This window comes from Mesorhizobium sp. M0761 (assembly GCF_040320205.1).
Classification (GTDB): domain Bacteria; phylum Pseudomonadota; class Alphaproteobacteria; order Rhizobiales; family Rhizobiaceae; genus Mesorhizobium.
Map to the genome: position 1 here is coordinate 115,344 of NZ_JAMYPF010000013.1, position 57,671 is coordinate 173,014.

The 57,671-nt window shown below is 60.5% G+C and carries 50 protein-coding genes, 1 tRNA gene and 1 pseudogene (1 of these 52 only partly in view); 20 read left to right on the forward strand and 32 right to left on the reverse strand.

Annotation, left to right across the window (positions count from 1 at the left end; genetic code table 11):
- Positions 1–19: 19 nt before the first annotated feature.
- The 11 genes from NKI32_RS21085 (at position 20) to NKI32_RS21135 (ending at position 7,674) form a co-directional block, all read left to right on the forward strand.
- Positions 20–214 carry a hypothetical protein gene (locus tag NKI32_RS21085; protein ID WP_023669287.1) on the forward strand — a complete coding sequence of 65 codons (195 nt, stop codon included), beginning with the start codon at positions 20–22 and terminating at the stop codon, positions 212–214.
- A gap of 142 nt (positions 215–356) precedes the next feature.
- Positions 357–1,649 carry a UDP-N-acetylglucosamine 1-carboxyvinyltransferase gene (gene murA / locus NKI32_RS21090; protein ID WP_023669286.1) on the forward strand — a complete coding sequence of 431 codons (1,293 nt, stop codon included), beginning with the start codon at positions 357–359 and terminating at the stop codon, positions 1,647–1,649.
- Between the two features lie 167 nt (positions 1,650–1,816).
- A complete protein-coding gene (locus NKI32_RS21095) occupies positions 1,817–2,251 on the forward strand; it encodes a DUF2948 family protein (RefSeq protein ID WP_023681909.1) in 435 nt (144 codons plus the stop codon).
- A 134-nt stretch (positions 2,252–2,385) separates the two neighbouring features.
- Entirely contained in the window at positions 2,386–3,678 is a 1,293-nt protein-coding gene (gene hisD / locus NKI32_RS21100) for a histidinol dehydrogenase (RefSeq protein ID WP_023704525.1), read from the forward strand.
- Positions 3,679–3,684: 6 nt separating this feature from the next.
- The gene (locus tag NKI32_RS21105) at positions 3,685–4,170 is read left to right on the forward strand and encodes a UPF0262 family protein (protein WP_023669283.1); all 486 of its coding nucleotides are present in this window, start codon (positions 3,685–3,687) and stop codon (positions 4,168–4,170) included.
- Complete coding sequence (locus NKI32_RS21110; protein WP_081725519.1) at positions 4,158–4,622, forward strand: arsenate-mycothiol transferase ArsC; 465 nt, start codon at positions 4,158–4,160, stop codon at positions 4,620–4,622. The genes NKI32_RS21105 and NKI32_RS21110 overlap by 13 nt, the downstream gene beginning before the upstream one ends.
- A 186-nt stretch (positions 4,623–4,808) precedes the next feature.
- Positions 4,809–5,027 (forward strand): translation initiation factor IF-1, encoded by a 219-nt coding sequence (infA, locus tag NKI32_RS21115; protein WP_006200926.1) that lies wholly within the window; start codon positions 4,809–4,811, stop codon positions 5,025–5,027.
- Positions 5,028–5,046: 19 nt separating this feature from the next.
- Positions 5,047–5,673: a Maf-like protein gene (locus NKI32_RS21120; RefSeq protein WP_023681911.1), complete on the forward strand. Its 627-nt coding sequence runs from the start codon at positions 5,047–5,049 to the stop codon at positions 5,671–5,673.
- Entirely contained in the window at positions 5,670–5,861 is a 192-nt protein-coding gene (yacG, locus tag NKI32_RS21125) for a DNA gyrase inhibitor YacG (RefSeq protein WP_023669280.1), read from the forward strand. Before NKI32_RS21120 ends, yacG begins: the two co-directional genes overlap by 4 nt.
- Before the next feature lie 214 nt (positions 5,862–6,075).
- Positions 6,076–6,151 (forward strand) — tRNA-Phe (locus tag NKI32_RS21130).
- A 212-nt stretch (positions 6,152–6,363) separates the two neighbouring features.
- The gene (locus NKI32_RS21135; protein ID WP_353003465.1) at positions 6,364–7,674 is read left to right on the forward strand and encodes a tyrosine-type recombinase/integrase; all 1,311 of its coding nucleotides are present in this window, start codon (positions 6,364–6,366) and stop codon (positions 7,672–7,674) included.
- A gap of 264 nt (positions 7,675–7,938) precedes the next feature.
- Here the strand turns inward: NKI32_RS21135 and NKI32_RS21140 are convergent, their stop codons facing one another.
- The 21 genes from NKI32_RS21140 to NKI32_RS21240 all read right to left on the reverse strand — a co-directional run bounded on the left by NKI32_RS21140 (position 7,939) and on the right by NKI32_RS21240 (position 28,815).
- A complete protein-coding gene (locus NKI32_RS21140) occupies positions 7,939–9,261 on the reverse strand; it encodes a type II toxin-antitoxin system HipA family toxin (RefSeq protein WP_352789951.1) in 1,323 nt (440 codons plus the stop codon).
- Entirely contained in the window at positions 9,262–9,549 is a 288-nt protein-coding gene (locus NKI32_RS21145; protein WP_353003467.1) for a helix-turn-helix domain-containing protein, read from the reverse strand.
- Positions 9,550–10,228: 679 nt separating this feature from the next.
- The gene (locus tag NKI32_RS21150) at positions 10,229–10,507 is read right to left on the reverse strand and encodes a DUF2274 domain-containing protein (RefSeq protein ID WP_023689356.1); all 279 of its coding nucleotides are present in this window, start codon (positions 10,505–10,507) and stop codon (positions 10,229–10,231) included.
- A 13-nt stretch (positions 10,508–10,520) separates the two neighbouring features.
- On the reverse strand, positions 10,521–11,738 hold the full coding sequence (locus tag NKI32_RS21155; RefSeq protein WP_353003469.1) for a TraB/TrbI/VirB10 family type IV secretion system protein: 1,218 nt from the start codon (positions 11,736–11,738) through the stop codon (positions 10,521–10,523).
- Positions 11,739–11,748: 10 nt separating this feature from the next.
- The gene (gene trbG / locus NKI32_RS21160; protein ID WP_031245469.1) at positions 11,749–12,777 is read right to left on the reverse strand and encodes a P-type conjugative transfer protein TrbG; all 1,029 of its coding nucleotides are present in this window, start codon (positions 12,775–12,777) and stop codon (positions 11,749–11,751) included.
- Complete coding sequence (gene trbF, locus NKI32_RS21165) at positions 12,767–13,498, reverse strand: conjugal transfer protein TrbF (RefSeq protein ID WP_353003471.1); 732 nt, start codon at positions 13,496–13,498, stop codon at positions 12,767–12,769. The genes trbG and trbF overlap by 11 nt, the downstream gene beginning before the upstream one ends.
- A complete protein-coding gene (gene trbL / locus NKI32_RS21170) occupies positions 13,499–14,818 on the reverse strand; it encodes a P-type conjugative transfer protein TrbL (RefSeq protein ID WP_023689359.1) in 1,320 nt (439 codons plus the stop codon).
- 36 nt (positions 14,819–14,854) lie between these two features.
- The gene (gene trbJ / locus NKI32_RS21175) at positions 14,855–15,580 is read right to left on the reverse strand and encodes a P-type conjugative transfer protein TrbJ (RefSeq protein ID WP_023669263.1); all 726 of its coding nucleotides are present in this window, start codon (positions 15,578–15,580) and stop codon (positions 14,855–14,857) included.
- Complete coding sequence (gene trbE / locus NKI32_RS21180) at positions 15,577–18,027, reverse strand: conjugal transfer protein TrbE (RefSeq protein ID WP_353003473.1); 2,451 nt, start codon at positions 18,025–18,027, stop codon at positions 15,577–15,579. Before trbE ends, trbJ begins: the two co-directional genes overlap by 4 nt.
- Positions 18,021–18,293: a VirB3 family type IV secretion system protein gene (locus NKI32_RS21185; protein ID WP_023685500.1), complete on the reverse strand. Its 273-nt coding sequence runs from the start codon at positions 18,291–18,293 to the stop codon at positions 18,021–18,023. Before NKI32_RS21185 ends, trbE begins: the two co-directional genes overlap by 7 nt.
- On the reverse strand, positions 18,293–18,601 hold the full coding sequence (locus tag NKI32_RS21190; RefSeq protein ID WP_353003475.1) for a TrbC/VirB2 family type IV secretion system protein: 309 nt from the start codon (positions 18,599–18,601) through the stop codon (positions 18,293–18,295). The genes NKI32_RS21185 and NKI32_RS21190 overlap by 1 nt, the downstream gene beginning before the upstream one ends.
- A gap of 11 nt (positions 18,602–18,612) precedes the next feature.
- A complete protein-coding gene (gene trbB / locus NKI32_RS21195; protein ID WP_352695792.1) occupies positions 18,613–19,581 on the reverse strand; it encodes a P-type conjugative transfer ATPase TrbB in 969 nt (322 codons plus the stop codon).
- The gene (locus NKI32_RS21200; RefSeq protein WP_023750603.1) at positions 19,578–19,991 is read right to left on the reverse strand and encodes a hypothetical protein; all 414 of its coding nucleotides are present in this window, start codon (positions 19,989–19,991) and stop codon (positions 19,578–19,580) included. The genes trbB and NKI32_RS21200 overlap by 4 nt, the downstream gene beginning before the upstream one ends.
- A gap of 118 nt (positions 19,992–20,109) precedes the next feature.
- On the reverse strand, positions 20,110–22,140 hold the full coding sequence (locus tag NKI32_RS21205) for a conjugal transfer protein TraG (protein WP_353003477.1): 2,031 nt from the start codon (positions 22,138–22,140) through the stop codon (positions 20,110–20,112).
- Positions 22,141–22,551: 411 nt separating this feature from the next.
- Entirely contained in the window at positions 22,552–23,604 is a 1,053-nt protein-coding gene (locus NKI32_RS21210; RefSeq protein ID WP_353003479.1) for a hypothetical protein, read from the reverse strand.
- A 46-nt stretch (positions 23,605–23,650) separates the two neighbouring features.
- On the reverse strand, positions 23,651–24,172 hold the full coding sequence (locus tag NKI32_RS21215; protein WP_156936517.1) for a ubiquitination-like system serine protease family protein: 522 nt from the start codon (positions 24,170–24,172) through the stop codon (positions 23,651–23,653).
- A gap of 18 nt (positions 24,173–24,190) precedes the next feature.
- Positions 24,191–25,672: a phosphotransferase gene (locus NKI32_RS21220; protein WP_156936516.1), complete on the reverse strand. Its 1,482-nt coding sequence runs from the start codon at positions 25,670–25,672 to the stop codon at positions 24,191–24,193.
- A gap of 10 nt (positions 25,673–25,682) precedes the next feature.
- On the reverse strand, positions 25,683–27,038 hold the full coding sequence (locus NKI32_RS21225) for a ThiF family adenylyltransferase (RefSeq protein WP_353003481.1): 1,356 nt from the start codon (positions 27,036–27,038) through the stop codon (positions 25,683–25,685).
- The gene (locus NKI32_RS21230; protein WP_353003484.1) at positions 27,035–27,412 is read right to left on the reverse strand and encodes an E2/UBC family protein; all 378 of its coding nucleotides are present in this window, start codon (positions 27,410–27,412) and stop codon (positions 27,035–27,037) included. Before NKI32_RS21230 ends, NKI32_RS21225 begins: the two co-directional genes overlap by 4 nt.
- Positions 27,412–27,648, reverse strand: coding sequence for a multiubiquitin domain-containing protein (locus NKI32_RS21235; RefSeq protein WP_023750596.1), 237 nt, complete (start codon positions 27,646–27,648; stop codon positions 27,412–27,414). The genes NKI32_RS21230 and NKI32_RS21235 overlap by 1 nt, the downstream gene beginning before the upstream one ends.
- A 309-nt stretch (positions 27,649–27,957) precedes the next feature.
- Positions 27,958–28,815 (reverse strand): hypothetical protein, encoded by an 858-nt coding sequence (locus NKI32_RS21240; RefSeq protein WP_353003486.1) that lies wholly within the window; start codon positions 28,813–28,815, stop codon positions 27,958–27,960.
- 188 nt (positions 28,816–29,003) lie between these two features.
- On the opposite strand from NKI32_RS21240, the gene NKI32_RS21245 reads away from it, so the two are divergent.
- Complete coding sequence (locus NKI32_RS21245; RefSeq protein ID WP_352695798.1) at positions 29,004–29,447, forward strand: hypothetical protein; 444 nt, start codon at positions 29,004–29,006, stop codon at positions 29,445–29,447.
- A 289-nt stretch (positions 29,448–29,736) separates the two neighbouring features.
- Here NKI32_RS21245 and NKI32_RS21250 read toward each other — a convergent pair whose 3' ends face one another.
- From NKI32_RS21250 to NKI32_RS21280, 7 genes and pseudogenes are all read right to left on the reverse strand, one after another.
- Positions 29,737–29,982, reverse strand: a complete 246-nt coding sequence (locus tag NKI32_RS21250; protein WP_023750593.1) for a hypothetical protein — start codon at positions 29,980–29,982, stop codon at positions 29,737–29,739.
- A 35-nt stretch (positions 29,983–30,017) separates the two neighbouring features.
- Positions 30,018–30,587: a Crp/Fnr family transcriptional regulator gene (locus tag NKI32_RS21255; protein ID WP_353003488.1), complete on the reverse strand. Its 570-nt coding sequence runs from the start codon at positions 30,585–30,587 to the stop codon at positions 30,018–30,020.
- A 521-nt stretch (positions 30,588–31,108) separates the two neighbouring features.
- Positions 31,109–34,258: a DEAD/DEAH box helicase gene (locus NKI32_RS21260; RefSeq protein ID WP_352546081.1), complete on the reverse strand. Its 3,150-nt coding sequence runs from the start codon at positions 34,256–34,258 to the stop codon at positions 31,109–31,111.
- The gene (locus tag NKI32_RS21265; protein WP_031245459.1) at positions 34,224–35,036 is read right to left on the reverse strand and encodes a Hachiman antiphage defense system protein HamA; all 813 of its coding nucleotides are present in this window, start codon (positions 35,034–35,036) and stop codon (positions 34,224–34,226) included. Before NKI32_RS21265 ends, NKI32_RS21260 begins: the two co-directional genes overlap by 35 nt.
- A 404-nt stretch (positions 35,037–35,440) precedes the next feature.
- A pseudogene (locus NKI32_RS21270) lies at positions 35,441–35,839 on the reverse strand (IS30 family transposase); the annotation flags it as partial.
- Between the two features lie 375 nt (positions 35,840–36,214).
- Positions 36,215–37,630: a mannose-1-phosphate guanylyltransferase/mannose-6-phosphate isomerase gene (locus tag NKI32_RS21275; protein ID WP_352546091.1), complete on the reverse strand. Its 1,416-nt coding sequence runs from the start codon at positions 37,628–37,630 to the stop codon at positions 36,215–36,217.
- 232 nt (positions 37,631–37,862) lie between these two features.
- Positions 37,863–38,849, reverse strand: a complete 987-nt coding sequence (locus tag NKI32_RS21280) for a nodulation protein NodZ (RefSeq protein WP_023711832.1) — start codon at positions 38,847–38,849, stop codon at positions 37,863–37,865.
- Between the two features lie 936 nt (positions 38,850–39,785).
- On the opposite strand from NKI32_RS21280, the gene gmd reads away from it, so the two are divergent.
- The 3 genes from gmd to NKI32_RS21295 all read left to right on the forward strand — a co-directional run bounded on the left by gmd (position 39,786) and on the right by NKI32_RS21295 (position 43,572).
- Positions 39,786–40,856: a GDP-mannose 4,6-dehydratase gene (gene gmd / locus NKI32_RS21285; protein WP_023692482.1), complete on the forward strand. Its 1,071-nt coding sequence runs from the start codon at positions 39,786–39,788 to the stop codon at positions 40,854–40,856.
- The gene (gene fcl, locus NKI32_RS21290) at positions 40,856–41,800 is read left to right on the forward strand and encodes a GDP-L-fucose synthase (protein WP_023689384.1); all 945 of its coding nucleotides are present in this window, start codon (positions 40,856–40,858) and stop codon (positions 41,798–41,800) included. Before gmd ends, fcl begins: the two co-directional genes overlap by 1 nt.
- Before the next feature lie 350 nt (positions 41,801–42,150).
- A complete protein-coding gene (locus NKI32_RS21295) occupies positions 42,151–43,572 on the forward strand; it encodes a phosphomannomutase (RefSeq protein WP_353003491.1) in 1,422 nt (473 codons plus the stop codon).
- Between the two features lie 186 nt (positions 43,573–43,758).
- Here NKI32_RS21295 and NKI32_RS21300 read toward each other — a convergent pair whose 3' ends face one another.
- The 4 genes from NKI32_RS21300 to pdxR all read right to left on the reverse strand — a co-directional run bounded on the left by NKI32_RS21300 (position 43,759) and on the right by pdxR (position 49,319).
- Positions 43,759–46,155, reverse strand: coding sequence for a transketolase (locus tag NKI32_RS21300; protein ID WP_353003493.1), 2,397 nt, complete (start codon positions 46,153–46,155; stop codon positions 43,759–43,761).
- 51 nt (positions 46,156–46,206) lie between these two features.
- Complete coding sequence (locus NKI32_RS21305) at positions 46,207–47,157, reverse strand: PDR/VanB family oxidoreductase (RefSeq protein ID WP_353003495.1); 951 nt, start codon at positions 47,155–47,157, stop codon at positions 46,207–46,209.
- 6 nt (positions 47,158–47,163) lie between these two features.
- Positions 47,164–47,655 (reverse strand): MOSC domain-containing protein, encoded by a 492-nt coding sequence (locus tag NKI32_RS21310; protein WP_023704114.1) that lies wholly within the window; start codon positions 47,653–47,655, stop codon positions 47,164–47,166.
- Positions 47,656–47,813: 158 nt separating this feature from the next.
- The gene (pdxR, locus tag NKI32_RS21315) at positions 47,814–49,319 is read right to left on the reverse strand and encodes a MocR-like pyridoxine biosynthesis transcription factor PdxR (protein ID WP_353003502.1); all 1,506 of its coding nucleotides are present in this window, start codon (positions 49,317–49,319) and stop codon (positions 47,814–47,816) included.
- 74 nt (positions 49,320–49,393) lie between these two features.
- Here pdxR and NKI32_RS21320 point away from each other — a divergent pair, with 74 nt between their 5' ends.
- From NKI32_RS21320 to NKI32_RS21340, 5 genes are all read left to right on the forward strand, one after another.
- The gene (locus NKI32_RS21320) at positions 49,394–50,626 is read left to right on the forward strand and encodes a trans-sulfuration enzyme family protein (protein ID WP_353003504.1); all 1,233 of its coding nucleotides are present in this window, start codon (positions 49,394–49,396) and stop codon (positions 50,624–50,626) included.
- Between the two features lie 52 nt (positions 50,627–50,678).
- Positions 50,679–51,581, forward strand: coding sequence for a dihydrodipicolinate synthase family protein (locus tag NKI32_RS21325; protein WP_023685525.1), 903 nt, complete (start codon positions 50,679–50,681; stop codon positions 51,579–51,581).
- A 1,163-nt stretch (positions 51,582–52,744) separates the two neighbouring features.
- Entirely contained in the window at positions 52,745–53,203 is a 459-nt protein-coding gene (locus NKI32_RS21330) for a (2Fe-2S)-binding protein (protein ID WP_023689394.1), read from the forward strand.
- A 3-nt stretch (positions 53,204–53,206) separates the two neighbouring features.
- Entirely contained in the window at positions 53,207–55,417 is a 2,211-nt protein-coding gene (locus tag NKI32_RS21335) for a xanthine dehydrogenase family protein molybdopterin-binding subunit (RefSeq protein ID WP_023818730.1), read from the forward strand.
- 1,137 nt (positions 55,418–56,554) lie between these two features.
- A protein-coding gene (locus tag NKI32_RS21340; protein ID WP_353003506.1) for a carbamoyltransferase family protein crosses the window boundary here: on the forward strand, positions 56,555–57,671 show its 5' portion. 947 nt of this gene lie beyond the right edge of the window; the window shows 1,117 of its 2,064 coding nt (coding positions 1–1,117); the start codon lies at positions 56,555–56,557; the stop codon falls past the right edge of the window.

Here is a 57,671-nt window from a genome sequence, read left to right on the forward strand (position 1 = left end):
TTGCGGGCGGGACGGAACGATGGACGAGAAGACAATTCCACCGAAAAAGGCTGATCCGGAAAAAAAGGACGGGACTGACCGCAAGGACCGTCTGGCCGAGCAGCTGCGCGCCAATCTCATGAAGCGCAAGACGCAAGCGCGCTCGCGGCGCACCGGTGATCCTGACCAGCGGCCCGAAGGACTGCCGGCTGCTGAAAAAATGCACAAGGACTGACCGATATCAGCCACACTGGCCGGTCACCTTGGCCAAAGGGGCTCAGAAATCCTATTTCTTGAACCAAGCCGGCCAATGGTCTAGACGGGCCGATACTCAAACTGACGAAAACCGGCCTATCGGGCCGAGGGGACATTCTCTCATGGATCGCATCAGAATTGTCGGCGGCAACAAGCTCGCCGGAAGCATTCCGATTTCGGGCGCGAAAAACGCCGCTTTGCCGCTGATGATCGCCTCGCTGCTCACCGACGACACGCTGACGCTGGAAAACGTGCCGCATCTGGCCGATGTAGAGCAGCTGATCCGCATTCTCGGCAATCACGGCGTCGACTATTCGGTCAACGGCCGCCGCGAGAAGCAGAATGAGGGCTATTCGCGCACCATCAATTTCTCGGCCCGCAACATCGTCGACACGACCGCGCCTTACGAGCTGGTGTCGAAGATGCGGGCATCGTTCTGGGTGATCGGCCCGCTGCTGGCCCGCATGGGCGAGGCGAAAGTGTCGCTTCCCGGCGGTTGCGCCATCGGCACGCGGCCGGTCGACCTGTTCCTCGAGGGCTTGCAGGCGCTGGGCGCCGACATCGATGTCGACACCGGCTATGTGCTGGCCAAGACCAGGAACGGCCGCCTCGTCGGCAATCGCTATGTCTTCCCGAAAGTCTCCGTCGGCGCCACCCATGTGCTGATGATGGCGGCGGCGCTGGCCAAGGGCGAGACGGTGCTGGAAAACGCCGCCTGCGAGCCCGAAATCGTCAACCTCGCCGAATGCCTCAACGCCATGGGCGCCAGGATTTCCGGCGCCGGCACGCCTGTTATCACCATCGATGGCGTCGAGTCGCTGTCGGGCGCGCGCGTGCGCGTCATCCCCGACCGCATCGAGACCGGCACCTATGCCATGGCGGTGGCCATGACCGGCGGTGATGTCGTGCTCGAAGGCGCCCGCCCCGAGCTGCTGCAGACCGCGTTGGATGTGATTGCCCAGACCGGTACCGAGATCACGCCGACCAATTCCGGCATTCGCGTCCGGCGCAACGGCGCCGGCATTTCGCCGGTCGACGTCATGACGGCGCCCTTTCCGGCCTTCCCGACCGATCTGCAGGCGCAGTTCATGGGCCTGATGACCATGGCCAAGGGCAAGTCGCGCATCACCGAGACCATCTTCGAAAACCGCTTCATGCATGTGCAGGAACTGGCCCGGCTCGGCGCCCACATCACGCTGTCCGGCCAAACGGCGATCGTCGACGGCGTCGCCAAGCTGAAGGGCGCACCCGTGATGGCGACCGATCTGCGCGCCTCGGTGTCGCTGGTCATCGCCGGTCTGGCGGCCGAAGGCGAAACGACGGTCAACCGCGTCTACCACCTCGACCGCGGTTTTGAGCGGCTGGAAGAAAAGCTCTCCAATTGCGGCGCGGTGATCGAGCGGATTTCAGCTTAACCGCACGGCAGTTGCTTCAGACAGACAGGCGTCTGGTGCTGCCTTCATTCACCGCCAACACTTCAAACCCGAGGCGCTAGCCTCGGGACGAATTTGTGTCGCGGTTGCACGGACCGGAAAGACCGCCTAACAGAAGGCTGAAACCAACTTTCAGGTGTGCATTCGGCATGGCAGCCCTCAAACTCATTGCGCTCGACGATCAGGATCTGAGCATCGTCTCGGCTCACGTCCAGGACGCCGTAATGAAGGTCTCCGACCTCGAATACCTGCCTTCGGCCAAGCGTTTCATATTGACCATGAACCGCTTCGTCTGGGAGGCGAAATCCGGACTGTTCAGCAAGCACAATGAGCGGCGCCAGGCGGTGTTGCATTTCGACCGCGTGCTCGGCGCCAAGACCAGCGGCATTGCCCGCGATCGGCCGGCCGAGGTGCTGTCGCTTCTGGCAATCAGCTTTATCGAAATCAGCAAGCCGGCCGGCATCGTCGAGTTGGTCTTTTCCGGCGGCGGCGCGATCATGCTCGACGTCGAATGCATCGAGGCACGGCTTGCCGACATAGGCGGCGCCTGGGAAGCCACTTCGCGTCCGGTGCATAGGGTCTAGAGCATGATCCCAAAAAGTGGGTGCCGGTTTTTGTTGGACAAAACGGGAATCGTTTGTCCAGAGATCATGCTCCAACAAAGGGCTAGATCATGATGAGATTTCAACCAAATCTCACCATGATCTAGACGCAGCCGATGGCCATTACGCTTATCCAGTCCGATGCCGGTTTCGCGCAGCGTTTCGCCGCCTTCCTGACCACCAAGCGGGAGGTATCGGAGGACGTCGACACTGCCGTGCGCGCCATCATTGCGCGGGTTCGTGCCGAGGGCGACGCTGCCCTGGTCGACTACACGCTGAAATTCGACAAGGCCGACCTCAATAGCCTCGGCATCGCCGTGTCGAAGGACGACATCGCGCAGGCCTACAAAGACGCCGATCCGCAGACGGTCGAGGCGCTGAAATTTGCCCGTGACCGCATCCGATCCCATCACGAGCGACAAATGCCCAAGGACGATCGCTATACCGATGCCGCCGGGGTCGAGTTGGGTTCGCGCTGGACGGCGATCGAGGCGGTCGGGCTCTATGTGCCGGGCGGCACGGCAAGCTATCCAAGCTCGGTGCTGATGAACGCCGTGCCGGCCAGGGTGGCGGGCGTCGAGCGCATCGTCATCGTCGTGCCGGCGCCGGGCGGCATCATCAATCCGCTGGTGCTGGTGGCCGCCGATATATCAGGCGTTTCAGAGATTTACCGCGTCGGCGGCGCGCAGGCGATTGCCGCCCTTGCCTATGGCACCGAAACGATCCGGCCGGTCGCCAAGATCGTCGGGCCCGGCAATGCCTATGTCGCCGCCGCCAAGCGCCAGGTTTTCGGCACGGTCGGCATCGACATGATCGCCGGACCGTCTGAAGTGCTGGTGGTGGCCGACGGCAGCAACGATCCCGACTGGATCGCCGCTGATCTTCTGGCGCAGGCCGAGCATGACGTGTCGGCGCAGTCGATCCTGATCACCGACGATCCGGCCTTCGGCAAGGCCGTCGAACAGGCGGTCGAGCGGCAGCTGCAGAGCCTGTCGCGCGCCGAGACGGCGGCTGCCAGCTGGCGCGATTTCGGTGCGGTGATCCTGGTGGAGACCATCGAGGCCGCGCTGCCGCTGGTCGACCGCATCGCCGCGGAACATGTCGAGCTTGCTATCGACGATGCCGAAGGCTTCCTGGCCAGGATGCGCAATGCGGGTGCTGTGTTTCTGGGACGCCATACGCCCGAAGTCATCGGCGACTATGTCGGCGGCTCCAACCACGTGCTGCCGACGGCGCGTTCGGCGCGCTTCTCTTCGGGCCTGTCGGTGCTCGATTTCGTCAAGCGCACCTCGATCCTGAAGCTCGGGCCGGAGCAGCTGAGAGCACTTGCGCCGGCGGCGATTGCGCTGGCCAAGGCGGAAGGCCTCGACGCGCATGGCCGCTCCGTCGCCATCCGGCTGAACATGTAGGCGGCGATGGCGGACGGCGATCAAACCCGCGCAAGGCTGATCGATGTCGAGCTCGACGAGTCGATCGGCCGTTCGACGCCCGATGTCGAACATGAGCGCGCGGTGGCGATCTTCGACCTGATCGAAGAAAACAGCTTTCAGCCGGTCAATGATGACGGCGCCGGGCCTTATCGGCTGAAGCTCTCGCTGGCCGAATCCCGGCTGGTGTTTGCGGTCGCCCGCGAGGATGGTGCTGATGTCGTCACCCATATCCTGTCGCTGACGCCGCTCAGGCGCATCGTCAAGGACTACTACCTGATCTGCGAAAGCTATTACGACGCCATCCGCTCCTCGACGCCAAGCCATATCGAGGCGATCGATATGGGCCGGCGCGGCCTGCACAATGAAGGCTCGCAGACGTTGATGGACCGGCTGGCTGGCAAGATCGACATCGACTTCGACACGGCGCGGCGGCTGTTCACGCTGGTCTGCGTGCTGCACTGGCGGGGTTAGACCTGACTGGGGCGCCCCGCTCGATCCTGTTCTTGTGCGGCATGAACGCCGTGCGCTCACCGATGGCCGAGCAGCTGGCGCGGCGCATGCTGCCGCCGGCCACTTTCGTCGCCTCTGCCGGCGTGCACAGGGGCGAGCGCGATCCGTTCGTCGACGCGGTGCTGGCCGAAGAGGGCCTGACGCTGGGCGAGCGCCAGCCGCGCTCGATGGACGATCTCGAGGACGATTATTTCGACCTGATCGTCACCCTGGCGCCGGAAGCCCACCACGCCGCGCTCGAACTCACCCGCTCGCTTGCCGTCGACGTCGAATACTGGCCGATGCCGGATCCGACCGATGTCGGCGGCAGGCGCGAGCAGATCATGGCCAGCTATCGCGACGTGAGAGAACGGCTGAAAGCGCGCATCAGCCGACGTTTTCTGCTTCCGGAGGTAAAAAACGCGGCGGATTGATGCATGTCGCTCAAAAGCGGTCCCGGTTTTGAGACAACAACATTGCATAAAACGAAAGCTTGGAGCGCGTCGCATATGACGCGATCTAAGCGTGTTCACAAGCGCACGATTATCATATAGGTTCCGCCGAAATTCCGGCCTGGGCGCTCCAGGGCGCCGGAACTGCAATCCAAGCAAAGGTATCGAATGCCGAAGGAAGAAGTCCTCGAGTTTCCGGGTGTCGTGACGGAATTGTTGCCCAACGCGATGTTCCGGGTGAAGCTCGAAAACGAACACGAGATCATCGCCCATACGGCTGGCCGCATGCGCAAGAACCGCATCCGTGTGCTGACCGGCGACAAGGTCCTGGTCGAGATGACGCCCTATGACCTGACCAAGGGCCGCATCACCTACCGTTTCAAGTAACAGTCCGGCGCGAACCGCGATGAGCATCCTGCAGAAGCTCGTGCTTGCCTCTGGTTCGCCGCGCCGGATCGAACTGTTGCAACAGGCCGGCATTGAGCCGGACCGCGTGCTGCCAGCCGATGTCGACGAAACGCCGCTGCGCGCCGAACATCCGCGCTCGCTGGCCAAGCGGCTGTCGAAGGAAAAGGCCGAGAAGGCGCTGGCCTCGCTGAAAAGCGAGGAAGACTATGCGCCAAGTTTCGTGCTGGCCGCCGATACGGTGGTCGCGGTCGGACGCCGCATCCTGCCCAAGGCCGAGACGCTGGACGACGCCGCCAATTGCCTTGGACTGCTTTCGGGCCGTTCGCACCGGGTCTATTCCGGCATCTGCCTGATTACGCCGGGCGGCAAGCTGCGCCAAAGGCTGGTTGAATCCAGGGTACGCTTCAAGCGGCTTCCACGCGAGGAGATCGACGCCTATGTCGCCTCCGGCGAATGGCGCGGCAAGGCCGGCGGCTATGCCGTCCAGGGTCTCGCCGGTTCGTTCGTCGTCAAGCTGGTCGGCTCCTATACCAACATTGTCGGCCTGCCGCTCTACGAGACGGTGGCGCTGCTTTCGGGCGAAGGCTTCAAGGTCCACACCAGCTGGCATACCGCGCGGCCATGAGCCTGGACGATAAGGTCACACCACTGCGCCCGAAGCGCCCCTGCCCCGAATGCGGCAAGCCGTCGGCGCGCGAGACCTATCCGTTCTGCTCGAAGCGCTGCAAGGACATCGACCTCAACCGCTGGCTGAAGGGCGCCTATGTCATCACCGCGCGGGATGACGAGGACGAGAGCGACGAGCCGAAGTAGGGTTTGGGCGGTGCCGGCCGCGCAATTCCACTTCGCCGACCTTACGCAATTGCTGCTTTGCCGGCGTCGGTATTGTCTGCGACAATTGCCCCGGAAAATCGGCGCTTAGGCGCTGGACAGGCCGGATTCCCGTGCTATAACCCACGCGCTTTCAAGGGGTGCCCCACGGCGCTTTCCTGAAATCCGGTCAGGCGATGTCTCGTTTGCCGGCGAGGCCCAGATAGCTCAGTTGGTAGAGCAGCGGACTGAAAATCCGCGTGTCGGTGGTTCGAATCCGCCTCTGGGCACCATCCCCTCTTCTCCCGACACTCCGTTTAGCCGAACCGTCTACGCCGCAGCTTCTGCAAGCGATTGGAATTATTGATCTTTTGCTGTCGCATTGCGCAATTAGGCGTGACAGAGAGCGCTTCGGGCGCATTTGATCCAACGAGGCGGGGGGATGGTATTTCCGTTGGTATTCGACATCCTGATGGTATCGAAACAGCCAAGGGAGACCTGACGAATGGCCCTATCCGACGTGAAATGTCGAAACGCCCGCCCTGCTTCCAAACTCGCGAAATTGTCTGACGGGGGCGGGCTGCAGCTATGGGTACAGCCCACGGGCTCTCGCCTCTGGCGGCTCGCCTACCGCTTTGACGGCAAGCAGAAACTGCTCGCGCTGGGCAGCTATCCCCTTATCTCTCTCGCCGAGGCACGGGAGGCGCGCGATGATGCTAAAAGGCTCCTGCTAGCTGGCGTCGACCCTGGAAAGGAACGCAGCTTGCGGAAGGCCGATTCGGCAAAGGACTCCTTTCGCTCAATCGCGGACGAATATGTTGACAAGCTGAAGAAGGAGGGACGTGCCGACCGGACGATCAGCAAGGTCAAATGGCTGCTCGACTTTGCCTATCCGATAATCGGCGACAAGTGCATTCGGGAGATCGAGCCGGCCAGCATCCTTACCGCCCTCCGTCGCGTGGAGGTTCGCGGTCGATATGAGTCGGCCAGGCGACTGCGCTCCACCATCGGCAGCGTGTTTCGATACGCGATCGCGACCGCACGCGCCGAGACAGATCCGACCTTCGCCCTCAGAGGCGCACTCATCAGTCCGAAGGTAACGTCTCGCGCCGCGATTACCGATCCGAAGGCCTTGGGCGGTTTGCTGAGGGCGATCCATGCATTTGACGGACAGCCTACAACGCGAGCCGGTCTGAAGCTGATAGCGCTGCTGTTTCCCCGCCCAGGCGAGCTTCGCGCCGCTGAATGGGAAGAGTTCGATTTTGAAAGCTCGGTGTGGACGATCCCTGAAGCACGCATGAAAATGCGACGGCCGCACCGCATACCCCTATCAAAGCAAGCGATCAGCGTCCTGACTTCACTGAGAGAAATCTCTGGTGATGGATCGCTGCTGTTTCCTAGTGTTCGATCGGCTTCGCGTCCGATTTCCGACAATACCCTTAACGCCGCACTGCGTCGTATGGGTTACAGCAAGGAAGAAGCTACCGCGCATGGTTTTCGAGCAACGGCATCAACTCTGCTGAACGAATGCGGCAAGTGGCATCCGGACGCGATAGAGCGGCAGCTGGCCCACATTGAGAACAACGACGTTCGGCGCGCCTACGCCCGGGCAGAGCACTGGGACGAGCGCGTCGAGATGATGCAGTGGTGGGCCGATTATCTGGATGAACTCAAGAGCAAAAACCTGCGGGTGATCTCAATCGAGGGACGCCGCAAGCCTGCTGTCCACACACCAACGCGACCATCCACTTTGAAACCAACAGCGGCCGTTCATCAAACGCCGATACAAATCTCCAACCGCCGGAAATCATACTGACCGTCGAAAAACGCCACAACTCGACGCCAAATCGTAGGCCCGCATTGTCAGATTTTCCGGAGAGAAAGTTGACCGCGTTCGGCGGGAAGCTGCCGTTCTGCAGCCGACCCCATTTCCGTCATTCAAGCTGCCGATGGCCGGTTCCGAAACCGGCCATCTACCCGGCCCGGGGCCGCGCGCTATTAGAGCGAGAATCCCGTGGGCAGTGTGCGGTCCGTCCGTTTCGCCGGCATTAGTCCGTGGATCCGCTATCCCCGCCCGACTTTAACCTCCACAACCTTCCTCTCCATAGATCCGGGACAAGCCCTTGATGCGCGTCGCGATCGCGTCGACGAGGCGACCAACGATCTCATGGATGATCCCCTCCTGGCGAAGCTCTTGGGCGCACTCCGATGCCATATCGGGCATCACCGCGAGCTGATGGCGGATCGTCCGCACCGTGTACTCGCCGCCAACCTTTGCTGAGGACGCACAGCGCCCCCAGTGGCGCGGCATGATCTCCTCGATGGGATAGACTCTGTCGATCTTCATCGCCAGTTTAAGGTCGCGCATCTCAGATTGGATCTCTCCCCCGAGGTGCGGCAGAATGGAGGAGATGTCGTAGAGCGGAGCTAGGCGGGCCTCGCCCTGGGCTCCGAGCAGCATCGAGTAGTTCTTTGCATGCGCGTCCGTGCCGGCGATGATCCAGTTGAAGACGTTCGCGGCCATGAAGATCTGACGGTCTTGGACGGGGTCGAGGGAGGCCGACAGCACCTTTCTGGAGATCGTCGTGATACCTGGCCCACCCTGGTTCTCGTACTTGAGCGTCGGCATCACCGACAGGGCCTGGCACATGTCCTCCTGATGGATGCGGATGGTCTTGCCCTCGTTGTTGCGGCGGTCGTAGCGCTCGATAACGATTGCCTTTTCGCCTGCGAAGTCGAGAACCTGGCTATGTGCAGCGTCCATGCCGAGCTTGGATGCAAGCTGCAGGCAGAAATGCTCGTTCTCGGTATGCCCGTGCAAGTGCGGCAAAGGCGGCTTGAAGATGTGTGTCGTGGGCGTGTCGCCTAGAGGGATCCCCCAGCGATTGCTGCCCTTATCGAAATGGAACGCCGTCTTTGCCTGCGCACCAGCGAGACTGAACTGACCAGGATCGCCGATTCGCCGGGTCGCTGCACCATCTTTGCGCAGATCGCGCAGGCGGTCGCCGATCTGCGCCTCGGTGAGCAACTCCACGTTCTCGCCGCGGGAAATCTGGTCGCCACGCGAAAGGAACTGGACGGCGCCGGCGCAGTCGCGGCCGACATTCTTGAGCAGGGCAAACGGGTTTCGGGCGGAGACCTGGAACCTCTGCGCCCATCTGGCGAGGGTCTGCTCATTATCCGGCAGTAGGCCCCAGAGGAATGCCTCGACGACCTTGCCCTCGTAGGTCCTGGTGATCGTCGGCATGGACAGGGAGAGCGGGATCGCCACCGGGCCTTCCATCCATGCCTCGTGATAGGAGAACGAAAGCTTGCCGCCCTGCAGGTGGTGGAGCCCCCCAACCGGTCTGCCAGCGATATAGACGTCGAGGGTGTCGATCGGGTTCATCATGATCATCGTCATCTAGAGCTTGTAGGGAATCTCGTCGTCGTCGACATGCCGTTCATCGGCATTATGATGATGATCAGCCGACGTCGGCGCCGGCGGGATCTGAAAGTCCATCTCCACACCAAGCGTGGTCAGCGCCAGCAGCACGTTGCCGATCTCGGCGCTGGGCTTGCCGTTCTCGATCCACGACACCCACGTCTGCGTCGTGGTGATCATTTTGGCCAAGGCAGCCTGTGACAGGCCGCGCCGGGTGCGGGCCTCCTTGATCAGGATTCCAATGTCGCGAGTTGTTCTGATCTTCATGGCGTATACGATTTCTGTATGAGCTAGCCTGATATAGGCTCATATATGACGGGTGTCAATATACGTTACTATATCACGCTATATAGGTTCACATATGGGCAACCTTCATATACCAACCTATATAAAATCATTGCGCCACGCAACAATGTGCGATCGACCTTTCGCCACGGTACCATCGAGAATGACCGCTGGTCGAGAACTCAACAACTTGTCGGGGCCGGGAGCGGTCTGGTCCGCTATTCAATTACTGTTGGCGAGAAGCTGTCATTCAGCATCCGGTCTGGCGGCATCGTGACAAGATCGATTTTTGTCCGAAGAGAACGAGGCCGGCCGCAAGAAAAAGCCACGGCTTTTATGCACTTATTGTCTAGCAGGCTTAGTTGTTCCCCTGAAACTTGAATCTCCCTCAGACTCAGTGTCTTCTCAAGGTAGCCGCTGGGAATTAGACATGCCTTCAGGCTCGTTTCAACACCGCGTGTGGCAATGGATTGTCGCGTGCTTTCCGACGCCGGCTCACCTCGATGTACAGGAGCGCAATCATCGCTTCCTTGAAGAGGCGCTCGAACTCGCTCAGGCGAATTCCTGCACAAAGGAGGAGGCACTCGAACTGGTGGAGTACGGACCGGCGGCAACGCGGTCAGGATCAAGAACCTAGCGTGCTCCAAAACGACACCAAGCGCTAACCGTTGTCCAGTGTGGAAGATGATTGCCTTCGTGGTTTCTCCGACGCGCCGGCGCCCGGCAGACCTTCCTTTCTGGCCTTGGCAAACGCCCGGTCGCCTTCCAGGAACCCGACCAGCATAAAGGGGATCAGTTCCGCCACCGTTTCGGACTCGCCATAGGTCTCACGGTAAAGTGCGGCATAGTCGTTGAGTGCTTGGCTCAAGTCGGCGCCAACGGTGATGGTGATCTTCGAAGGTGTCCGGTCCGGAAGTTTTCCGAGTTTCAGGTTAGCCATGAAGTCCTCCTGTTCACCCCGTGTATGGCCGCAACACGAGGTCCTTGTGCACGATGACGCGCAACGGCCAACCAGGGCGCACGGTGATCGTGGGTTGGACGTTCAGGTTCTTTTCAGTGATCCGTTGGCCCGCTTGACTGACGTTCTGCTGGGTGGATTCACGAATTGCCTTGACCAAGTCGCTTTCATTTTCCCCAAAGCTCAACTCGGTACCAACCCCCAGCAATGTGGCTACCGCGACGCCCTTGATCAACTGCCAAGTATGGAAATCCACCTTGTCCTCGAGCCCGGCATAGCCGGCCGCGTCGGTCACGGGCAGATTGTCGATTTCGGTAGAGGAGCCGTCCGGCATCACGATGCGTTGCCACACCAACAGAGCGCGCCTTTGCCCAAAGGCTACAACGCTGTCGTAGGTGCCGATCAGCCGTGAGCCCTGCGGGATGAGCAGGATGCTGCCGGTGACGCTGTCGTGCACATTCTCGGTGATCTGGGCGACGACAAGGCCGGGCAGATCGGAATTGATGCCGGTGATCAGGCTTGCAGCGATCACGCTACCGGCCATGATCTGATAGGGCGAAGCCGGCGTCTGCAGTGCATGCGGGTTGTAGATCCCGCCGGTGTTCCGTTGATCGATGAAATCGAGCTTGCGCTGTTGATTGTTCTGGTTGCCCTCGGCCGGCGCGACGGAAGCTCGCTGGCCTTCGGTATCTGGCTGCGGAGACGCCGTCTCGAAAGGCGAACGTCCGCCCTGCCCATTGCCAAAAGCTTCCGTCTGCTGGGGCCGGTTTTCGATGCGGAAGAGGACTTGCGACTCGCGCGCCTCAATCGCTTGTTGTGCAAGCCGCTGCGCCTCGGCGGAAACGTCTTGCCCAGGTGCGATGCCAAGCTGGCGCTGGTGCTCGAGAATAGGACGGCCGAGATCCCCGGGCAGCGGCGGTCCAAGCACCGGAGCCTTCGGCTTGCTCCCGGAATAGTCCTTGGGCAGCGATTCAAGTCCCTCGGCGGTCGGGTTGCGGTCGGTGCTGTAAAGCTCTTCAGCCTGCTGCTTCAGGCGCAGTGCCGGCCCCTGCAGCGCCATCATCGTGACGCCAAAGATGGTGGCGGAGCCAACAGCTGCGATCGCGACGATTATGCCGCGCTTGAAGCGCACGGCCCGGCGCGGTGAGGCCCGCAGCTGCAGCTGTTCGGGATCGAGTTTGGGCGGAACATTGGGGCGGGACGTGTCGGTCATGAGCCTCCCCTCACCTGCCAAAACGCGAAAAGAGCGATATCCGCCGCGGCAGTTGCCGTCCGTCGGTCCTGGTGATGCGCACCACCTGCTGCTGCTTGGCGCCGAGACGGAGTTCAGCCGCGGCAAAGAGGCGCTCGACGATGTAGTAGTTGCCGTGCATCCGATAGTTGACGAGCTGGTTGTCCCCGTCAGCACCGACGATGAAGAGCGGTGGCGCCTCGCCCTGATCAATGCGCTTCGGGAACTCTATGTAGACCTTGCTGCCATCATCGAAGGCGCGCGTCGGTCTCCACGGCGGCGTGTCGCCGGTGATCGAATAGCGGAAGCGGATGTTTTCGAGTGCTACGTTCGAGGCCGCGGGCATTTCAGCCTCTGCCTGAGCGTTGCGCCGCCGAAGCGCCACGAGTTGGTCTTCGCTGTAAATCCAGGAGAGCGCCGCCATGGCAGTTTTCTCAGTGCTTTGAAGCTGCAGGTGATAGGATCGCCTGTCCGTCGTGATGACCAGATTGGTGGCAAGCCCCGGCGCGAATGGCTTCACCAGCACATGAGTGCGCTGGTCATCGCCTGAGCCACTAACGGTGTCACCGATCACCCAACGGACCGTATCGCCAGCTGAGACCGAGGTCAGCTTCTCGCCCCGCTGCAATGAGATATCGGTGACGCGCTCCGGCGCGGCGTAGAGCTGGTAGAGCGCGCCGTCGGCAAAGGGGTAAACCTGCACCGCATTGACATAGCCAAACTTGGTGGGTTGTTGCGTCGCCGCCTTGTTGGCATCGGCGACCTGTTCTTCCGGCGAGCGCTTATCTGGGGCGGGCTTGCCGGGTGCGGGCATCAACTGACCAGGCAACGGTAACGGTTTCGGCACTTCCACGACCTTGACCGGCTTCTCCGGCGCCTTCTCGATCGCGGCTGGTTTGAAGTCCTCGTGGTCATAGGAAATCTGAGGCGGCGGCACTGGCTTCGAGGCACAGGCCGAAAGAACCGCAACAGACGCCGACAGGATCAAGGCAGCACGAAGCAATGGGGCTCTATTTGTCATTGGCGGGCTCCTTAGGGGAAACGGGGGTTGGCGCGGCGCTGTCGAGCTCGCGCGACCAGTCGATGGCGTTGATGAAGACGCCGAGCGGGTTCTTGCGCAGCTGCTCGGTTGTCCTAGGCGGGCGGATGAGGATGGTGAGGATCCCGATCCAGCGCGTCGTGCTGGCGAGGCTGCCGCGCTCGAACACCTGCTCGGTCCATTTGACCTGGAACGAGCTGTCGGAAGCCCTGACCACGCTGGTCACCTGTACTGACACGCTGCGCGTGCCGATTTGGCCGAAAGGGTCGTTCGCCTTGGCATATTTGTTGAGGAAGAGCGCCGCTCGGTCGGTGGCAAAGTCGTAGGCCGACAGCCAATTCTGCCGCACCAGAACCGCATCGGTGGAAACCGAACGAACATTCTGGATGAAGCGGCTGAGATGCCAGGCGATCTGGGCATCGTCGGGCTGGTAGTTTTGGACTGCCGGCCCGACCGCGTGCGCCTCGCCAAAGCGGTCGACCTCGACGACATAAGGCACGACGCGGCCCTGCATCGACAGCCACAGAAGCCCACCGGAAAGCCCCGTCGTCAGAGCCAGGCAGCCAAAGGCCATGAAGCGCCAGTTCTTGGCCTGGACGCGCGCCGTGCCGATGCGCTCATCCCAGAGTTGGCTGGCCTTCTGGTAGGGTGTTACGGGTTCGGGCGTCTTTCCATAACGCTGAACGGGTCGCTTGAAGAGCATCTAGTCTTCCTTGTCATTGAGGGAGGGATTGGCGCCGCTTCCGCCCCGATCTCCATCGCGCACCGCCTGCGTGGCAGCATTGCGATGGGCGCGTGCGGTCTGTTCGGAACGCAGACGCCTTGCCCAGGCAGGCGCGGCCGCGGGAGCTACAACTGGAGAGCTTCCGCTCATCGAGCTGGTCGGCATGCCGCCGGTCATCCAGCCGGCATCGCGACCGGCGTCGGCACTACGGCGGAATGGTTCTGCTGCGGATCGCATTCCCCGCATCGCGGCGCCGCTAGCGGCACTCGCAACCCCCTGCAGCCCAGCAGCTACCCCGGACAGCCCGGACTCGGGCGATGTCGCGCGCCCCGTTTGCCAGGCGACGGTGGCAGCGGACCCCATGGCGGCGCCGGCACGGACTGCGGCGAGGCCGCCGCCTGTTGCCATGCGCGCGCCGGCAAACGCAGCGCCTCCGGCAACGAGCGTTGATCCAGCTGCGGCCGCCGTTGTTCCAAGTGCCGCGCCGGCGCCAAGCTGCGGCGCGCCGGAAACGAGACCCGAGGCAATCCCGGGGCCGAAAATGCCGAGCCCAAGCAGCGCCAGCGCACCCAGCACCTGAGACATGGCCGCCGCCAGGTCCGGCTCCTGGCCCTGCAGGGCGGAAGCGAACTCGCCAAAGAGCGTGGAGCCGATGCCGACGATGACGGCAAGCACCATCACCTTGATGCCCGACGAAATCACATTGCCGAGCACGCGCTCGGCCAGAAACGCCGAACGGTTCCAGAGCGCGAAGGGCACCAGGACGAAGCCGGCCAGCGTGGTGAGCTTGAACTCGAGGATGGTGATGAAGAGCTGGATGGAAAGAATGAAGAAGGCGATGAGGACCAGGAACCAGGCCAGAAGCAGCACGAAGATGGTGAGCGCGTTACCGAAGATCTCGGGGAAGCCTACTAGCTGGCTCGCTTGATTGAGGAGCGGCCAGGCGCCCTCGAAGCCGGCCGCGGCAATGCGGCCTGGCCGCAGGAGACTGTCGGCGGACAGGTTGCCGGCCGATGCGTTGATGCCGAGACCGGCAAAGGAGCGGTAAATTATGTCGGCGAGGTTCTTGAAATTGTTCAGGACGAAGGCGAAGGCGCCGACATAGAGCACTTTGCGAACAAGCCGGCCGAGAATGTTGGGCTCGCCGCCGAACGCCCAGACCAAGCCCGCGAGCGTGATGTCAATGCCGATCAGAATGGTGGTGAGAAAGGCGACGTCGCCCGAAAGCAGACCGAACCCACTGTCAATGTAGCGGGTAAAGGTCTCCATGAAGCGATCGATGACTCCGAGGTCGTTCATGTCGCCGCCTTCCTCGTTGTCTTGAAGAACTGCCGCTCAGTTGCCGGGATAAGCCGTGCCGGTGCCCAGGAAACGCTTCGTCGTCTCGCGAGCGGCTTCCTCAGACTGCGCTTTGCGCGCCGCATCCTCGGCTTCGGCCCGGAACTGGGTCGCAAGCAGCGTCTGGATCTGCATCTGCTGCTTGGTCGAAAGCGCGATCAGCTGATTGGTAGCCTGGCTTGCCTCGAGGGCACCTGCCGCGCCCTGACTGCGATTGACGAGATCGGTAAGCAGGTCGCCATCGGCCTGCACGTTCTCGACGATCTGCGACTGCGCGCTCATGGTCTGGCGGAACGCCTGCATGGCGCTCTGCCAGCGCTCGCGCGCGGCGCTCGCCACATCACTGACCTTGATGGTGGCGTCGTAGCTTTCCGGATATTGCTGGCGCCACTGGTCCTGCAGCTTGTCGAGATCGAAGCTCAGGCCGCTCGCCTGGGTCATCAGACCGTCAATCCGTTGGAGCGAGCCGGTAAGCTGGCCCACGGAAGAGAAATCCAGGCGCTGAAGGTTGCGCGCCATGTTCTGCAGCATGGTCGCCTGGTTCTGAAGCGACTGGATTTGGTTGTTGATCTGCTCCAATGCGCGTGCTGCCGACAGCACATTCTGCGTATAGTTGGACGGGTCAAACACGATGAGCGCATAGGCCGGCTGGACGTAGTCAGCCATCGGTTTGGCAATCAGGGAAACGGTGACCAGGCTAGTAAAAAGGCGGCGTCCGATCATGACGATTGCTCCTTGTTAGGTTGAGGAAATTGCTGGAGAAGCTCGGCAGCCCAATCCAGGCCGCGCGCACTGAAGAAACGGGCGGCAAAGCTGCCCTGCCGTTCTTCGGAAAGAATATTGTCGATCAGGGTCTGCGCGGCCGGGTCGGAGGCGCCGCAAAGCGCAAGAGCGATCGGGCCTAGCCCGAGCTCGAAGAGGCGATTGCCGCGGCGCGACTGCAGATAGTAGTGGCGCTTCGGCGTGGCGCGGGCGACCAATTCGATCTGTCGCTCATTAAGACCGAAGCGCTCATAGGCTGCCCGTGCCTGCGGCTCCACCGCACGATCATTGGGGAGAAAAATGCGCTGCGGGCAGCTCTCGATGATTGCGGGTGCGATAGAAGAGCCGGCGATGTCGGCAAGCGACTGCGTCGCGAAGATGACGGAGACGTTTTTCTTACGCAGCACCTTAAGCCATTCGCGGATGCGGGCGGCAAAGAGCGGGTTGTCGAGATAGACCCAGGCCTCGTCGAGCATGAGCAGCGTCGGCCGCCCGTCAAACCGGTCCTCAAGACGATGGAACAGATAGGTGAGCACAGGCAGCACAGCGCCTTGGCTGTGCATCAGCTCCTGGGTTTCGAAACACTGCACATCCGAGATGGCCAGCCGGTCGTCATCGGCATCGAGCAGTCGGCCGAATGGTCCGTCGAGCGTGTAGGGCATCAATGCCGATTTGAGCGCATTGGACTGAAGCAGGACCGACAGGCCAGTCAGCGTGCGTTCCTGCGCCGGCGCGGTGGCGAGGCTGGTGAGCGCCGACCAGATTGCCTCCTTCACCTCCGGGGTGACGGTGACATTCTCGTGGGCAATGAGGCCGGCGATCCATTCGGCCGCCCAGCTCTGTGTGGCCGGGTCGTCGATGTGGCGCAGCGGCTGGAAACCAAGCGCACCATTCGCACCCAACGCATGGTGGTCGCCGCCCATGGCAAGCGCGGCGGCGCGGGCCGAATTGCCTTTGTCGAAGACATAGATTTGCGCGCCAGCGTAGCGCCGGAACTGCAAAGCGATCAGGGCAAGCAGAACCGACTTGCCGGCACCGGTCGGCCCGACAATCAGCATGTGGCCGACATCGCCGATATGGGTCGAAAGCCGAAACGGCGTCGAGCCGCTGGTTTCGGCGAAAAGAAGCGGCGGAGCGTGATCGCCGGTGACCTCGGCAAGGTGCTCGTTCTCCGCTGGACCTGCCCACACGGACGACAGCGGCACGAGATGGGCAAGGTTAAGCGTGTGAACGAGCGGCTGGCGAACGTTGGCGTAGACATGACCCGGCAATGAACCAAGCCACGCTTCGACGGCATTGATGCTTTCGCGAATGGTGGTGAAGCCGAGCCCGTTGACGATCCGCTCGACGGCGCGAAGCTTTTCCGCGGCGGCTTTACGGTTCTGATCCCACACCGTCACCGTTGTGGTGAGATAGCCGAAGCCGACATGATCGCCGCCCAATGCCTGCAGTGCTGCATCGGCATCGAGCGCCTTGTTGTCGGCGTCGCTGTCGACGAGAGGCACCGGTTCGTTGGTCACCACCTCGCGCAGAATAGCCGCGATCGATTTGCGCTTGGCAAACCACTGCCGCCGGAGCCGAGTCAGCGTCTTCGTGGCTTCCGCCTTGTCGAGTGGAATGAAGCGCGTCACCCAGCGATAGGCGAAATCCTGGTTATTGAGCGCATCAAGGATTCCTGGCCGGGTGACGTTCGGAAAGCCGAGAACTGTGAGCGTGCGCAGATGCTGCTCGCCCAGCATCGGCTCTAGGCCGCCGGTCAGCGGCGCGTCAACCAGGACGCCGTCGAGATACATTGGCGTTTCCGGCACGGCGACCGGATGACGGCGTGTCGAGATCGTGCCGTGCAGGTACGTCAGGGTCTCGGCATCGTCGAGCGCGCGCACCTCGGGCACGAAGCCCGAAAGAAGATCGAGAACGCGGTCAGTCTCGTCTCGGAACCGGGCAAGCTCCTGGCGCCAGTCTCTTTCCCCTCCCAAGTCATGCGAGTCGACGAGAGCACTTTCCGCGCGCGCTTGGCCATCGGGCCCAGGCATGAAGACCAAGGTCAGATGATAGATGCTCTCGAAATGCGCGACCTTGCCCTCGAAGGCCGCGCGCCGTTCCTCATCGATCAGCCATGAGGCAGCATCGGGAAGGGCCGAGCTCGCATAGCCCAGCGCTTCGATGCGCTCGGCCTCGAAGAATAATGCCCAGCCAGAGCCGAGCCTTCTCAGCGCATTGTTTGCCCGCGCGCATATGCCGATGAGTTCGGCCTCCGTCGCGCTTTCAAGGTCGGGGCCACGAAACCGCAATGTCCGTTGGAAGCTGCCATCCTTGTTGAGCACGATGCCGGGCGCGACGAGTGCTGCCCAGGGCAGATGGTCGGCAAGCCGGTCGGCTTTGCCGCGGTATTCGGAAAGCTTCAGCATGCAAGCCAGCCCTTTTGACGAAGATGACGGACAAGCACGCTGGCAAAATCCGGATCACGCCGTGCGGCAAAGACCGCGAGCGTGTGGCCGGCGATCCAGAGGATCAGACCGGCAATCCACTGCTGCAGGCCTAGGCCGATGGCCGCGGCCACCGTGCCATTGAGGATCGCCACCGCCCGCGGCGCGCCGCCGAGCAGGATCGGCTCGGTGAGCGCCCGATGGACCAGAACCTCGAAGCCTTCGATATGCTGCTCTTCGGTGCTCATCAGACGACTGCCCCGCCGCCAAAGGAGAAGAAGGAAAGAAAGAAGCTCGAGGCCGCGAAGGCGATCGACAGGCCGAAAACGATCTGGATCAGCCGGCGGAAACCGCCCGCCGTGTCGCCGAAGGCAAGGGTCAGACCGGTGGTGATGATGATGATCACCGCGAGGATCTTGGCGACCGGCCCCTGCACCGATTCCAGAATCTGCTGCAGCGGCTGTTCCCACGGCATGCCGGAGCCGGCAGCGTGGGCCTGGGCCGTGAGAAGAAGCGCGACGGCGGCGAACGAAAGAAAGCGATGCTTCTTGCGCATGAGGTGACCTTTCAGAGCTGCTGGAGTTGCGGAAGTGTGAGCGGGGTGACGGCGTAATCGCCGCTGCCGTCGAGACCCGTGACCTCGGCGATCGCGTCAACGCGGCGCGCGGGTCCTCTTCCGGCAATAAAGATGACCAAGTCGACGGCATCGGCGATCAGCCGGCGGGGAACGGTGACAACGGCTTCCTGGGCGAGCTGCTCAATACGATAGAGTGCGGAGCGTGCCGAATTGGCGTGAACCGTGGCAATGCCGCCGGGATGTCCGGTGTTCCATGCCTTCAGCAAATCGAGCGCTTCCGCGCCTCTGACTTCGCCGACGATGATGCGGTCGGGCCTCAGCCGTAAGGTCGAGCGTACGAGATCGGCGAGTGTGATGGAGCCCCGCCTCGTCCTCATGGCAACGCAGTCCTTGGCCGCGCATTGCAGCTCGCGGGTGTCCTCAATCAGGATCACCCGCTCATCGCATTCGGCGACTTCTGCCAGTAGAGCATTGGTAAGTGTCGTTTTGCCCGACGATGTGCCGCCGGCGACCAGGATGTTGCGCCGCTCGCGCACTGCCTTCCTCAGGGCATCAGCCTGCAGCGGGAGCATGACGCGATCGGCGACGTAGTTGGCCAGCGTGTAGAGTTTTGCCGCCGGTTTGCGGATGGCGAAGCATGGCGCCAGCACGACCGGCGGTAGCAGACCCTCGAAGCGCTCGCCTGATGGCAATTCGGCACTGACAATCGGACTATCTGCATGCGCCTCGGCGCGTACATGGGAGGCGACGAGCCGGATGATGCGTTCCGCCTCGGCAGGATGCATATGCACGCCTGTATCGACCCGGCCTTCTCCCAACCGGTCGAGCCTCAGCGCGCCGTCGGGGTTGACCATCACCTCGATGACGGTCGGATCGGCAAGGGCCTCGGTGATCGCGGCGCCCATGGCTGTGCGCAGCATGGCTCGGCGGCGGTGGTCCGCTGCGGGATGAGAGTTCATCCTTCGCCTCCGTTGCCATTGCCGTAACCAAGCGAGCGCTTCCCGGAGGCTATCTGGCGACCGACCTGCTCGACGAATTTGTCAAAGCGCTCTTGGGCGATCGCCTGTGTCGCCCGATCCGGAATTGGCGTGTGCGCATGAAGCGTGATTGAAAAGCGGATTAAGAGCGCCAGGCTCTCCAGAGTTATTTCGGCGTCGCGCCTGACATGGTCGAGATCGCGGGAAAGACGGTCCAGCCGCTTGCCGTAGCGCTGGTCGAGCTCGTTTTCACCACGCCGTTCGATGAAGGCCTCGACCGCTTTCGCGACGATCGCCGATTTTGTGGTCGACGGGTTGCTACTGAGGGTTTCCAGCTTCGCGCTTAACGCGGGTTCGAGCAGAAACTGGTGGCGAATGCGATGCGGCTTCATGGGGCTCGTTCCGACTGGCCGGCCTGATGCGCCGGCGGCGGCAACGAACATCGTCGAGATCAGCAAAATCGCTTATGGGCGTTATCTACGCTGAGCTACGCCTGAGCTGCGAAAGCGCTTAGAAGCCGGGGATGATGTCCTTGTCGTCGCCCCTTCCCTCGTTGATACCGTAGGCGCTGGCTGCGGTGGAAACCCGGTCCATGACGCGCTTGTCTGCGAGTGCCTCGGCGTCATCGTCCGCCAGATTGAAGAGGTCGTCTTGATCAGGCTCCTGAGAGACGACGACGTGTTCTTCAGGCAGGCCTGGATGACGCTGCTGTTGCACGCCGCCCTCTTCTTCGATTGCCTCGCCGGCGTTTTCGTCATCGGCAGCGAGACGGCGGTCAACACTGCGGACTAGTCCGCTCCAATCGTCGGGGCGCGACGCAGGACAGTCCGCGTACAGACCGTCGCGCAACACCGGCGCCGGCAGCACCCGTTCGGTGAAATTCGGATCCTGATAATAACGCAACTTCTGGGCGCGGATCGGCGGCAACCCCGAAACAAGGATTAATTCGTCAGCTTGCGGCAACTGCAGCACCTCGCCAGGCGTCAGCAGCGGGCGAGCGGTCTCCTGGCGACTGACCATGACGTGCGAGAGCCAGGGCGCCAGCCGGTGGCCGGCGTAGTTGCGCATGGACCTGAGTTCCGTCGCCGTACCGAGCGCATCCGAGATGCGTTTGGCCGTGCGCTCGTCGTTGGAGGAAAAGGCAATGCGCACATGGCAATTGTCGAGAATGGCGTTGTTCTCGCCATAGGCTTTGGAGATCTGGTTCAAGGATTGCGCGATCAGATAGGCGCGGATGCCGTAACCCGCCATGAAGGCGAGCGCGGTCTCGAAGAAGTCGAGGCGGCCAAGAGCCGGAAATTCGTCCAGCATCATTAGCAGTTGGTACTTGCGGCTCTTCTTCGGGTCACCTTCCAGCCGCTCCGTCAGTCGCCTGCCGATCTGATTGAGCACCAGTCGCACCAGTGGCTTGGTGCGCGAGATATCCGATGGCGGCACCACTAGATAGAGCGACATCGGTCGTTCCGCATCCATGAGGTCGGCAATGCGCCAGTCGCAGGCCGATGTTGCCGCGGCCACGGTCGGATCACGATAGAGACCGAGAAACGACATGGCGGTCGAGAGAACGCCTGAGCGCTCGTTCTCTGATTTGTTAAGCACCTCGCGAGCCGCCGAGGCCACGACGGGATGGACCCGAGGTTTGTCCGCCGTGCCGAGGTGGTTGGTGGTCATCATCCGCAGCAGTGTCGTGGCAAACGAGCGTTGCGGATCCGACAGGAAAGTGGCGACGCGGGCGAGCGTCTTTTCTTCTTCGGCGTAGAGCACGTGCAAGATGGCCCCGACCAAGAGTGAATGACTAGTCTTCTCCCAATGATTCCGCCGCTCCAGCGCGCCTTCCGGATCGACGAGAATGTCGGCGATGTTCTGAACGTCGCGGACCTCATCTGAGCCCCTGCGCACTTCCAGCAGCGGGTTGTACCGCGCCGACCTTGGATCAGTCGGGTTGAACAAAAGGGAGTACGAGAACATCGACCGCCAGCCGGAGGTCAGCTGCCAGTTCTCGCCCTTGATGTCGTGAATGACGGCCGAGCCGGTCCAGGAAAGAAGAGTTGGAACGACCAATCCGACGCCCTTGCCCGAACGTGTCGGCGCAAAGGCCATGACGTGTTCCGGCCCGTCATGGCGCAGATAGTGATCCTTCAGTTTGCCAAGGAAAACGCCGGTCGGCTGAAACAGGCCTGCCTTCTCGATTTCCCGAACCGCGGCCCATCGTGAGGAACCATAGGTGGTGACCAGCCCCCTCTGCCGCGCACGCCAGAGGGAGCTAGCGATGGCGGCCGCGCAGCCCATGAAGCCTGTGGTGGCCGCGAGCATCCCGGCCGTGTCGAAGACCTCGGGCGCGTATGCGTCGAAATGGAACCACCACTCGAACAGTTGCCACGGCTTGTAGATCGGCCATCCGGCTGCGACAAACCATGGGGGTCCGAGTTGCGGCTGATAATCTAAAGTTTGGGCGCACCATTGAGTCGCTGTCCATACGCCGAGAATGACGATGGCGAACACAACGACTATCTGACCGACAAGGAGCTTCGTCGGTGTCATGGGCGCAGCCTCCGAGTTTTGTTAAACGGAAGCAGGATGGCGTGACGTTTCAGAATATTGAAGATACCCAATATACGCGCCCGTGCGATGCAGTGAACGTTGCAGGCTTAGAAGATTGAGGGCGCCAAGAAATGTCATCGCGGAGGCACGAGCGAATGACTTGTATTAGGCCGACTGCGGTCCGTCCGGTTTCGGCCGCGATTGGATAGAAAGCTGCCTATAAGGAACCGACGCCCTTTCGGCCGCTCGTAAATAGCGAAACCCCGATAACGGTCATTGCCCATAATAATATCAATTCGCTTCGCTGCGCATTCGCAGCGATTTCGGGCTCCACTCCGAGGCGCCAAATCGCGGCGGAACCGACACTGTGGAGATTATACCTCGGGCGCGGCAGCCTTCGGGACGAGCGCTTTACGCCCCTTCCTCGGCCGCGGCCGTTGTCTGCGCCCGTGCAGCGCGCTCCACCATCTCGCGCGTAACCACTTTGTTGTGATCCCGCTCACGGTAGAGACACGCATACTCGGAGTCGTCGACATCACCCGGGCCATAGTCATGGTAGTCGAGATGACGCCAACCCTGTTCCGTGAGGTCCATGCCGTACTCTACGCCGACAAATCCGCTCAAGGGCACGATATAACTCCTTACGAAGGGAACGTCCTCGTATGTCCGCTTGATGAACTGCGCGCCGGGCGTGTTTTCGATAAACCATGGTTGCCGGCCGAACCCGCCAAACTGCAGTTGGATGATGCGGCCGAGCGTTATCAATGCCGATAGAGCGTCCTCCCGCATTGTGGAGTAGGTCGCGGGATTAAAGTGGACCGAGCGGTTGCGCAGCGTCGCGAGCTCCATGAAAGCTATCCCCACATCAGGCAAGAGCACGCCCCAGTCTTCCAGCACGCGTACGGCGAACCGCCAGTCATCGAAAGACTCGCTGCGATAGACACGGCGGTAGTGCGGCGACGCTTTGTGGTAATCCCGAAGGTCCAGGATGAGGTGGTTCAGGATGCGCTCGCCGAGGGCGCACGCAGCGACCAAGGCTGGGAAGTAGAGCGCTGATACAAAGGCGCGGCGCGCCTGTTCATGCATCAGGTTATGATAACTGACGATGGAGAACGCCTTTGCGCCAAGGTCCTTAGTGTCCTGGATCACTTGCGCATGGCGGCGTTCGCCGTACTCAGCCTTGAGCCTCTTAATTGCCTTGTTGCGGTTCTCGATATGGAGCGCCTTCACTTTCTCCTCCCAGTGCTCGCTCGGATCGTCGAGACTCAACGGAGTGGAGTCGAAATCATAGGCAAACGGGTGATACCGCCGCCGCCCACGGTCTCGCAAGGATTCGTGCCCCTCATGGTCGTAGAGGCCGCGCGCCAGGTCGGCGACCGTGATGAACCCTTCTGATACAGTGCTCTCCGCGTGGCCGTTGCTCTCGGTCTCAGCGGCTTCCCGGCGCTTGGGCGCCACCTGCACAGGCTTTATCTTCGACAGCAGTCGGCTCTTGGTCGGCCATGGTCCGTCAGCCTGCCGTCGCGGGTGCCCGCCGGAAGCTTGCCTGCCTCTGCTTGGTTTCTTCGATCGCTTTGCCAGCATCCACAAGCGACCGGCACGCATCAAGAACCGACCAAGGCACTTCGTCGAGCACTGCAGCTATGTCGACGAAGCTCACCAACTCGTTGGTCAGGACAGCTTCCACGACGGCTTCAAGGGATGGATTGCGCCGAAGAGACCATTTGTCGTTGGTCCAGTGTATAGTGTCGTCCCAGACGATGAAATGGGCGCCGCAGCCGGTGTCCCTCCAGACCGAGGGGAACAAAGTCAAGCCATCTTCGCGCCGGTAGAAACGCCAAGCAGGCCCGGCACGACGATCGAGATTGACTGTTAACACGTCTCCGCAACCATCAGGGCACTTCATTACGAAGGCACGCGGGACGCCACGTTCCACCAGCACGACGTCGCCCGGCCGTTCGACCAAGTTGATGGCCTCAGACTGGCGTTCAACCGAGCCTTTGAAATGGACCGCGTACGATTTCCTGAGCAACAATGGAACTCCAGACCCTTACCAAAGCGAGGGGTTTGTTACACGTTCGAGAAGGTTGCCGGCGCACTGGTAGGCAGTGCTGGCGTCCCCGTTCTTGGCTTTCGCATAATAAAGCAGCCCTACGCAGATCGCTATTGTATATTCCCGTCGCAGGTCGACGGAGTGGACCTGCCCCTCATCGAGGATTGTCGAGCGCAAGGCCGTGATCGCATTGAGCCGATGGGATGCGGCCTTGCCCTTGAGAAGATGTTCGAGCGAGACAGCGAACAGGTTACCGCTATAGAAATCTTCGAGCACATCGGTCGGAATCCGTTGAGTTGCCTGCAGGTCGGGATCGAAGCCAAGGCCCAACTCCAAGCGCGCAACGTCGTGCGAAAGCGGGCGCTTGGCCGCTCGTGTGAAATCGATCAGAACCGCCTCGGCGTCCTGGCCGCATACGAACACGTTGCGCAGATTGAGATCGTCATGGGCCCGGCACATCAAGTGGTCCTCTACCGGCAAGTTGGCGAGGCGGTCAAACAAATCATGCGGCGAAGGGCCTCCGTAACCGGCATGGCTGAGGTCTTTGTAGGTGCGTTCGAGCCCCTTCAGGTATTGCTCCTGCCTTATCACGGGCAGGAACTCCGGAAGCAAATCGAGCTTCTTCTTTTCGGGCCGGTCTCGCCACCGGCCCAACACTGTTTGATAGATTGCCTGGACGACGGCGTTGACGTCCCTTTCCGGCACGACATAGTCTAGGCGCACAGCGTGTTCGACGAAGCGGGACACAGCCAACTGTGAACTGGCCCCCAACACGCATCGCTCCAGGCATAAAGGGGCGCATCCTCGAAAGGGAATTCGGTCGGCGACGACATCCCTGTAGGTCTTGATATGCTCCTCCATCTCCGCTGCGCCGCCCGATTTGACGATGAATGGCGTGTGCTGCTCCAGACCCTGTGTTTCGACCTTCCACACGGACGCTGAGGATTTGCCGCCATTCTCCTTAGAAATGTGTATCGCCGGGTAGTCGTGAAAAGCACGTCGGAATAGCAACTCGAGCTCGAGCGACAATGGTTCTAGTAGCGGGGCACCGTTCTTGCTGCGGATCGCAAGACTGTCATTGCTCGACGGCCCGCAACGGCAGCGAGCACAGAGTTCCGCGATCCGATCCCCATGAGAATCCGCAAGCACGACCAGTTGCTGCAACACGACTCCGGGAGGCTGGGCCCACTGCGCCAGCTGACCTGCACCTGACCTCGCGACAGCCATTGCGCTCGCCTCGTCGCCCGACTTCGCCACGACAACGATGAAAACGCCCCGCGCTGCGGCAGGAGCGGCGAGAAGACGCAAGCGCTTAACAAGATCTTGTCGATCCGTCTGCGACGATAACGCACCGGCGAGCACGATTAATGCACGGGCGCTGCCGTCGGTAAGATCCGCGGGCGATTGTAGCTTCTTGAGCGCGAGTTGTCGGCTGTCAAAGGGCCGCCTGTCGACCGTTCCGCCATCGACCAGGACCATTGTGCGCTCCTCAGCCTTCATGACGACGCCAGATCATGGGCCAATCATCTCCTTTGGCCAGCGCGTTGCCCCGGGAACAAACGATGCAGTTCGGGTCCGGTACCGAACTGACGGGCCGCACCGATCCATCGATGGGTCGTCCGACTAGGTGGCGTGCCGAGCCAGGAAAGCCGGTGACCGCCGATAGGAACATTGAGACAGCCATCGAAGACGTTGCGGCATTGAGAGAGATTACGGCCGGTTGCGGTTCAAAATGGCCGACAAAATACGGATCAGACCGAACGTCAGTCAGAAGGTCGCGGCGCACGGAAACGGGATTGAGAAGAGGATGGCAGTTGAGGCAGGCGAGCGGCTCGGCGAGCATCTGCACGCGAGTCGACATTGCCGTGACGATCTCATCGCGGGCGTCGATACGTACGCCGACATCGATCATAGGAAGGCGATACTGGTAGGCCATTTGGTTCAGGACAGCCCGGCTGCCATGGGAGTCTGTGCAGCACATCACGAAATCGCTATCGAGCAAAGCTCTTGCTACGGGTTCATCTATGACCGTATCTGCGATCGCCTCAACGGCCATCTCGCCTTGCGCACGTTGCACGGCAGCGCGCGCTATCAAGACCTTCGGCTGGCCAACATCGCCCGGCGTGGCTCCGAGCAGACGGTTGAGATTGGTCGGTTCCACCTCCTCCGGGTCTATCAGGAGGAAGCGGCCAACACCCAGCCGCGCGAGTTCTTCAACCACCACGGATCCGGTGCCGCCGACGCCGACGATGGCGACAGTAAGGCCGTTGAGTATCCGTTGACCCTCAAGGCCGAAGGCCCGAACATTGCGGTCGAACACGTCCGACAGGGGCGCCTGATTGCGAATACCGGATTCCCTTTCGTATGTGCGGACATCGCGGTCGACTTCTTGGATGCGGTCGATCGTAAATAGGGTTTCCCCCTCGGCATCAAATAATCTTCCCCGGAACCCTGTCGGCCCGGCGACGAGGAAACCATGCGGCCCGGATGGGCATCGAAAATGCTGGACGGGCGCCAAAATCTTCTGCGACGCATCGTCGACCCGCGAGAAGGCGAGTTCCTCTTGCATCGGATGCGAATGAGCCAGAATAACGCCGACACGGTCCTGGCGCCCCCGTTTGAGCACACTGGCAAGAAACGCGGGCGTCAAAGTCGCCTCGACCGAACTACGGGTCATATAGTCGTCCGGGCCGGGGAGGATGACGTCCCGGACAACCAGTCGCATGCCGCCATCGAAGCGGCCACCCGCGACGATCAGCGCAGCCGCTGTCTCAATCGGGGAATGCGCAAGAAGGTCGTCGCGAAGCGCCGACCACCCGCCTGCGGCAAAGACCAGCCGATTCATTTGGCCTCGCCGAGTCGCCGCCGGATCACGTTCAAATAGGTGTGCAGGTTATCGCTGTTGGGTTGCCACGTGGAAGGATGCCAGGAAAACCAGAGCCACTCTGACGGTATTCCTGGAGTAGCCTGCTGGCCGGTATTTTGCGGAGCTCCACCGTGAGCGAGCGCGAGAGCCGGCTCCGTCCAAAAACAGTCAGGTGCCGCCTGCGGATATCCGCCGGGAACCACGAACTTCACATCGACCGCGGCCTTGTTCCACCCCGGTGGAAGGCGCACCGCCGGCAAACTGACGACCGCCGTCCCACCCGCTTGCTCCTCAAGGGTCGCATAGGGGTATCTTTTATTGAAGTCTTCGAAATGACGGGCGAGGATGGACATCAGCCAAACGTCGCAGGCGGAACCGTATAGAAGTGCATGCCGTTCTTCAGCGCGACTCCCTCGCCGTCGCCGATCTGCCGGTCGGCGTCATGGCCGTGCCCCTCAAGGAACAACTGATATTGCTGATCTTTTCCGGCAAGCTGTTTCAGTTCAGCCCCGGTCATGCTTTCACTGGCCGCCTCAAAATGTACGCCATCGATATTGATGGAAAATTTCGGATGATCGTCTTTAGCCATCGTTTCCTCTGCAAATGTGCGTGTGATCGCGAGAACCCGCCCCCTAAGGAATTGAGGTACAAGCGTTACTTACCTTGAAACATACCGCCGCAGAAGCACGAATTGCCGCCTTCCCCTGCTCGCTGACTGCACCGCTTCGTGATCCCGATATAGGAACTACCTGAGGGTTTCTCATCCTTTGGCTTATTGCAGATACTGCGAGCCATGCGGCCCAATGTGGGACGCCGGCCCGACACCGGTCGGTGCCCAAATCGGCGGACCGGCAGCTTAGAGGGTAAATTTTGCAGTTCCTCAGCCCGAATGCCCCACCTATTGACCCAAGCTTTTCTGGAGCAGAAGCAAGTTCAGGTCGTTTAGCAGTTTCTCCTTGGCAGCAGGATCGACCGGCGGCGGAGCAGGAGGATTCTTCTCGTGCTGGCCTTCAGGCAGCTTGGTCGCGCGCGCGGGCGCCGGCGCGGCTTTAGGCTTCTCTTCGGGCTTGGGAGCGAACACGATAGAGATTTTATTGACGTCCTTCCACGTAGTTTTCCAGCCGATGCCCAAGCTGGCCTGCCCTGTGTCGAATGGTATCGTGATGATCTTCACGCTCGCCGACGCGCCTTCGTCCAGCGTAAAACCCATCACGTACGAAACTGAATCTGGCGGCGTCTTTGTATCCGCGTAAGAATCCTGGACCTGTGCAAGCCAGTTCGCGATTCCCAGGTTTCCGGTAAGCCGAGAACCGTGCGCGCGCCTTTGGTTGACGGTTGGTGTGTCGCACTTGATATCGTCCTTTTGACCCAAGCCTATGGTGAACTTGTAGCCCACCATCCTGTCTGCGGTTCCGGTGGCGTTTGTCGCCAATGCAAACGTGCCTGTCTGCGGAATGTAGGGTACCTCGTTTCCGGCACTGCCGTCTCCGCCGCCCGTCGCTACGACATTCAGCGACAGTTCAACTGCCGCATTCCACTTTCCCTTGTCGGTCAGGAAGGTAGCAGGCCCGATTGGAGGCTTTGCCTTGGGCCGCCCGTCGCGTCCGTCTTTCAGGTCGCACCGGATGTTGTCGACAATGTCTGAGATGCGAAGTAGACCGACTTCGGTTGGCAACTTCGGAACGCTGGCGCAACTCGAAACAGCAACGCAAACTCCTAGCGAGCCCCGAACGAAAACTTTCATGATTTCCCCCATCTTCCCACCTCCACAGGGATCACGCCTACTACGAAGATGAAATGGTACAACTAGACTTTCCACAGATAATATTGGTGAGACAAAATTATTCTAGCTGCTGATTGAGAACCACACCCTGCCAAGTTGAGGCCCAGGGGTCACTAGTGCCCATTCGGCGGCGACCAACACAAAGCAAAGCAAAGCAAAGAATGAGGGAACCCGCCTGCGGCGGCTTGCCGAGGAGAGACGGCCCGCGCCTCTCTTCCCAGGCCCTAATCAGCGACCTTGTCGCTCAATTCGCCGATTCTCTCGACAAGACGTTTGGTCAGCTCGACGCGCAGCAACGGAAAGCCTTTGATGATCTGCGTGTCCTAGTGAACCAGAACCAGCGATGGATTCACGGCGATGTTCAGGAAGGCCTGCAGACAGTCCAGGACCTCAACGTAGAGATCAGCAACCTAGCGATTTCCTCGTCGAAGCCGGTGGTCACAAGATTTACGCCCACTTATATCGCGCAGGCGAGTCAATCGGACGATGTGCTAATAGAGGTAGAGGGCTTTCACCTCTACGACGCGGAGAGTAGGCATAAGCCGAGTCTTCGGTTTGGCGCATTGCTGACGGGCATCATCGGACTGCAACCTGACCGTCCGTGATTGGGAGCCACATGGCTAAAGTGGCTGTTCCGCTATTGAGCCTCGACAGGCGTCCTAGGGATCCGCCGCATCGAACTCAATCGCAAATCCCGCGTCGATCGCGCTTCGCGCAATGAGATCGCCAAGTTCCCAATCCGTGAGTTCGCAAAGCGGAAATGTTCCCCTTACAGCGTGGCTAACCTCGGATATCGAAATGCACGGCCTGCCGACATTGCCGATCAAGTGCCGGACAATCGCTTGGCGAACGTCCGACAAGGTATGCCCCAGCGCGAGCGCGGGCATATGTGGCCTACGAATGGAGCCGTGGTTCTACGCCATCGGCTGTTTTTGCATCGAAAGCTACGGGCACACCGTGAATGATGGATGCCGCTGCCAGCAACTCCTCCAACTCGCGGTCGGTAGCCCTGCATGCTGGCATGAGTGTTCGGATGGCGCGGATTGCCTGTGCGATCGAGAGGAAGTTGGACCTGCCTCTGGACAGAACATAGGCTTCGGCGGCCCTTTCAACCGTAACGGTGTGGAAAGTGTTGGTCATCGAGAATTCCTCCCTGAAATCCTGACCAACACGATTTACAGCAGGAATTCGGTGGCCTTCAAGGGTTTGTCCGATCCCGGACAATCAGGCGGATGCCAGACCGAAATGACTTTGCTCCTCCTCGCCGTAAGCACCATGGTGAGTTGCTTCATTCCAACGCGGTCGACAATTGTGATCTCGCCGCGCCTGGCGTGAACCAGCCCTCGATATTCAAGCATTTGCAGGGCGGTGGTGACACCGGGGCGTCGGGCGCCAAGCATGGTGGCCGGGAATTCATGCGTCAGGTAAATCCTATTCCCTTCGACACGGTCTTGCACCATCAACAACCAGCGGGCCAACCGCTCCTCGATTTTCGAATGGCCGTTGACCAGTGCCGTCCGGGACGAGTGGATAAGGAACGCGTGGGCATAGCGAAGCAGTGACTCGCGAAGGGACTGGCTTGCCGCAATCGCCGGGCGAAGAGCTTCAACCGGGAGGATCCAGCCATTACCTGCAACCTGGATATAGGTTTCATTGGGAGACTTGTCCTGGCCGAGCAGGACGGCAACCCCTGTCATGCCGTCGCGGCCGACGATGCCGGCTTCGCTTTGCCGACCACCGGTCATCGTGGCGACCACCGATACGTACCGACATTCGACCGTCCTCTATGTCAGCGAACGACCGCATCGCGAACGAAAGGTCCGCCGGTGCGGTTTGCGGCGGCAACGTGATTTCGGCGTCTTCAGGTTTCGCGGACATGTACCGATCCTACGGGAACGCGCCGTAATGCGACACAAGCAGTGGCAAACCATCCACCGGGAAAAGACGAGGCATATTATACTGCGGCTACCACCTAGTGTCCCACTCATCGGGACACACCTCGATCGCTGGTGGCAACGGTTTGGTTTGTTCAGACGAACAGGAGCGACCGCTAGCGAAAATATCAGCTTCAACGGCGGCTTTGGGACAAACCTTAAGGCCGGCTCAACGGCCGAAGTCAGGCGCGTTCCCGCCTGGCAGCTTTGGGGCCGTGACCGGACTGTCCGGTCTTGATACGCGTCGAGCGGATAGCTGCCATTCGGCCACCGACCCCATTGCCGCTGTTCGAGGTACTTTCCTCGCAATCCCGTAGATTGGCAGGCCTGTTTCAGTCATAGCCGGACGAGAGCTCGAGCGCGACCTCCTCGAAGTATCTTGGGAACGGTTCAATAGTGGCCAGTACCAATTCTCGCTGCGTCCGACATGCTGTGACCACGTCGCGATAGCCATCGATGACCGGGAACGCGTCGCCAAGGGCCTGGGCCACCACTCTGTCGGCGAATCCAGCCTCTTGGAACGCAATAGCCGCGTCACTGGACAGACCGTACTTGATCTTTTTCTGGACGGTCACCAGCCGCGCATGCAGATCTTCGGATCGCTCCTCAACGAGATCGGCCAATGCAGCAACGACCATCGACAGGTCGTACGCGTAACCGCTTTCGCACAGGTGGACGACGTGCTCCGAAGTCGCTCTCGCGTTACCGAACTTGACATGGGCGGCTGTCAGCCGCGCTCGGATTTCGTAGTAGGTCCTGCCGGCGATCCAGTCGGCAAGGCAATCCGGCCGCATTGCCTCGGGTACCGCCGCCAAGACCGGTGCGTGGGCGTGCCGTGCCGCCTTTTCCATAATCGCGGTCAACAGCTCTTCCTCGGTTTCGATTGCCGCGAGCCGGTCCAGATGCATGTCGATCCATTGCGCCAAAGCCTTGACGTCCGCCGGCGGTAGCGGCGACTTTCGGACCAGTTTGATCAGGCTGAGGTCCGTCCCTTGTTGGACGGCTTTGGCGGCCGCCTGAAAAACGGCCAGGACCTTAACCCTCAGATCGTCGTCGGAGAGATGATATGCTAGGGTGCTCCGCGCCAGTTCCTCCACACGCTCCTCGGCAAGGTCACTCTCGAAATCAACGTAGGACAGTAGATACGATGCTATGCTTTGCACCGCGCGCGCCCGGTCGGAAAGAAACCTGCTGAAGTCCTTCCCTATTAGCCCGGGGCGCTCGCTCACCGCGGCGGCGGTATACGCCGCGATGGTCTGCTTGGTAGCGAATGTGAGATCGAGCCATTCCGTCGGCAGATCCAATGTGATGGTCGGCTTTCCTTTTACCTTCTGCTCGAAGCTGACGAAAAGCTTGAGAATGCTGCTCGCCGACGGTTCCGAATTATCCGCATCCAGCAGCCTGGTGGTCTTCGACCAACGCCATCGGCCGTCTTTCTTTTTATCGTCGTAGAGCGATGGCGCGGAAAAGATCACGTTGCCTTCGGTATACATGCCTGCCCGGCCCGCACGACCCATCAGGTTGTGGAAGTCGCGCACCGCTATCTCTTCTTTGCCCTGCTGGGTGGACGTCACCACCAAGTAGCGGATCGGGAAATTTACGCCCTGCGCTAAGGTGGAGGTGCAGACTACCATACGAGCCAGACCCGCCTTCATAGCATGTTCGATCGACAGCCGCAGGCCCGGCGGCGTGTTGGCGTGGTGCGACAGGATCCCGAGCTTCGCAGCTTTGGATACTCGACCATCTCCGAGGTGAGTTTGGCATAGATCGGCAATCTTGCGGATCTCGTTTTCGTCGGAGCAAGCCGCCGGCCAATCGAGCTCCAAGCCGCGCCCTGCAATTTCGACGGCGCGGTCGCAGACCGTGCCGACGCTCTCCTTCTTCCCGCAGAAAATGGCCACGCTGCCGTTTGCGGCGAGATGCTGACCGAGAAAGAGGCCTATGTCGGTGTTGCTTCTGGTGGTGCCGCGTTCGGGGAAACGTTTCACCTTCAGTTCGCGACCCTTTTTGGCCAGTACTTTGGACTCAACGATGCGGGGCACGAAGAATTCATCCGCGTTCGGATCGGCCGGGCTGACGTAGCGCAACCAGGCCCGCTCGAACTGCCAGCTGGCGAAGGCGATGTTCCTAGCCGTCGGCAGCAATCCCGATCCCGACACCACCGCGGTCTCGTCGCCGACGAGCCAACCGGCAATCTCGGCCGCGTTCCCGATGACGGCAGAGATCAATACGACCTGGGCGTTCGTAGGCAGCGAGATGCGCATGGACGCTAGCAGAAGTTCATATGTTGGCCCACGGGTCAGTCCGTCGAACTGATGTCCTTCATCATAAACGACCAATCCGACCTCTTCGGCGAATTCGGGCTTACGCCGAAGCATGTAAAGGAGCTTTTCGGGTGTCACCACGAACACCGAATTCTGTCTTCGCGCTCCCGCGAGATCGATGTCGAAAAGGTACGAATCCGAGATCTCGTTAATCAGGACATCTTCGCCGGCGAATGAGCGCACCAGATCCGAACGGATATCGTGGCACAGTGACCTGAATGGACCCACAATGACGACCAGGGACGATCGCTGTGCTAGGAAATGGGCGCGGATCAAGAACTCGGTGGCGCGGGTTTTGCCGGCCGACGTTGGCATCTGGATCACCGCGGAACGTCCGCTCAAAATTCCCTGTTCGCAAAGCAGTCTCTGGGCTGGCCAGAGCTCCGTTGGGAACGATCCTTTCCTCAAGGCCGGTGCCCAATCGGCCAAATCAAGGCCCGAACTCGGGGGCAGAAGCGTCCTGGCCGCTCCGTCCAGTTTGCGGGAGACAAGCGCTATCACCACGTCGGCGTAGAGCAGCTCCCGGGCCGACCCGGCCAAATAAGCATGCGCCTTGAGTTCCTCGCAGAGGAGACGAATTTCCTCGGCTCCGCCCTGCAGGGCGTAAAACGCCCGGAGAGCGGCTAACATTCTATTGGCGAACAAATGGTGCGCGAACGACTCCTCGACCGGCGCGAAAAGCCCTTTCAGAATCCGATAGGCCAGAAAGGCGAGACCATGCCCCAACTCGAGGGCTGGAGATTCTGTCCTCTTCATCACGACCGCCGCACTGCCGATACTGTCGGACAGATAGTAGGAGGTGGCGCACAGCAGGGAGAACTCGTTGGTCAGATCCTCGTCCAGCCTTGATTCCAAGAAGGCGTCGAAATACCGGGCGGAGAAGTGAACCATGTCCCGGATCGATCCATCCGGTTCATCCCAGGACCTTGGCATGGCGCTCTCTGTGTCGGAAGTGATGAACCGGTCCGCAAGCGCCGCCGCGGAATCGCCCAATATTCCGATCGCTAGCACCACCAGCGAGTCCGGCGCGCGCGTGAACTCGTTGTAGTCGGCTTCCGCTGCCCTGAACTCGTGCATCTTGGCCCGGGACCTGACGGAAGCCAGCAGTTGGATCGAGTTGTTCTTAGGCCTCATTAGCGGCTCGATCGTAAAGGGCATGTACCAGGTTCATCATCGACGTGCCCCGGATGATGAGAAGCTTCAGGTTTTTGAAGTTGGGATGATGCTTGGCGAGCGTCGTCGTGAAATCGACGCTGTCGAATACGTCTTGATCGAGCACGGCTCCGGCGGCGTTCACGCGTTTGAACGGGCGATCGTTTTGGTTCTGGAAGCGCTGCACACGTTTGGCCGCCAGCCGGTCGGTGCGCAGGAGACGTTGTTTGATGGCGTTCAGGGACATCGCCTCGCGTGTGATGTCCTTGATGGAATCCTCAACCGCGTTCTGCAACCGGTTCTGTTTCTTTGCCTTTAAGCCCGCCTTCGACTCAATGAGAAGAAGCTCGTCCTTCGGGTGAACAGGATCGTCGCCATGGAACTTAAATGCGACCACGTCGCAGCCGTTCGACGGAACGTTCCGGTTGTCGCGGTTCTCGTATCTACCCTCCCGGGGGCACCAATAACCCAAGATGTACTCCGCGAAGTCGGCAAGCAGGATTTCGCCGAAGTCACCCGAGCGTGTACCCGGTCCAGGAGGATGGACTGGGTCTGGAAACTTCACTGTCGCGAGATAGGTGGCTGGCGTGTGCCCCGTGCCCTCGATAAAGTCCGGTAACTCTTCGTCCTTGCAGTAGTGCTGCCTGAAATGCTTGGCCCACGACGATAGCACTGCGTCGTCTGGCTGGTGTTCCAGATCCCAGACCTCGACCTCGACGCCTTCGGTCGTGGCAACATTGGTCGCCGTCTTCTTTAGCCAGCCGATGTGCGCAGGTGCCGCCATGATTCCCCCAAATCATCACAGCCTCTAGCATGCACGACCGAGGTCCGAAACCGCCTAAAGATGGACATGTTGTAGTCATGACATGTGGACCAAGGCGCTCGGCAAAGACCGAGTTCAGAAGGGCAGGTAGTATTCGAACCGCGCTTGCCTCTAATCCTCTGAGATACGTTGTCGACTTCTGGCGGACACCCGCTACGTACATCGCATTCGCCATCTCCCAGAAAGCATGCGCCACCTTCGGTGCCAGGGGTCAATTTTGCTTCGCAATCAACCGAAAGTTCCGAGATGTCTCTGAGAGGAACAGTTGCGCAGATTCTGCGGGCTCCTTGCCGTTGATAGAGTCCGCTTCTGGCGCCCTGCGGCTTATGGCTGAACGACCAGAATGGGGCGGTGGGTTCAACCGGTCATCGCAACACCTTCTGTACCCTATAGGCCGGCGTTTCGAAGTCCAGGGTTTTTCGGGGGTCGCTGATTGAGCCGCAGGGCGACGGCGTTGAGTTGGGCCTGCGAGACATGGGAGAGTTGGTGTCTCTCGGGAAGTACTGCCTGAGCAGACCGTTGGTATTTTCGTTGCTGCCGCGCTGCCAGGGACTTCGCGGATCGCAGAAGTAGACCTGTAGATCGGTTGCAACGGTGAACCTCTTGTGCCGAGCCATCTCCTTACCCTGGTCCCACGTTAGCGAGCGCCGCAACTCTTCGGGCAATGTGCCGATCGTTTGGGCGAGGGCCGCCACGACGGTGGCCGAGTCCCTCCTCGCCACCTTTACAAGCATCGTGAATCGGCTGTGTCGCTCGACGAGGGTGAGCCGCTCGCCGCGTTTGTTGGCCAGCCCCTCACGCCCCCTTGGTTCTCACCTCCATGATCCGAAAGCCAAAGATTCCAGCGGCCGCTGCATCTGCAGCGATGAGGATTTCATTTCCGCCTACAGGCTGAAATACGGCTGTGCCGTTGAACAGCTGAGCAACGGGTCCGCCCAAAAAGATCTGAAGTCTTCGTTACCGCGGACGGCGCGCTGTCAAGCGCTCACCGATGTTTTCGACCACGATCGAGTGCCTGATGAGAGTGCGGGGCGGATACTATGACACGCTCGGCCCGCTGCTTGTCAATGTCAGGCCCAGAACCCACGACAGAGATCCTTGAGCGACGGCTCGCCGTTTAACGTTTTTTGTACTGTTATCTACGTTCGACCATATTCGTCGTCGAAGCGAACGATATCATCCTCGGCGAGATAATCGCCGCTCTGCACTTCAATGATAACCAGGTCAATTCTGCCTGGGTTTTCGAGCCGATGCTTATGGCCGCAGGGGATGTAAGTAGATTCGTTTGTCCCCAGGAACAACTCCTGCTCGCCATTGACGATTTTGGCGGAGCCGCTGACCACGACCCAGTGCTCCGAACGATGATAGTGCATCTGCAGGCTCAACTGGCGACCGGGCTTCACCTCGATGCGTTTGATCTTGAAGCGCTCGCCTTCCTCCAGAACCGTATAGGTACCCCAGGGCCGGTGTACCGTGCTATGGACCAGATGAGCTTCATGTCCCGAAGCCTTGAGGCCCTCGAAGAGCTTCTTAACGTCCTGAACGCGGTCGCGGGATGTGACAAGCAAAGCGTCCGGGGAATCCACGATCACCAGATCGCTTACGCCCACCGTGCCGATGACGCGCTTGTCTGAGCTCACATAGGTGCCGGTCGTGTCGACCATGTGCACATCGCCGCGTATCCTGTTCCCGCTTTCGTCGGGGGCGATCAAATCGGCCATTGCGTTCCAAGATCCGATGTCGTTCCAATCCATGTCGCAGGGAATCACGGCAAGTCTGTTAGTCTTCTCCATGACAGCGTGGTCGAGCGAGATTCGCGGCGCGGAACCGAAATGCTCAGGCGCGAGTTCGATTTTGGCAAAGCCTTGGCATTGACTGGCGCGGCCGTTCTCATAGCTGTCGGCGACGGCCTGGAGCACCTCGGGACAATGCAAAGCCATCTCGTCGAGCATGGTTTGCGCACTGAAGCAGAAGATGCCGGCGTTCCAGAAGAAGCGTTGAGACGCGACATAGGCTTTGGCTGTCTCCAGATCCGGTTTTTCAACGAAACGGACGACGTTCTCACCATCTGCTTCGATGTAGCCGAATGCGGTGTCCGGTCTGGTTGGGGTGATGCCCAATGTGGCGATCCGCCCGAGCTTCGCATGTTCCATGGCCAGGCCCATCACGTCTAAAAACGCAGGCAGGTTGCTAATCAGGTGATCGGCCGGGAAGACGCACAGGATCGCGTCAGGGCCTTGCGTTGCCCTCGCATGGATCGCGGCTGCAGCCACGGCGGCGGCCGTATCCCGAGCTTCGGGCTCGAGCAGAAAGGTGCGTGGCAGGACCACGGAATCCAGTTCGTCAAATTCGTCCTTGGCCAGGAAGAGGTGGTCCCCGGATGTAACAGCGACGAGTTCCACGACACCTTCTATCGAAGCGGCGCGCAGCACAGTCTGCTGAATGAGAGAATATCCATCCGCCACTTTGAGGAAAGGTTTGGGGTGCGATTGCCTTGAGGCGGGCCATAGCCGCGATCCGGCTCCGCCGCTGATGATCACGGGAATGACTTTCATAACCAACCTCAATTTCGTCTCTGGAGTGATCGCCCGCGTTCTTTCGAGCGTCAGCGTCACGATCGCCGTCGCTCTGGCTTGTCTGCGGCCCCCGCGTAGCAGCGAAGTTCTGGCGCGTTGCAGGCGGCGTCAGATGACGACGCTATCGGTAATGTACGACGCCTCCACTGGCGTCGGTGAGAAATGCGCATTCAACTATGCTGCGTCTGCCGAATTGCGCAGCTGGCGGGTCTTAACTGAGATCAGAGACTTGGCTGCCTTCTATCAAAGTCAAACGACTTGGCTCTTTCAGATCGAATTCAATTACCCGTGGTGCGAAAAGGCGTGCATATCGTGTAAAGGCGCTCGTCGGGGGAAACCGAATTACGGTATCGCAGCGCCCGAGAAGATACATCTCAACGAGGGCGGAAATTCCGCCGTCAATCCCGAGTGCTGCAGTGTGTAAGGGGCCACCTTGATTTGATCCGAAGTGCTTCGGGACAGTGAGCAGATCGGGAAACCTGGCCGACAGAAGATCCAGTATCCGCGCGCTGTCCGTGCATAAGAACAGCCGCACAGGCCTGGGGTGCGGTAACGCCTTAGCCTTGTCAATTGCAGCGCACACTTGCCGAACGGCGAGCTCCGGATCGGCCCAGTAGGGCGCATGCTCCATGATGTCTTCACCGTTACCGTGCCGAACATGAATCCCGATGATGCTGTGCCCCTCAAAACATTCCTGATAAATGGCATCTATGCGGGCTTGAATTTCTGGCCGAGGCTGGACACTCTGGAACACCTGCCGCTCTGCATCCTCATCGCACCGCCACATCAGACAAGCGTCACACACTACTGTGTTCGCTTCGACATCGTGTTCGGCCTGAAAGAGCTCGCCCAACTCATCGCGCTCTTGGAAAATCTGCTCATCTGGCCGGTAAAGGCACTCGATCGCCGGCCTGTTCCACCACTCCGGGAAGAATGGACCAGGGAAGGAAACGTCGTTGATCCGGTCGTCGGAAATAGCCGGCACGCCAGCGATGTCATTGATCGGCTGGAAGAATACCGGAAACGCATTTGTGAAGGGTTGGTCGAGGTAGCAGGCCCCCCGCCAGTCGATGACTAGAGTTCGTCCCGACCGCTGCGCGTAGCGCCAAGCGGCCGCCAATGACCACAGACAATCACCGAACCCCGTACGCCTCCGAGAGACGACGAACCGGCGCTTTTCCAATCCACTAACATGCATTTTCGGAAATCTCGTTCAGAGAGGAGGTTGCATCCGGTTTGGAATCCTTAGTCGACACGTAGACCCTGACGCCGGGCGCTTGGCAGAGGCCGGGCCATAGGGCAGAAGAGCTCACTCAGCACTGCCCACTAATCCCGTGACGCTCGCACAGCTTGAAGCCATGCCCTCGCTTCCGGTTGAGCTTCTCTACTGGGCCTCCGCGGCATATGTAAAATCTATTGAGTGGATGCCGGCCATCCATGTGTTGGATGCCATGATGAAGGGGCTCGGCTGACGCGGGCCCGGCCAATAGAGCCGAAACAGCCGGGGAACGCTGCGACACTGCCTGCCGGAGCAAATCGTTCCGTCGACGCCATACGCCAAGGGTGCAAGGCTGCATACAGCAACCGTCCCGGGCGAGATGAGGTCGACAGCTCGACGCGCCTGGAACCAGCTGATCGACAGAATCTGCAGTCTGCTCCCAAAGTTCTGCACGACCTGTGCCGGATGCTGTGGTGAGGGCGGCTCGCGCCTACGACTCCGGGCCGGCGATGCGCCCCCGCTGCTCGGTCAGACCATCCATTCTGTGGATGCACTTTATCCAAATAATCGATTTCACTGATTCAAACAATTCCCATTAGAAGACGCTGAAGCAAGAAAGAAAGGCGTCCTCACTCGCTGATGGATGAGCAAATCAGCTGCAAGGTGCTGGGAGTACATGTCGCTCACGGCGTGAGCTGAGCGGCACTCAGACCGCATGTACGAAGCCGACGGTTAGCGGCGCAACTCTATGTTGATGTGACTCCAAGCAAGAGGTGTGCTCGGCTGGCGGACTGTCAATGACGAGCTTCGCGCCGCATGTGTCGAAGTGCTCCATAGCGCACGGGGCTGGCCGCACATTGTGTCGGCGTGGCGAGCCGGAGCCGAAACTTTAAACTTTAATAGAGCAGGAATAGAATGGGCGATAGCAGGAAAGTTGCTCTTATTACGGGCATAACTGGACAGGATGGTGCCTATCTTGCCCGTCTTCTTCTCAAAAAAGGCTACATCGTTCATGGGATTAAGCGACGTTCCTCTTCCTTCAACACGGGTCGTATCGAAGACCTCTACCAAGACCCGCACGAATCCGATCCGCGCTTGATCTTGCATTACGGTGACCTCACTGATTCGACTAACCTCATCCGCGTGGTTCAGGAATCTCAGCCAGACGAAATTTACAACTTGGCTGCTCAGAGCCATGTGCAGGTGTCGTTCGAAACACCTGAGTACACAGCAAACGCGGACGGTATCGGTACATTGCGACTTCTTGAGGCGATTCGCCTCCTCGGTCTGACGGACAAGACCCGCTTCTATCAAGCCTCGACTTCGGAGCTATACGGCCTCGTGCAGTCCGTACCGCAGAACGAAACGACGCCCTTTTATCCGCGCAGCCCTTACGCCGCCGCCAAGCTCTACGCCTACTGGATGGTCGTCAATTATCGCGAGGGCTATGGTATGCACGCTTCCAACGGCATTCTTTTTAATCACGAAAGCCCCCTTCGTGGCGAAACTTTTGTGACGCGCAAGATCAGCCGCGCTGCCGCTGCTATCTACCTGGGCAAGCAGGACAAGCTTTATCTCGGCAATCTCGATGCTCAACGCGATTGGGGCCATGCGCGTGAGTACGTGCGAGGTATGTGGATGATGATACAGCAGGATCAACCGGATGATTACGTGCTGGCTACGGGCAAAACGACTCCTGTCCGCCAATTCGTCGAGTGGGCTTTCGAAGATATCGGCGTCGAGATCGAATGGCGTGGCAAGGGTGTCGGCGAAAAGGGCTATGATGTAGCGAGCGGCAGATGCCTAGTCCAAGTGGACCCACGCTACTTCCGCCCCACGGAAGTCGATCTTCTCCTGGGTGACGCTACCAAGGCGAAGGAGAAGCTCGGCTGGGTGCATGAGACATCCGTGCGCGAGCTTGCTGCGGAAATGGTACGCGAAGACCTGAAGGTCATGCAGACATCTGTAGTCATGAAGGAAGCGTAATGTATGATCTGAACGGAAAAACCGTGTGGGTCGCTGGCCACAAAGGTATGGTGGGCAGCGCTGTTGTACGCCGACTCGCGTCTGAAGACTGCAAAGTTGTGGCCGCCCCTCGGGGAGAGCTAGACCTCAAGCGACAGACCGAGGTTGAAAACTTCGTGGCAGTGATGAAACCGGACGCTATCATTATGGCGGCGGCAAAGGTAGGTGGTATTCTCGCGAACGCCACCTATCCGGTCGACTTTCTTTACGACAATCTGATGATCGAGGCCAATATCTTCGCGGCAGCCCACGAAAACAATGTCGACCGCGTCCTCTTCCTCGGCTCGTCTTGCATCTATCCGAAGATGGCACCACAGCCCATTCCTGAAAGCGCGCTTTTGACCGGGCCACTAGAGCGCACCAACGAATGCTACGCCGTCGCCAAGATCACCGGCATCAAAATGGCTCAAGCCTATCGCCAGCAATACGGCCGCGACTACATCTCCGCTATGCCGACGAATCTCTACGGGCCAGGCGACAATTATGACTTGCAGTCAAGCCACGTCATCCCAGCGCTGATCCGGAAAGCGCATGAAGCGAAGCTCATAAGTGATAAGCAAATCACCATCTGGGGCACGGGCACACCACGTCGGGAATTCATGCACGTCGACGACTGCGCCGACGCATTAGTCTTCCTTCTGAAGAACTACTCTGACCATGATCACGTCAATCTCGGCTGCGGACAGGACATCACGATCCTAGAGCTGACTAGAATGATCTGCCGTGTAGTCGGATTTACTGGGGAGATCGCGCATGATCACTCTAGACCTGACGGTACACCGCGAAAGCTCATGAGCGTCGACAAGCTGCGCACTTTGGGATGGGCAGCAAAGATCACTCTCATGGAAGGCATCGAGAGTGTCTATCATGCATTTCTAAACGGGAGCTACACCGAACGGCGATAGATAAGAGGATTTGCTGCGTCTCAGGCCTGTACGCGCTTTCGGGACCCAGAGCTAATGTAGACTGAGACAATCACTCGATGGCGATAGCGCTCATGTGAGCCAGCCGCGAGGAGCCCCGCCGGACCCGGATCCCATCCGCTCCAACCTCGTCCTCGAAGGTCACGGTGCGCTGCCCACGCCGACGCCGACTGCGTCAATCCTCACAAGGGTAACCGTCGATAACCGAACGCGTCTACGGTAACCGAATGTACTTCTTGTTCTCGTCCGAGGGATCTGTCGATGGGCATTCCGGACGAGCCAAAGTTTGAGCATGTTACCTTCAAAACCCGGTTAGCAACGTCGGATTTGGTATGAAATTCGGAACAAGTGGATTACGGGGCCTGGCGACAGAATTGGCAGGAGCCGCCTCTGCCCTATATGCAACGGCATTCGCGACATTCCTGCTGGAATCCGGCCTGGCCAGAATTGGCGACGAGATACTCATAGGGCGCGACTTTCGCGCCTCGAGTCCGGCCATCGCCGCCGTCTGTGCGGCGGCACTGTCCGCGCTCGGCTTCATCGTAGTCGATTGCGGCGCAGTCCCCACCCCTGCCCTGGCACTGTATGCTCAGGCGCGTAAGAGTGGTTGTTTGATGATCACAGGCTCGCACATTCCGGCCGACCGTAATGGAATAAAATTCTATCGACCCGACGGTGAGATCGACAAGGGTGATGAGCGGGAGATAACGCGCATCGCCTTGCAGTTGGAGAAGCGCGGATACGTCCTTGAAGGTGCTGTTGCACGTCGGCAGCACCGGGAGGCCGAATGCAAGGCCTTTTTCATGGCGCGCAATCGAAAGCTTATGGAGATTAATGCTCTAAAGGGCTTAACGGTGGGCGTATATCAGCACAGCACAGTCGCGCGCGATCTCTTGGTTGACATTCTCTCATATCACTGTGCGACGGTCGTAACCCTGGGACGTTCGGAAGGTTTCATTCCTGTCGACACTGAAGCGGTCTCTGACGAGACTGCTCAACAGTTCAAGCTCTGGGCCAAAGAGCATCGGCTTGATGCGGTCGTCTCGGCAGATGGCGATGGTGACCGCCCACTGGTAGCTGACGACCGCGGAGACCCCCTTCGCGGTGATTTGTTAGGCCTGATTACGGCGAACTTCCTGCAAGCGAAGGCAGTCGTCACGCCGGTCACATCAAACTCTGGTATCGAGACCGCAGGTTCTTTTAAAGTCGTGCGTACCAAGGTTGGATCGCCATTTGTTATTGCTGCCATGCTCGATTTGGTTGCGTCGGGTCACGAGCGCGTGGTTGGTTTCGAAGCAAACGGTGGTTTATTGACAGGCACGGACTTTGACCGGAACGGAACTAAACTGCCGGCGCTACCTACACGCGACAGTTTTCTCCCCATCCTCGCGGCACTTTCCCTTGTTAATACAAGTGGGCAGCCACTATCGGAGATTGGCAGTTCCTTTCAATTGCCGGCGGCGGCGGCGGATCGCTTGGAAAATTTTTCCGTCGAAAGCAGCACTCGCCTCATGACATACCTTCGTACAGCAGAAACTAACATCGCCGCCTTCGTCGGGTCGATTGGAGTGGTAAGCAAGGTTAGCGATGTTGACGGACTTCATATCACTCTCGCGGATAAGCGTGTCTTGCATTTGCGTCCATCCGGAAATGCCCCGGAAATGCGGTGCTACGTCGAAGCCGAAAATCGGGAGGACGCGGAGCTTTTGCTCCGGACTGGATTGGATCGAATTCGTAATTGGACGCAAGGCTAAATAAAAGCCGCCTCCCTGCGTATTCCAGGTGACCCTGGGGGTCGCACGAGCTACTCTCGCGCGATCAGAACGTCCACAGTGTCCCTGGCCCTGTCCGCTTTGAAGCGAACCGGAACGCCCGTGGAAATGGCGGGGCGGTGGACGTGAGCCGATCCGTACCGGCCCGAAGCGTCCGGTAGCTCATGGTCAAGGCAGCGCCTTCCGGTAGCGAACAGCCGGTCCCACACTCACCGCCTGTGCCGCATGTACGATGGCGTTGGTGTCCAGGCCGTGGTGACGGTAGAGGTCCGCAATAGTCCCCGTCTGGCCGAAATGCTCGACCCCGAGCGCCTTCACGCGATGCCCGTTAACCCCACCGAGCCACGCGAGCGTCGCCGGGTGGCCGTCGATCACGGTGACGATGCCGCAGTCACGCGATAGCGGCGCGAGCAGCCGCTCGATATGACTCAGGGCGCCAATCGCGCCACGCTGCCGGGCACGTTCCGCCGCCTGCCAGCCCGCATTAAGCCGGTCCGCGGAGGTGATCGCGAGCAGCCCGACATCGCGCCGGTCCTCCGCCAGAAGACCCGTCGCGGCAATCGCCTCCGACGCGACGACGCCTTGATAAGCAATGACGACACTCGCGTTGGGCCCAGGCGGACGCAGCCAATAGGCGCCATTGACGATGTCCCGCGCGAGCGCCGGGTTCATGTCGCGCAGCGGCTGCTCGAGCGGCCGGGTTGACAGGCGAAGATAGACCGATCCTCCGGTCTGATCACGCAGCCACGTCATCTCATCCGGATCCCCCTCGCCATTACGTTGCATGTAATCGAAGGCAAAGCGCATGATCACGGACAGTTCGTCGACGAAGGCCGGTTCGAAGGCGCAAAGCCGATCCTGCGCCATGCCGATCAATGGGGTGCCGATCGACTGGTGTGCTCCGCCCTCGGGCGCTAGCGTCACGCCCGAGGGCGTTGCGACCAGCATGAAGCGCGCATCCTGATAGCAGGCGTAGTTTAGCTGGTCGGCCGATCGGTAGATGAAGGGATCATAGACTGTCCCGATCGGCAGCAGGCGCACGCCATTGATCGAGTGCGAGAGACCGAGTGCCCCGAGCATGATCATCAGGTTCGACTCGGCGATCCCGAGCTCGAGGTGCTGCCCCTTCGGCCCAAATTCCCAGGTAAAGGTCGACGGAATGCGTTCGGCCTTGAAGGTGTCCGCCATGCTCTCCCGGGCGAAAAGGCCGCGCCGGTTGACCCAGCCACCGAGATTGGTCGAGACCGTCACATCGGGCGAGGTGGTGACAATGCGGTCGGCAAGCAGACTGCGCTCGCGTGCGATGTCGTTCAGGATCTGGCCGAACCCCATCTGGGTCGAGAGCGGCTTGCCGGGCTGCCCCGGTGACGGAAGGGTTTCAGGCACCGGCACCGACGGCGCAGACAGCCTCCTACGCCCCTCACTGAAGAACGGCGCCTTTGCGAAGAAGGCGTCAAGTTCCGCTTCCGGCAAGGTGGCGGCCGCCCATTTGTCCCACTCCTCACCCCGCTTTACGCCCATTTGCAGGCGGTAGTCTTCCATCTGCGTGGGCGTCATCTGCCCCGCGTGGTTGTCCTTGTGTCCGGCAAGCGGCAGACCGTAGCCCTTGATGGTGTAACAGATGAAGCAGACGGGACGGTCATGCCTGGACGCCGCCTCGAAGGCTTCGAGGAGGCTCGGCATGTCATGCCCGCCAAGGTTCGTCATCAACGCCTGCAACTCGTCGTCGGAGCGGCGTTCGATCAGAGTGGTGACCGGCCCTTGGTCTCCGATCTCGTCGAGCAGCCGCTTGCGCCAGGCAGCACCCCCTTGGAAGGTCAGCGCCGAATAGAGCTGGTTCGGACAGCGCTCTATCCACTCGAGCAGCTTCTCGCCCCCCGGCTCGGCAAAGGCAGCCTCTTGCAGAGCGCCGTGGCGCAGGACCATCACGTCCCAGCCGAAGTTGCGAAAAATCTGCTCGAAACGCTGCCAGAGGCCCTCCCGGATCACGGCGTCGAGCGACTGGCGATTGTAGTCGACCACCCACCAGCAGTTCCTGAGCCCGTGCTTCCAGCCTTCGATCAGGGCCTCGTAGATGTTGCCCTCATCCATCTCGGCGTCGCCGATCAGGCTGACCATTCGGCCCTCGGCACGCTCCTTCATCCAGCCGTGACCCGAGACGTAGTCCTGCACCAGCGACGAGAACAGCGTCTGAGCAACGCCGAGACCCACCGACCCGGTCGAGAAGTCGACATCGTCGACATCCTTCGTCCGCGAAGGGTAGCTCTGCGCGCCCTTGTAGCCGCGGAAGTTCATGAGCTTTTCGGGGGTCTGGTTGCCCGCCAGATACTGAAGTGCATGGAAGATCGGCGCCGCATGGGGTTTGACCGCCACCCGATCCTGCGGGCGCAGGACCGAACCGTAGAGCGCGGTCATGATGGTACTCAGCGACGCGGACGAGGCCTGATGCCCCCCGACCTTGATCTCATCGCCCTCGCGGACGTGGTTGGCGTGGTGGATCGTCCAGGCTGCGAGCCAGGAGACGCAGCGCTCGATCTCGTTCAGATATTCCAGTTTCCTCGTCATTCAGTTTCCCGCAAATCAGCTGCCGGTCTCACAGGACCCCCGCCCAAATGGTCAAAGATCGAGTTTCAACACACCTGTCGCGCGCGACACACAGGGGATGAAGCGGTGGCCGCGTGCCTCCTTGGACAGGACGGCATCCCGATGGATCGGCTGTCCCGCCAGCATTGCGCATTCGCAGGTCCCGCACACCCCGTTCTCACACGAGGCCATCAACGGCACACCGGCCGCACGCAAGGCGGCCAGTGCCGTGGTCTCAGCCGAAACCTCAACCACCCTGCCCTCAGCCAGTTCTATGACGAACGGTTCCGGTGGCGCGCCATCAAACTCGGGAGGCTGGAAAGTTTCGAAATGAACAGTACCCTCGGGCCAGTGTTGAGCCGCGCGCCCCACAACCGCCATGAAGCCAGGCGGTCCGCAGTAGTATGTCTGCGCGTCGTCCGAACGGTTCGCCAGCAGCGCGGCGATGTTCTGCCGGGTCTGAGGCTCGTCGTCGAAATGGATCCGCACATTGCCGCCAGGAAGATCGCTCCCGATCGCCGCCAAGAGTGGCGTGAGCGCCCGGCTGCGGGTGAAATAGTGCAACTCGAAGGGCTTGGCCTGCCGGGTGAGCGCGCGCGCCATGGCCAGAATCGGGGTGATCCCGATTCCCCCTGCCAGCAGCAAAATCGGCCCCTCGCCTGGCTTGAGCGCAAAATGGTTGCGTGGCGCGGAGACAGGCAGTGTGGAGCCGACGGCAATGGTTTCGTGGATCCACGCCGAGCCGCCACGGCCGTCATTCTCGCGCTTCACCGCGATGGTGTAGCGGCCAAGCTCGGTCGGGTCGCCGCAAAGTGAATACTGACGCACCTTCCCTTCAGGCAGATGGACGTCGACGTGAGAACCCGCTTCGAACGCCGGCAGCACAGGTTTGCGTGGGTGTTTCAGGTCGATGACCAGCACGTCGCCCGGCTCCTTGCGGGCGGCGGTCACGGTCAGCTTCATGATGATGCGCGGCGAGGCCATGGCGTTTCACTCGTCGATGGGCAAGATCAGATCACCGGGGCGGATCACGCCCCCGACCTCGATTGTGCAGTTCAGGCCGGAGCGGTTCAGAAGCCCCTCGTAGAGACCCGGAAGCCCGAGCAACTCCTCGATATACTTGCACGGCACATTCATCCGGGCGGCCCTGAGAATCGTTTCCCCGACCCGGAAGCGTTTGCCGACAAGATGGCTAAGCGGAACGCCTCGTGTCGTCAGATTGCGCCGGTGATCTTCGGGTGCGAGCTTGGCCTTGAAGCCCGGAATTCTGGGTTCGCCCTGGGCGATGGCGTCCAAGACTTCAGCTTCGATCAGCGTCACTTCGCGAACGTCAGGACGCGCGGAATAGGTCCCCGTCCCCAGGTAGTAGCGGTCTCCGACAACGCCTTGGCCGGCAATAAGCTGCGCCTGCGCCAGCTCCTCCATTTCATAGGAGGCGGCAGGCGCGATATGGACGTGAAGCAGCTTTCCTCGCCAGGTCATCATCGCTCTCGGAAATTCGTCCGTGGAAACCTGCTGCAAAACTGGCCTGATCAACAGCGCCAGTTGCATGGCATTTTCCCGGTCCAGTTGGCTGTTTGGAAAGAAATACGGGGGCCCCTCGGACCGTTTTCAGCGCCAGCTTTCGGCGTCGCCCCGGCTCAGTTGTTCCGCGCCGGCATCGCGTCTTGCACCTGCTTGACAACCTCTCGCAGGACCTCAACGCCCTTCCCGATCTGCCGAATGCTCAAGGCGGCATAGCCCATGACAAGTCCGACGCGATCGGTGCGGCCTTCGTCCGATGGCCGTTCGTAGAGCGGCGAGATCAGGTGTAGCCCCAGGCCAGCGTCGCGGGCGGATTCGACCAAGGCCGTTTCCCGCGATCGTGGCAGGTCATTGAACCAAACCGCGACGTGCAGTCCCGCATCTGCTCCCTGGACAGTGATGCGATCCCCGAAGCTGTGCTGCAAGGCACCCAACAACGTTTCCCGACGCTCGCCGTTCAGCCTGCGCACACGGCGCACATGGCTTTCGTAGCCGCCGCTCTCGATCAACGATGCCAGCGCTTCCTGTTCAGCGACCGGCGAATGCCGGTCTGCGAATTGTTTGGCGGTTGCGAAGACCTCCTGCAATTCGGGCGGGACGACGAGGTAGCCGATGCGCAGCATCGGCGAGAGCGTTTTGGAGATCGTGCCGAGGTAGATGACAGCCCCGTGGTCCTCGAGACTGTGCAGCGGAGGGACCGGATTGATGTCGTAGCGATATTCGCTGTCGTAGTCGTCCTCGATCACATAGGCGTTGTTGTGCCGCGCCCATTTCAGAAGCTGATGGCGGCGCGCGATCGGCATGACGCCGCCCAGCGGAAACTGATGCGATGGCGTCACATAAGCCAGTCGTGCTCCGATCCCCGCTAGCAACTCGGTCCTCATCCCGTCTTCGTCGACGATGACCGGGATGGGTGAGGCACCCGTACTGGCAAAGACCTGACGCGCCATCCTGTAGCACGGATCCTCGATGACGAAACGGTCGGCGGGATCGAGAAGCAGGCGCGCGCACAGATCAAGGCCCTGCTGCGAACCGTTCACAACTATGATCTGGTCGAGGTCGCAGCTCAGGGTCCGGGCGCGCCAGAGATAGCCCTGAAGCGCCTGGCGAAGCCGGCGCGAGCCACGAGGATCGTCATAGGCAAGACGCAGCGGGCGCTGCCCCATCTCCTCGTTCATCGCGCGTTTCCAGACCAATGAAGGGAAATCCGACGGCGCGAGGTCGCCATAGCGGAACTCGACCTTCAGCCCAGTCGGCAGATAATCTGGCCAGGGTGACGTCGCGCGCAGCCGCTCGCCATATGCGGACAGGTGGATTGGGCCGACCCGTTGCGCGTGAGTGCGCCCCGTCCCATGGCCCATCAACGAAGACGCAACGCGAGGTCGTGCGCCTTGACGGACTTCGATGAAACCCTCCGCAGCCAGTTGTTCATAGGCGACCGTCACCGTGGTTCGCGAAACGCCGAGGTCATTTGCCAGGGCCCGGGAGGATGGCAACTGACTGCCGGTTTCGTAGACGCCGCCGAGGATTTGCTCGCGAAGGGCTTCGTATATCTGGCGTGCACCCATCGCGTGCGAGCGCACTGCAGACCCGGCACTTGAAGACTGGACCATCTCTTTCATCGCCAACTGGATATTTCACATTGGCCAGGTTGCCGTCAATCTTTCGGAACCCCAAGAGAGATCGCAGAGGCCGAATGACCAGCTCCCATCAATCCGAAACCGATGCTCCCACGGGGTCGCTCAACCGCACCAGCCCCGGATTTGCCACCCGGGCGATCCATCATGGCTACGATCCGGCCGGCTTTTCCAATGCCGTCCAGCCGCCAGTGTTCCTGACGTCAACCTATGGGTTCGAAAGCGTGGCAGCAAACGATGCCGCCGCCGCCCTTGGTGGAAGGCTCTATGCGCGCGAATACAATCCCACGACCGAGATCCTCGAGCAGCGGCTCGCGAATCTGGAAGGAGCCGAGGCAGGGCTGGTTGTTGCCTCGGGGATAGCGGCCTTCGGCACTCTGATCCTGTCGCTCCTGTCCCAGGGCGATGAACTCATCGTCCACAAGACGCTTTATGCGAACACGCTTGCCATGGTCGAACAGGCGGTCCCCCGCTTCGGCATCAAGGTCGTCGCGGTCGATCTGTCAAATCCTCACAATCTCGATGCTGCGATCACCGAGCGGACGCGGCTGGTTTTCTTCGAGACGCCGGTGAATCCGCTGAGCCGCATCCTCGACATAGCGGCAATTGCCGAGCGCGCTCACGCGCGCGGTGTAAGGGTTGCAGTCGACAGCACCTTCGCCTCGCCCGCGCTCCAGCGACCGCTTGAGCACGGGGCGGACATCGTGCTCCATTCGATGACCAAGTACATCAATGGTCATGGCGATGCCCTTGGCGGGGCGCTTCTCGGCGACGCCCAGACGCTCCGTACGCTGCATGAAACGGGCCTGCGCTACATCACCGGCGCAGCGCTCTCGCCCATGTCAGCTTTCCTAATCCTGCGCGGTCTCAAGACGCTGACGCTGCGTATGGAACGGCACAGCGCCACAGCCCTTGCGGTGGCTCGGGCGCTGGAAGCGCACCCGGCGGTGGCATTTGTGAGTTATCCGTTCCTCGACTCGCACCCTGATCAGGTGACGGCGCGAAAACAGATGTCCAACGGATCGGGCATGTTGGCCTTTGGCCTCCACGCTGGATACGAAGGAGCGCGCCGGATGATGGACCGGCTCAACCTGATCATTCGCGCCGTCAGCCTCGGCGATGCCGACAGCCTCATCTATCATCCAGCAAGCCTCACCCGTGCTCGGCAGCCGATCCGCAAGGATGCCCATTTGGCCGATGGAGTCGGCGAGGATCTCATGCGTCTCTCGGTGGGGCTTGAAGACGCTGATGACCTGATCGCCGATCTGCGGCGGGCTTTGGACGTCTTGTAATGACCTGGCGTGCGGCCACCTCTGCGCTCACACATAGATCTGGAGCCTTGCCATGGCATTCCTGAGCGGTCTTTCCGCGTTCCCCATCACCCCGACCAATCGTGACGGCCGCGTTGATAGCGTTGCCCTGCGCAGGCTGATTGCTCGGCTTGGCATTGCTCAGGTCGATTCCATCGGTCTTCTCGGCAGCACCGGCACATACATCTATCTGTCGCGCGAGCAACGGCGGCGGGCGCTCTCCGAGACCTTGGACCAAACGGCGGGGCAAATGCCGGTCGTGGTGGGTGTGGGCGCGCTGCGCACCGATGAAGCCGTGGGGCTCGCGCAAGACGCCAAGGCCCTTGGAGCAGCTGCGGGTTTGCTTGCCGCCGCCTCCTACACCCCGCTTACTGATGACGAGGTGTTCGATCATTTCTCCACTGTGGCGCGCGAAAGTGGCCTGCCGATCGTCGTCTACGACAATCCAGGAACGACGCATTTCCATTTCAGTCCACCCCTTGTCAGCCGCCTGGCAAAGGTGGCTGGGATTGTCGCCATCAAGAATCCGACAGACAAAAGCGATGCGATCAAGAACCACCTGACCGCCCAGAGGCGCACACTGCCGGAAGGGTTCTCGATTGGTTACAGCGGCGACTGGAACGCCGCCGAGGCCATGATCGCCGGCGCCGACACATGGTACAGCGTCCTCGCGGGCATCCTGCCCGAGGTCTGCATGACGATCGTCACAGCGGCGCAACAGGGCGATGCGGCCGAAGCGCGACGGATCAATGCCGCGCTGGTCCCGATCTGGAGCCTCTTCAAGGAGTTCTCGAGCCTTCGCGTCGTCTATGCACTCGCTGAATTGCTCGACGTTTGCAGTGCCGAACCCCCGCGTCCCATCCTGCCTCTGCCCCCAGCAGCGAAGCGCCAGATCGCCGCCGCGTTGAAAGGTTTGCCATCGGATGCCAGCCGGTGAACAGCAAACCCCGTTCGGCAAGTGAAAGGTATTTACCCGCTCATTTCGAGATCTGATCGAAAACAACGCACTCGGCGTGCTGATAGCCATGGCTGGAGCGGTCTCGACGCCAATCACACCCCCTTCGAACTCGACAATCGACTGCGGAGGTACAGACTGCGCAGGGCACTCCGCCCATGCCGCACCGTTCGCCTTCAAACTAGGAATCGGTGGTTTATCCATTGGAATGGCATCGAGCCGGCGCTTTACTTCCGGCCCGGTGCGCGCATTGAAGCCGGTGCCAATGCCGCCGGCGAACACCAGATTTCCGTCCTCGACATTCGCCAGAGCACGCTTCCCGACCGCCGTAACTGTTGCCGGGTTCGCAGCCGATGACGATGAACTCATCACTCAGCACGCATTTTGTCTCACCCATTCTTGGCGCCGGCCGGATCGATATGGACTGACACGCAGCTTGGAGACGATGCCCATCGAGGCCGAACTGGGAGACTTGCGCGAGAATGTCGCTGCCGCCGCTGATCTCGTCGCTCAGAACGATGCCGTTTGGCGGCGTCTCAGCAGGTTAACTAGCGCTTTGCGCCGATCGACGAGTGGCCGATCGCGAAGACCCTCGCCGTCGATCTTGAGCAGGTCGAAGCCGGCAAGCATGGTCCTGACGTCTCCCGCCGCGGCCAAGAGCCCGCTGAAGACTGGGAATGCGCGACAAGCCTTCTGGTCAACGACGAACGCCTCACCGCCTATTATCGCGTCCGAGGCGCCGAGCTCGGCCACCGCCCGGGACGATAGCCGGAAACCTGAGGGTCCAGTCGTGGAGGTTGCGGGTCGAGGTAGGCCCCCATCGATAGTAGTCCCATTTCATTTCGTGTAGCCAATCAGGGCCCTGCCGGACGCGGCCGACCAGCGGTCGATGTTCGCGACGACCCGAATGTCCAGTCTCGTGTAACCCAGCCTAAAGCGGCCTGTCCGCCCAAAAAATGACATTCAGTTGCCTCCAGCCTTTCGACACGACCCACTTCACGATCTCGTAACTCGCCAACCTAGCGGCTTGTTGCTTGAGCTGCGCGTTCCTACGGTGTGGTCGCTAGGCCTCAGCAACAAGAGCTCGGTTGCCAGGCGGGCGGAGGCTCAACGAGATAGCCAGCTCAGGACAAGGAGAGCAAGCAATGGTCGCTTTTACCCTCAATGGCGAGGCGCGAACACTCGACGTCGATCCAGAGATGCCGCTGCTCTGGGCGGTCCGTGACGTCATCGGACTCACGGGAACGAAATTCGGTTGCGGGCTTGCCCAGTGCGGCGCTTGCACGGTTCACGTTAACGGCATGCCGACGCGCTCGTGCCAGACCGCAGTCGGCGACATCGAAGGAGCCTCGATCACCACCATTGAGGGTGTGTCGGGCAAGATAGGCGAAACGGTCCAGGCCGTGTGGGCCGAGTTCGACGTACCTCAATGCGGCTATTGCCAGTCTGGCCAGATCATGTCGGCCGTGGCCCTCCTTACAGAAACGCCTAAGCCGACGGACGATGATATTGATTCGGCGATGAGCGGCAACCTCTGCCGCTGCGCCACCTATCATCGCATCCGCGCGGCCATCCACGAGACCGCCAACCGGCTGGAGACTTGAGGCATGTCGCAGTTTCTCTCGAAGCATACTGCCGTGCGGCCCACGCGCCGCTGGTTCCTCGTCGGCGCGGGCGTTACCACCGGCGGCCTCGCAGTGGGCTACCGGCCAGTGCTGGCCGCGCCCGACATCGCACAAACGACCCCTGCAAAGGTTCCGGCGAACCCCTTCCAGACCTATGTCGAGATCACAAAGGAGAACCGAATCATCATCCACTCCTCGCAGTTCGAGATGGGACAAGGCTCCTATTTCGGCATCGCCACCCTGGTTATGGAAGAGCTCGACGGCGACTGGGCGCAGGTGGACGTGGTCGGCGGATATGGCAATACCGCGTTCTACGGCAATCTCGCCTGGGGCGGGGCCGCACAGGCAACTGGTGGCTCCACGTCGATGGGCTCGTCGTGGGAACGCTACCGCAAGGCGGGTGCTGCCGCACGGGCCTTGCTGGTGGCGGCCGCGGCGCAGCGGTGGGACGTGCCAGCCGGCGAGATCAAAGTCGCTTCCGGGGTCGTGTCGCACGCCTCAGGGATGCAGGCGCGCTACGGTGACCTGGCTGAAGCCGCAGCGGGAATGCCGGTTCCCGACGACGTGCCGCTAAAGCCGCGCGACAAGTGGGCCCAGATCGGATCGGACAGCCTCAAGCGCTACGATTCCGCCGGCAAGACCAACGGCGCGCAGACCTACACGATCGACCTCATGATGGAGGGACTCCAGACGGCCGTTATGATCCATCCGCCGAAGTTCGGCGCCGAGATCGAGAGCTTCGACGCAACCAAGGCCAAGGCACTCGACGGCATTGTCGATGTCGTCCAGACGCCGCGAGGCCTTGCCGTGGTTGGCAGGGACACCTGGACGGCGCTGAAGGGCCGCGACCTCGTGGAGGTGACCTGGAACGAGGAGAAGGCCGAAGAGCGCGGCACGGCCGAGATCATGGCCGAATACAACAAGGCAGCAGACGATCTGGGCGCGGCCACCGCGCGCGACGACGGTAACACTCCCGCAGCGTTCGCCAGTGCTGAGAAAATCATCGAGGGGCACTACGAATTCCCCTATCTTGTCCATGCTTCGATCGAGCCACTCAACGCGGCCGCCCGAATCAACGAAGACGGCACCATCGATGTCTGGGGCGGACACCAGATGCCCGACCTTTATCAGGCGGCTGCCGCTCAGGTAGGCGGCACCACGCCGGACAAGGTGAGGCTGCACGTGATGAAGACCGGCGGCAGTTTCGGCCGCCGCGCGGTCTTGGATGCAGATGTCATTATCGAAGCTGTTTCCACAGCGCGTGCACTGGGGCGCGGCAAGCCAGTGAAGGTGCAGTGGACCCGCGAGAATGACATGCGGGGTGGGCGGTACCGGCCGGCCTATGTGCACGCAGTCAAGGCGGGGCTCGACAAGAAAGGCAATGTCGTCGCTCTCCATGACCACATCGTGGGTCAATCGGTCTTGGGCGGTTCGACCTCTGCGGCGATGATCAAGAACGGCATCGATCCAACCTCCGTAGAGGGCGCCACCAACCTGCCCTATGCGATCCCGAACCTGAAGGTCGAGCTGACCACCACGGACGTGAACATCCCGGTGCTGTGGTGGCGTTCGGTAGGCTCCACCCACACCGCTTACGCGGTGGAAACCCTGATCGATGAGCTCGCCGCCGCTGCGAACCGTGATCCGGTCGACTTCCGCTTGTCAATGCTCGGTCACCATCCACGGCATGCCGCCGTGCTTAAAGTGGCTGCTGAGAAGGCAGGCTGGGACAAGCCTCTGCCGGAAGGCCGTTTCCGCGGCGTGGCCCTGCATGAAAGCCTCTCGACCTATGTCGCCGATGTGGTGGAGATCACCCTCAACGATGAAAATGGTTTCAAGGTCGACCGCGTCGTCTGCGCGGTAGATTGCGGCACCGCGATAAATCCTGACCAGATTCGCGCTCAGATGGAGGGCGGTATCGGATTCGGGCTAGGTGCGATCCTCCAGGAGGAGCTGACCCTGAAGGGCGGTGTCGTAGACCAAGAGAACTACGATACCTATACACCGCTCAGGATCGAGCAGATGCCGCGAGTCGAGGTGCACATTGTGCCGTCCGAGGAGCCGCCCACGGGAGTTGGTGAGCCAGGTGTGCCGCCGATCGGCCCGGCCGTCGCCAACGCGCTACGGGCGGCGACGGGCAAGACTATCCGCAAGCTGCCGATTATAAAGAACATGTCAGGAATGACACCATGAAACAGCCGCGATGAAGATCGCGCCGTTTTCGAACCCTCCTGACAGGCGCTCATTTCCATGGGTCAAATTCCGGCGGCTGCCCGCTCCAATATCCGGTTTGGAGACGGCACCCCGTGTTCTGAACGACCACAGACGGGCCTTGGCGCCGGTTCCACTGAAGAACCGCTTGCGAGACGCAAATGCGTCCACTCCATGAAGAGCACAACCGTATAGCACCAGGAAGGCTAGCTACCTCCATCGCTTCGGAGACCCAGGAACCCTCAGAAAACCGAACCTCCAGAGCTCAGAGGCGCTCGTGATCACAATCGCGCTGGTGCGTGGATCATTGTTCAAGGGTTTGTCAATAGGCAGGCGAGATGGCCGATCGACATGATCTTCGCCCGATGCCCTACAAACACAATGCCAGCCGCTGTCACGGAGTCGCGAAGACGAAGGCAATGAGGGTCGACGCCGATACTCATCGTTTGGTTGACAGAGCGCTTGGAATGCCATGCGCTTCACATCGGAGTAGCCATCCGGGAAGCCTGAAGCGCTTTGAAAACGCATGTGCTGCGGCTGTTATTCATAGCGTGGATGACTTTGATCAAAACAATCGATTTCATCACTCTTCCGGAATCGTGCATGGACAAAAAAGAGCCTCACGCACCAATCACACGCTGCTCTAACGCGTGACGAAAGCTGCCTTAGGTATAATCCAAAGGAGAAAATCTTCGATGCGCCCTGACGTGCAGTGGAGGTCGTGCCGAGAAAGTGAGTTGCAACTGGCCGACAATGTCGGGCGGTGCGACCATGGTCGCTTCGGAGAATGAAATCGGGCCAGTTCACGGGGGCGGTACTGTTATTCGTCGACGGCCGCCCTTCCCAAGAACAGGCGGCATCGCAAGTTGGTTCTGCCGATGAAAACGACATCGCCGGATACATGTCAGCAGCCGCTCAGGATTGGAGATCCAGCCAAGCTCTCGGCGTGATGGCACTGTAGGCGTCACAGTCGAAGCATCTCATTGATCGTTTATGAGGCTTTCTTCGATGCCGCTGATGCCTGACGGGCGGTCGCAGCTGCAGGCGACAACACGCCTATTTAGTTGGAAACAGTCGAGGTAAGCCAATTTGGCTTCCCGTTACTATTTGGAGAAAGAAATGCTGTGCCTAGGAATCAGCGGCGGACTTGACCAAGTCCATGAAAACCGATTCGAGCGTCCGAACGCCTTTATGCACGATGGCGCCGCGGTGCTCGTCCGAGACGGAAAGGTGATAGCCGCCGTAGAAGAGGAACGCCTCAATCGAATCAAGCACTCGAACAAGCTGCCAAGTGGTTCGATTCAATACTGTCTCTCGACGGCCGGGGTTCAGCTCAGCGACATTGATCGTGTCGCGGTCTACGCCAGCGAGCCCTATGCCAACGCCATGCTTGAAGGTATGTCCGCTTCCCAACCGGACATTCTCTCCACTCCGTTGGATGCTAAAATGTTGGTGCAGAACCTGTTAGCGCGTGAGTTCGGCACTAAGTTGGACAGTTCGCGTATTTCATTCGTAGGTCATCATCAGGCGCACGCCGTGAGCGCCTTTGCAATGTCGGGCTTCGAACAAAGTCTCATTCTAGCGATTGATGGCTGTGGTGATTTCCTGTCGGGCCTTGTGGCGGTAGGGTCTGGCACAGAAATTACGCAAATCGAGGCTTTCCCGGAGGACAATTCTCTTGGGCTGTTTTATCTCGAGACGATCCGCTGTCTCGGCTACGGCATGTTCGACGAGTATAAGGTAATGGGACTCGCGCCCTATGGCGACCCCGCTCCCTATCGCGAGCTCTTCGAGCAGTTGTACGAGCTCTCCGCCAACGGTGGCTACCGTGTTCACCTCGACCGCATCGGTCCGGCGTTGCTCCGCAACATCGAGATCAGGCGAAAGGGAATGCCTTTCACCCAGCAGCATCGAGATGTGAGTGCGTCACTGCAGGAAGCGCTTGAGCGGATCGTGTTCCACATTCTCCGGCACCACCGTGAGGCCACCGGCATGAAGCGGTTGTGTCTGGCGGGAGGGGTAGCCCACAACTGCACGATGAACGGCAAGCTGCTGTATTCAGGGCTTTTCGAAGACATCTTCGTGCAACCCGCGTCTCACGACGCTGGCTGCGCATTGGGAGCTGCGCTGATAGTCTCTAACGAGATGGGCCGCCCCGCGCCGCGTGAGCGACTGCAGGAGGTCTATTGGGGTCCTGATCTCGGGAGCGACCGCGCCGTGGAACAGGAACTGAATG

What these genes read in the sequence shown, in the direction of transcription:
- NKI32_RS21085 (WP_023669287.1), top strand. Translation starts at nt 20, where the DNA reads ATGGACGAGAAGACAATTCCACCGAAAAAGGCTGATCCGGAAAAAAAG.
- murA (WP_023669286.1), top strand. Translation starts at nt 357, where the DNA reads ATGGATCGCATCAGAATTGTCGGCGGCAACAAGCTCGCCGGAAGCATT.
- NKI32_RS21095 (WP_023681909.1), top strand. Translation starts at nt 1,817, where the DNA reads ATGGCAGCCCTCAAACTCATTGCGCTCGACGATCAGGATCTGAGCATC.
- hisD (WP_023704525.1), top strand. Translation starts at nt 2,386, where the DNA reads ATGGCCATTACGCTTATCCAGTCCGATGCCGGTTTCGCGCAGCGTTTC.
- NKI32_RS21105 (WP_023669283.1), top strand. Translation starts at nt 3,685, where the DNA reads ATGGCGGACGGCGATCAAACCCGCGCAAGGCTGATCGATGTCGAGCTC.
- infA (WP_006200926.1), top strand. Translation starts at nt 4,809, where the DNA reads ATGCCGAAGGAAGAAGTCCTCGAGTTTCCGGGTGTCGTGACGGAATTG.
- NKI32_RS21120 (WP_023681911.1), top strand. Translation starts at nt 5,047, where the DNA reads ATGAGCATCCTGCAGAAGCTCGTGCTTGCCTCTGGTTCGCCGCGCCGG.
- yacG (WP_023669280.1), top strand. Translation starts at nt 5,670, where the DNA reads ATGAGCCTGGACGATAAGGTCACACCACTGCGCCCGAAGCGCCCCTGC.
- NKI32_RS21135 (WP_353003465.1), top strand. Translation starts at nt 6,364, where the DNA reads ATGGCCCTATCCGACGTGAAATGTCGAAACGCCCGCCCTGCTTCCAAA.
- NKI32_RS21140 (WP_352789951.1), bottom strand. Translation starts at nt 9,261, where the DNA reads ATGACGATGATCATGATGAACCCGATCGACACCCTCGACGTCTATATC.
- NKI32_RS21145 (WP_353003467.1), bottom strand. Translation starts at nt 9,549, where the DNA reads ATGAAGATCAGAACAACTCGCGACATTGGAATCCTGATCAAGGAGGCC.
- NKI32_RS21150 (WP_023689356.1), bottom strand. Translation starts at nt 10,507, where the DNA reads ATGGCTAACCTGAAACTCGGAAAACTTCCGGACCGGACACCTTCGAAG.
- NKI32_RS21155 (WP_353003469.1), bottom strand. Translation starts at nt 11,738, where the DNA reads ATGACCGACACGTCCCGCCCCAATGTTCCGCCCAAACTCGATCCCGAA.
- trbG (WP_031245469.1), bottom strand. Translation starts at nt 12,777, where the DNA reads ATGACAAATAGAGCCCCATTGCTTCGTGCTGCCTTGATCCTGTCGGCG.
- trbF (WP_353003471.1), bottom strand. Translation starts at nt 13,498, where the DNA reads ATGCTCTTCAAGCGACCCGTTCAGCGTTATGGAAAGACGCCCGAACCC.
- trbL (WP_023689359.1), bottom strand. Translation starts at nt 14,818, where the DNA reads ATGAACGACCTCGGAGTCATCGATCGCTTCATGGAGACCTTTACCCGC.
- trbJ (WP_023669263.1), bottom strand. Translation starts at nt 15,580, where the DNA reads ATGATCGGACGCCGCCTTTTTACTAGCCTGGTCACCGTTTCCCTGATT.
- trbE (WP_353003473.1), bottom strand. Translation starts at nt 18,027, where the DNA reads ATGCTGAAGCTTTCCGAATACCGCGGCAAAGCCGACCGGCTTGCCGAC.
- NKI32_RS21185 (WP_023685500.1), bottom strand. Translation starts at nt 18,293, where the DNA reads ATGAGCACCGAAGAGCAGCATATCGAAGGCTTCGAGGTTCTGGTCCAT.
- NKI32_RS21190 (WP_353003475.1), bottom strand. Translation starts at nt 18,601, where the DNA reads ATGCGCAAGAAGCATCGCTTTCTTTCGTTCGCCGCCGTCGCGCTTCTT.
- trbB (WP_352695792.1), bottom strand. Translation starts at nt 19,581, where the DNA reads ATGAACTCTCATCCCGCAGCGGACCACCGCCGCCGAGCCATGCTGCGC.
- NKI32_RS21200 (WP_023750603.1), bottom strand. Translation starts at nt 19,991, where the DNA reads ATGAAGCCGCATCGCATTCGCCACCAGTTTCTGCTCGAACCCGCGTTA.
- NKI32_RS21205 (WP_353003477.1), bottom strand. Translation starts at nt 22,140, where the DNA reads ATGACACCGACGAAGCTCCTTGTCGGTCAGATAGTCGTTGTGTTCGCC.
- NKI32_RS21220 (WP_156936516.1), bottom strand. Translation starts at nt 25,672, where the DNA reads ATGGTCCTGGTCGATGGCGGAACGGTCGACAGGCGGCCCTTTGACAGC.
- NKI32_RS21225 (WP_353003481.1), bottom strand. Translation starts at nt 27,038, where the DNA reads ATGAATCGGCTGGTCTTTGCCGCAGGCGGGTGGTCGGCGCTTCGCGAC.
- NKI32_RS21230 (WP_353003484.1), bottom strand. Translation starts at nt 27,412, where the DNA reads ATGTCCATCCTCGCCCGTCATTTCGAAGACTTCAATAAAAGATACCCC.
- NKI32_RS21235 (WP_023750596.1), bottom strand. Translation starts at nt 27,648, where the DNA reads ATGGCTAAAGACGATCATCCGAAATTTTCCATCAATATCGATGGCGTA.
- NKI32_RS21240 (WP_353003486.1), bottom strand. Translation starts at nt 28,815, where the DNA reads ATGGGGGAAATCATGAAAGTTTTCGTTCGGGGCTCGCTAGGAGTTTGC.
- NKI32_RS21245 (WP_352695798.1), top strand. Translation starts at nt 29,004, where the DNA reads ATGAGGGAACCCGCCTGCGGCGGCTTGCCGAGGAGAGACGGCCCGCGC.
- NKI32_RS21250 (WP_023750593.1), bottom strand. Translation starts at nt 29,982, where the DNA reads ATGACCAACACTTTCCACACCGTTACGGTTGAAAGGGCCGCCGAAGCC.
- NKI32_RS21255 (WP_353003488.1), bottom strand. Translation starts at nt 30,587, where the DNA reads ATGACCGGTGGTCGGCAAAGCGAAGCCGGCATCGTCGGCCGCGACGGC.
- NKI32_RS21260 (WP_352546081.1), bottom strand. Translation starts at nt 34,258, where the DNA reads ATGCCCTTTACGATCGAGCCGCTAATGAGGCCTAAGAACAACTCGATC.
- NKI32_RS21265 (WP_031245459.1), bottom strand. Translation starts at nt 35,036, where the DNA reads ATGGCGGCACCTGCGCACATCGGCTGGCTAAAGAAGACGGCGACCAAT.
- NKI32_RS21275 (WP_352546091.1), bottom strand. Translation starts at nt 37,630, where the DNA reads ATGAAAGTCATTCCCGTGATCATCAGCGGCGGAGCCGGATCGCGGCTA.
- NKI32_RS21280 (WP_023711832.1), bottom strand. Translation starts at nt 38,849, where the DNA reads ATGCATGTTAGTGGATTGGAAAAGCGCCGGTTCGTCGTCTCTCGGAGG.
- gmd (WP_023692482.1), top strand. Translation starts at nt 39,786, where the DNA reads ATGGGCGATAGCAGGAAAGTTGCTCTTATTACGGGCATAACTGGACAG.
- fcl (WP_023689384.1), top strand. Translation starts at nt 40,856, where the DNA reads ATGTATGATCTGAACGGAAAAACCGTGTGGGTCGCTGGCCACAAAGGT.
- NKI32_RS21295 (WP_353003491.1), top strand. Translation starts at nt 42,151, where the DNA reads ATGAAATTCGGAACAAGTGGATTACGGGGCCTGGCGACAGAATTGGCA.
- NKI32_RS21300 (WP_353003493.1), bottom strand. Translation starts at nt 46,155, where the DNA reads ATGACGAGGAAACTGGAATATCTGAACGAGATCGAGCGCTGCGTCTCC.
- NKI32_RS21305 (WP_353003495.1), bottom strand. Translation starts at nt 47,157, where the DNA reads ATGGCCTCGCCGCGCATCATCATGAAGCTGACCGTGACCGCCGCCCGC.
- NKI32_RS21310 (WP_023704114.1), bottom strand. Translation starts at nt 47,655, where the DNA reads ATGACCTGGCGAGGAAAGCTGCTTCACGTCCATATCGCGCCTGCCGCC.
- pdxR (WP_353003502.1), bottom strand. Translation starts at nt 49,319, where the DNA reads ATGAAAGAGATGGTCCAGTCTTCAAGTGCCGGGTCTGCAGTGCGCTCG.
- NKI32_RS21320 (WP_353003504.1), top strand. Translation starts at nt 49,394, where the DNA reads ATGACCAGCTCCCATCAATCCGAAACCGATGCTCCCACGGGGTCGCTC.
- NKI32_RS21325 (WP_023685525.1), top strand. Translation starts at nt 50,679, where the DNA reads ATGGCATTCCTGAGCGGTCTTTCCGCGTTCCCCATCACCCCGACCAAT.
- NKI32_RS21330 (WP_023689394.1), top strand. Translation starts at nt 52,745, where the DNA reads ATGGTCGCTTTTACCCTCAATGGCGAGGCGCGAACACTCGACGTCGAT.
- NKI32_RS21335 (WP_023818730.1), top strand. Translation starts at nt 53,207, where the DNA reads ATGTCGCAGTTTCTCTCGAAGCATACTGCCGTGCGGCCCACGCGCCGC.